Source organism: Pseudomonas sp. G2-4 (assembly GCF_030064125.1).
Classification (GTDB): domain Bacteria; phylum Pseudomonadota; class Gammaproteobacteria; order Pseudomonadales; family Pseudomonadaceae; genus Aquipseudomonas.
Genome location: NZ_CP125957.1, coordinates 2,450,288 through 2,505,691 on the forward strand (window position 1 = coordinate 2,450,288; position 55,404 = coordinate 2,505,691).

A 55,404-nucleotide genomic window follows, 5' to 3' on the forward strand; every position below is an offset into this window, starting at 1 on the left:
CGCCATTGCCGCGGTGATCGCCAATCCCTACGCCGGACGCTACAGCGAAAGCCTGGCCGAGCTGGTAGAACCGTCACCTTTGCTGGGCCAGGAGTTTGGTCGTCGCATCCAGGAACTGGCGGGCCAGCGTGAGATAGTCAGTTACGGCAAGGCGTGCCTGGTAGGCAGTCAGGGTGAGTACGAGCATGGCAATGCACTGCTGACCAATCCGGCGGCGGATCCTATCCGCCTCGCGTTGGGCGGTGGCAAGTCCTGGGTCCCGTCCACGGGCAAGCGCGGCGGACCTGGGGTGACCATAGATGTGCCACTGGCCCACAAGGATGCGCTGTACGTCCGTTCGCATTACGACAGTATTTCGCTGTCGTTTGGTGATGGGCCGTCCGCGGACGAGTTGATCATCATCTGGGCCTTCGCCACGCGCGGGCGTTTGCATGCGCGTCTGGGTGGCCTCCAGGCCGCCGACGTCAAGGGTAACGACGGCTTGCATTGAGGTGCGTTGATCGTGGGAAGCAAACGAATGCCTGCAAACAGCCATTTTTTCACCAATCGCTCGCAGATGCGCCTGCACTATTTGTCCTGGGGCAACACCTCGGGCATTGCAGTGGTGCTCCTGCACGGGCTGCGCTCCTATGCCCAGACCTGGGACTCCCTGGCCAACGCGCTGGGTCAGCAATACTGCTGCTACGCCCTTGACCAACGCGGCCGGGGGGGCAGTGACTGGGCAGAGTCCACCCGCTACCGGACCGAGGCCTATGTCAGCGACCTTGAGGATTTGGTCGCTCATTTGGGGCTGCAATCGTTCGTCCTGGTGGGGCATTCCCTCGGCGGCACCAATGCGCTGGAGTATGCACGGCTCAACCCCGGGCGACTGCAAGCGCTGGTGGTCGAGGACATCGGCCCTGGCTCTTCGGTCAGCGGTGATGGCGCCGAGCGTATTCGACGCGAAATGAGCCAGACGCCGCTGGTGTTTCCTGATTGGGAGAGTGCCGCTCAGTTCTGGCGACAAGCGCGACCTGGCCTGTCGCTGGAGGGGCTGGCGTCCAGGCTGACGCATTCCATGAAACAAACGCCTGCGGGAATTGAATGGCGCCATGACCAGCAAGGTATTGCCCAGGCGCGCTTGAGTATTACCCCCACGGACTTGTGGCCTGCGGTGCGGGCCTTGGATTGTCCGACGCTGTTCATTCGTGGCGCACGTTCCGATTTCCTGCCGTTGGCGACCCTCGAGGCGATAAAGGCGGCCAACGCGCGGGTGCAAACAACGGAAATCGCCGACGCCAGTCATTACGTCCATGATGACCAGGGCGCGATGTTCAACCGTGTCGTCGTGGACTACTTGCACGAGCAACGCCTACAACTACAACAAATAAGCGGTGAATAGCGATGAAGCAGGAGAAAACCCAGGTTGTCATCGTGGGCGGCGGCCCGAACGGGATCACCGCGGCCCATTACATGGGGCTGTACGGCATCGACTGCGTCGTCCTTGAATTGGCGGACGGCATACTGCCGTATCCGCGCGCGGTGGGCATGGATGACGAGGCGCTGCGTGTGTTGCAGGGCATCGGCATCGCTGAACTGGCCGTGCGTGACATGATCTGCGACGTGCCCCTGCGTTATTACAATGCGCGAGGTGTCTGCTTCGCCGAGGTCAAGCCGAGCACTGCCCACTATGGCTGGCCGATGCGCAACATCTTCATGCAGCAGTTGCTTGAAGGGACGTTGCGTGAGCAGTTGGGCAAGCATGCGAGTGTCGAGTTGCGCCAGGGCCATGAAATGCTTGATTTGGAGCAGGATGGGCAAGGCGTGACATTGCAGGTGCGTGATGCCCAGGGTGAGCTGTATCAGTTACAGGCGCAGTACGTGATCGGCGCGGACGGCGGGCGTTCCAGCGTGCGCAAGAAACTCGGCATCGAGCTGCTGGGGCTGACTCATCCGCGCAAATGGGTGGTGATCGATACGGCCAACGACACCCTGGATGCCCCTTATACCGCCTTGCATGCCGACCCGCAGCGACCCTTCGTGTGCATTTACCTGCCGTACCAGCAACGTCGCTGGGAGTTCATGCTTCTGGAGGGTGAAGACGAAACCCTGATGTGCGAAGAAGCCACTATCCGGGGTTTGATTCGCGGACAGATCGGCAATGCGGTGGATCAGTTGGAAATCATCCGGATCCGCGCCTACACCCATAACTCTCGGGTGGCGGCGCGTTTCGTCGAGGGGCGTGTGGCGTTGGTGGGAGACGCGGCGCATATTTCCCCGCCCTGGGCCGGACAGGGGCTCAACTCGGGCTTGCGAGATGTCGCCAACGTCGCCTGGAAAATCGCCGCGATCCTCCAGGGACGGGCGTCGCCATCGATTCTTTCCAGCTACGACCAGGAACGTCGCGGGCATGCGACCGACCTCATCGCCTTGGCCGACAACATGGGCGCGGTACTGGGCTTGACCAATCCGCTGATGGCGGGGGTACGGGACTGGTTGTTCCAGGCCGTCAACAGCGTCGACAACCTTCGCTCCCACTTGCTTGAGTTCAAGTTCAAACCCAAGGCGACCATTACCAAGGGCCTGGTTTATCACGAGCGTGCCGAGCTGCACGAGGATGATCTGGTCGGGCAGTTGTTCATCCAGCCGTCTATCGAAGATGCCCAAGGCCAGCGGCGGCGCCTGGACGAAGTGTTGGGTCACTCCTATGCGGTGCTGGGGTATCGGGTCAATCCGAGCGAGCAGCTCAGTGAGCAGACTGCTGCCTATTGGGCGCGTTGGGACACACGCTTCATCCAGGTCAATCGCTCTCGCAGCGGCAAAGGCCGCAACCAACCGTTATCGGCCAGCGGCGCGATCTGTGTCGAGGACGTGGATAACCGGCTGGGCGAGTGGTTTTCCAAGGTGCGTGATTGCATCGTCGTCGTTCGGCCAGACCGATTCGTTGCAGCCATCACCACGCCGGAGCGGCTTGACGGCGTGTTGCGCAAGCTGGCGGAGCAACTTTCATGAGGCAGGAAGACGAACTCGTGGCCCGGCTCCACCATGCCGAGCGGTCTGTGCAAGCCTTGCCGCCGTTGGCGGCCCAGCAACTCGATCTGCGGACGGGCTATGCCCTCCAACGCGAAGCGTTGCGTCAGCGCCAGGTGCGCGGTGAGCAACTGACCGGTTGGAAGGTCGCCTTCGCCGGCAGTGCGGCGCAGAAGCGCATGGGGCTCCATGAGCCGGTCCTGGGAGGCCTGACCCATGCCATGGTCGTCGAGCCAGGCAGCTCGGTGGCGCTCGCACGGCTGATCCAGCCCAAGCTGGAGATTGAACTGGCGTTTGTCCTGGGACGCACGCTGGAGCCCGGCGACTACAGTGATGAGGAGATCCTGGCAGCCGTGTCCGACGTCGCGCCGGCGTTCGAGATAGCCGACTGCCGGTGGCAAGGTTGGAGCTTTGGCGTTGGGGCTTTTCTTGCTGACAACGCGGCCGCAGGCCTCTATTGCGTTGGCTCGCGGATAAAATTCGATCCCGGTCAACTGACTCGTGTGGCCTATCGTCTGGAATGTGATGGGGTGTTCTGCGGCATCGGTGATACTCAGGCGCGGGAAGATGCGCCGTTGGTCAATTTGTGTTGGTTGATTCGGCGATTACTGGCTGACGGTCAGTGCGTTGAAGCGGGCCAGGTCGTGTTGTCCGGGGCGTTGCTGCCGCCCATGGCCATCCAGGCCGCCGAGTACCGGTTGCACATGCTTGGCATGGAACTGGCTTTGGTTTTCCAGGCAGGCACTGACGCCTTGTGAAGCAATACCGTTGTCAGGGAGGACCGCGCAGCTTATGACAGGCCGACAATAAAAACCGGGCCACCGAGGAACGACGATCATGCTTGCCGAAGTCCGTACCTTCAACGATCCCCAGCAACACGCCGGGTCCATCCTGGGCTGGCAACAAGTCTATGACCAACTTGGTCGTGGATGCCTTTCCAGCGAGCTGCGGCAGGTGTGCGCCGAGCGCTTTCAGATCTTTCAGGAAGTGTTGGATAAGCGCGTGGTGCAGCGAGGTTGTGCACCAAAAGGGCGCTTGTGCATTGCCATGTCGTTGGGCAGCGCGCCGGTGGTCCAAGGGCATCAGGTGGGCGCCCAGAGCGTGGTGCTGCTGCGCGATGGCGAGGACTTTGTCTTGCATGCCCCGGAAGGTACGCACTTCTTCGCGGTTAACGTCGACACGGTACGTTTCGCCAAACTGGCGGCTTGCGAATTGTCGAACGAACAGCTCAAGCGCTTGAAAAGCGAGTCTCAGATCAGCGTGGACGAAGCGGTACTGTTGAGAGTCCAGCAAAGGATCCATCCGCTGTTCCGTCACCTTCTGCAGCAAGCGGATGCCATCAATCCAGCCTCGGAAAAGATGCTCGAAGACGTACTGCTCAACGCCTTCCTCGACCTGTTCAGTAACGCCTCGGATGAGGTGCGTGGCCGTCGTGGCAACGTTACTGTCAGCGCCTACTTGGTCAAGCGTTGCCAGGAACTGGTGGTGGCCAGCGGTGATACACCGCTGAGCATCCTTGATTTGTGCGAGCAATTGCGGGTGAGCCGCAGGACCCTGCAGAACAGTTTCCAGGCGGTCACCGGGATGCGTCCGGTCGAATACCTGCGCAATTTGAGGCTCAATGCCGTGCGGCGACGTTTGATCACTACCCGGGCGACGGTGTTGAACGTCGGTGAGATCGCCGTGGCAATGGGTTTTTTCCACCTGAGCCACTTCGCGACTCATTACCGAGCGCTGTTTGGTGAGTCGCCTTCCGATACCCCGCGGGCGGGATGATCGGAGGGGTTCTGATACGCCTCCGTCGTTTCCCGGGGGTGTTACCTGGCTACCGCTCTGCACGTTAATGGGCGCCGCTTGAGCCCTTTGGTAGCACATTTGTGGGATTAACCCCCCGGTTCCATTGGGGTCTAAAAAGCCTGTCTGCAGTACCTATTCCTTTAAATCAATCACTTGCGCCTTGACGGATGATGTTGGCACGCATTCTGCTATTTTGAATTTATGGATAATTGGATACAAAAATTCAAAAGGTGCTGCCATGCAATTTGTTCCGACTTTCGCTGAACGTCCGCCGATGACTGCCGAGGAGGAGGCCTACAGCTACCTGCTGGACGCCATCTGCAGCGGTCGGTTACGCAAGGGGGACCGGTTGATCGCCGAGGACATCGCCAGCGAGATCGGTATGAGCCGGATGCCGGTCCGCGAGGCCTTTCGCCGACTGGATGCCCAGGGCCTGGTGACACTTCGGCCCAATCGCGGTGCCATCGTCAGCGGCCTGGATATCGATGAGCTGCATGAAGTCTTCGAGATGCGCAGCGCCCTCGAAGGCCTGGCAGTGCGCGTCGCGGTGGCGCGCATTGGCGAGCGCCAATTGGCCGCTCTCGAGCGTTTGCTGGACGAGATGGACGACTACCGCGAGGAAAGCGCGGAGTGGGTCAGCCGGCATCGCGCCTTTCATGAATACCTGTGCAGCCTCAGCGGCCGTCCCCGGTTGCTGAAGCAGATCAGTGCCCTTTACTCGCTGATCGAGGCGCCCATGCGCCTTTGGTTGCAGCACGTGGACAAACCTTTAAGTGCGCGTCAGGAACACGCGGTGATCCTCGACGCCATTCGCGCTGGCGACGCCGATAAGGTTGAGGCGGTGGTCCGCGCGCACATTGAAGGCACCGTTCCTGAGTTGATCAAGTTTCTGCAACTGAAAAAATAACGAGAGCAGGCCATGAACCTGCCCGTGTTTTGACTTTGAGTACTGCCCGTTACTAACTGAACTGGAGTGTCTGGTCATGCATAAGCCCCACCTGTTGGTTGCTGCTCTATCCTTGGGATTCTGTGCTCAATGGGCGGTTGCCGCGCCCGTTGTGCCGGAGCGCTTGCTCAAGGTCGACAAACTCGTCTATTGCTCAGGCATGGATTCGCCGCCCCTGGTGTCCTTCGATGAAGCGCAAAAGCCCAGGGGCTTGACCGTCGACCTGGGACTGGAAATCGCCAAGCGCCTGGGCAACAAAAAGGTCGAATGGCGCGTCATTCCCTTCTCCGGACTGCTCCCGGCCTTGCTGGCCAAGCAGTGCGACATGATCGTCGACCAGCTGTTTGACAAGCCCGAGCGCCGCGAGGTGATCGATATCGTCAACTACATGTACTCCAGCCAGGCGGTGGTCGTGCCCAAGGGCAATCCGAAGGGCCTCAAGACGCTCCCGGCCCTCTCCGGACACAAGGTCGCGGTGCTCAACGGTTCCACCATCAAGACCCTGCTCGATGCCGAGAACGAAACCCTGGTCAAGTCCGGCAAGCCCGGGATGAAGCTGGTGGTCTACAACACCGACACCGATGCGTTCCAGGCCTTGCGCATCAGCCAGGTCGACGCCTACGGCACCACCGTGGAAACCGCCGGTTATTACGCCGCCATGGCACCTGATCTGTTCGAGGAAGGGGTGCCAGCCTTCAGCCGGATTCTCACCGGCCTCGGGATCCGCAAGGACGATCCGCAACTGACGGCGGCGGTGCAGCAGGTGATCAGCGACATGCGCAGCGATGGGAGCTACAGCCAACTCCTTGGTAAATGGCATGTCGCCAGTGACACTCTCGATTGAGGTAAGGCGTCGATGAATTTCAATTGGGATGTGTTTTGGCAGTACCTGCTTCAGCCCAGTGGGGTCTACCTCACCGGGCTCTGGCTGACCTGCGTGATCAGCGTGCTGGCCATGTTGCTGGGCTGTGCGCTCGGGCTGGCCGCAGCGCTGCTGCGGTTGTCGAGCAATCCACTGCTGCATTTGCCGGTGCGCTTTTATGTGTGGCTGATGCGTGGCACGCCGTTGCTGGTGCAGATTGTTTTTCTCTACACCGCACTGGCCGCCGGCGGGATTTTCCGCTTCGAAGATATCGACCTGTTTGGCCTGGTGATTCCCGGCAACATCCAGGCAGCGATCATTGCCCTGGGCCTCAACGAAGGCGCTTACATGGCCGAGATTATCCGGGCCGGCATCGGCGCGGTGGACAAGGGCCAATACGAGGCCGGGCGCTCCCTGGGCATGACGTTCGCCAAGCTGATGCGGCGCATCGTCCTGCCCCAGGCGTTCCGGGTCATCGTTCCGCCATTGGGCAACGAGTTCAACGTGATGCTCAAGAACACCACGCTGGTCAGCGTGATCGGCGTACAGGAACTGCTGCTCAGTACCCAGATGGTCACTTCGGCGACGTTCCGGGTGTTCGAGCTGTACCTGGTGGTGGCGATCTATTTCCTGCTGCTGACCACACTTTGGGGATTCTTCCAGCGCTGGCTGGAAGCCCGCTTCGGCCAGTCGGATCGGCCATCATCACCGCCACCGGCGGCCACGCGGATGTTCGGCCGTAGCACCCTGAAAATGCTGAGGGAACGTTAACCATGGCGCACAAAAGTGAAGAACTGATCATCGAGGCACTGGAGGTTCACAAATCCTTTGGCGAGCTGCAGATCCTCAAGGGCATTTCCCTGCAAGTGCGGCGCGGCGAAGTGGTGGTCCTGATTGGGGCCTCCGGTTCCGGCAAGACCACCTTTATCCGTTGCATCAATCTGCTGGAAGACATCCAGGGCGGGCGCATCCGCGTCAATGGCCGGGCCATGGGCTATCGCGAACGGGCCGATGGCAGCCTGGTGCGCGATTCGGAACGCAACATCGCCCGCCAGCGCCGGGATATCGGCATGGTGTTCCAGCGCTTCAACCTGTTCCCGCACATGACGGCGTTGGAGAACATCATCGAGGCGCCGATCCAGGTGCTGGGGATCCCGCGCGCCGAGGCGCTGGATCAGGCCCGTGGCTTGCTGGAACGGGTTGGCCTGGCAGACAAGGCCAGCCACTACCCATCCATGCTCTCCGGTGGGCAACAACAGCGGGTGGCGATTGCCCGTGCCCTGGCCATGAAACCCCAGGCCATGCTGTTCGACGAACCCACCAGTGCCCTCGACCCGGAAACCGTTGGCGAAGTGCTGCAAGTGATGAAGGCGCTAGCGGAGGAGGGCATGACCATGGTGGTGGTAACCCATGAAATGGGGTTTGCCCGGGAAGTGGCTGACCGTGTGGTAGTCCTGGATCAGGGCGAGCTCATTGAGCAAGGGCCGCCGGAGCAAATCTTCAGCCACCCCGTTCACCCTCGTACGCGGGCTTTTCTCAGTCGGGTGTTATGACCCTTCTCAGTCTGATTACTTGGAACGCCACCTAGTCAACCCCGATCAATGAACCCTTGTGTTGAAGAGCCTTTGCCATGCTGAAATTTTCTGCTCACGAGTACCCCTATCCGTCGCAACGCCAGAGCGTTTTTGCCCGTCGGGGCATGGTCGCCGCGTCCCAACCCCTGGCAGCCCAGGCGGGCATCGAGATGATGCAAAAGGGCGGCAATGCCATCGATGCCGCCATCGCCACGGCGGCGGCGCTGACAGTGGTCGAGCCTACGGGGTGCGGCATTGGCGGTGACGCCTTCGCCTTGGTCTGGTGCAAGGGCCAGTTGCATGGCCTCAACGGCAATGGCCATGCCCCGGCAGCCTTGAGTGTCGAAGCGGTCAAGGCGGCCGGCCATGATCAGATGCCGACCTATGGCTGGACCCCGGTGACGGTCCCGGGTTGCCCATCAGCCTGGGCCGAGTTGTCGCAACGCTTCGGCAAGCTGCCTTTCGCCCAGTTGCTGCAACCGGCAATCAGCCTGGCGCGGGACGGTTTTGCGTTGTCACCGGTGGTTGCCCATCAATGGCAGATCGCCGTGGGTGAGCTCACCCCCCATCGCGATCCGGTCCTGGAGGTCTGGTTCGAGACCTTCCTGATCGAGGGCCGCGCACCCCGGGCCGGCGAGATCTTCCGCAACCCCGCCCAAGCCCGCACCCTCGAAGAACTGGCCGCCACGCGCTGCGAAAGCCTGTATCGCGGCGCGTTGGCCGAGCGCCTGGATGCCCATTCCCGCGCCACGGGCGGCTACCTGCGATCCACCGACCTCAAGGATTATCGAGCCCAGTGGGTCGAGCCGATCCACGTCAACTACCGAGGGGTCGATGTCTGGGAGATCCCGCCGAGCGGGCAGGGCCTGGTGGCCTTGATGGCGCTGAAGATACTCGAAGGCTTCAGCTTCGATCACCGTGACAGCCAGCAGACCTGGCATCGCCAACTGGAAGCCATGAAGCTGGCCTACAGCGATGGCCTGCACTACATCACCGACCCGTTGCACATGCGCGTGGCGGTGGCTGATTTGTTGAGTGACGAGTACAGCGCCCGACGCCGCGGGCAGATCGGCGAACAGGCCCAGCCTCCCAAGCCCGGTGATCCCCACGCCAGCGGCACGGTGTACCTGGCCACCGCCGACGCAGAGGGCAACATGGTTTCCTTCATCCAGAGCAACTACCACGGTTTCGGCTCCGGCGTGGTGCTGCCCGACAGCGGTATTGCCCTGCAGAATCGTGGACAGGAGTTCAGTCTCGACGCGAAGCACGCCAACTGCCTGGCCCCAGGCAAGAAGACCTTTCACACCATCATCCCCGGCTTCCTCACCCAGAACGGCCAGGCTCTCGGACCTTTCGGCGTGATGGGCGGCTACATGCAGCCCCAAGGGCATGTGCAGATGGTCATGAACCTGGTGGATTTCGGCCTCAACCCCCAAGCGGCCCTGGACGCGCCGCGTTGGCAATGGCTGGGCGGGATGAAGGTCGGTATCGAGCAAGGCGCCTCCCGCGACCTGGCCAATGCCTTGGCCCGGCGCGGTCATCAGGTGCAGATCGCCAGCGACCTGACTGACTATGGGCGCGGTCAAATCATACTGCGCGATCCGGTCAGCGGTGTGTTGTGTGGTGGGACTGAACCCCGAGCGGATTCCCATATCGCGGTCCTATAAGCTTGCGCTTATGGCCGCGGCTCTCACGATCACCAGGCCCTTCAAAGGTGCTGCTTGAGGTAGTGCGCAAACTCACGCGCCAGTTGTGACGGCTCCTCCTGTGAGGGGAGCAGCAGCGCGATGTCGTACTTGATGGCAGGTTTGAAGGGCTTGAGGATCAGGTTGCCGGTGAAGGGCCGACTGACCACCGGATCGACGATCCCGACACCCATTCCGGCGCCGACCAGTTCACATGCCGTGGCGAAGAATTCTGTTTCGGCTACCACGTTCCAAGATGACCCGTACGCCGAAAAGGCCATGGCCAACTGCTGGTAGATCGGGTCGCCCTTGAACAGTGAAACGAATGGCACGCCATCCAGGTCCGCCGGGGTAATCACGTCCAGTTTTGTGAGCGGGTGGCCGATCGGCATCATGCACTGGCATTCATAGGCAATCACCTCCATGCACGATGTCGGGTAGTCGAGCGGCAGTTCGGCAATGGCCATGTCGAATTGCTGCGTAGTGATTAACTCGCGAACGGACTGGGAGTTTCGGGTGATGATCTTGAGCACCAGGCCCGGGCGCTCTTTGGCGAATTCGGCCATCAAGCGGGGCAGCAAATGGATCGAGATGCTGGCGTAGGCGGCGATCGCCAGATGGCCGCGTTTTCCCGTGCGGATTTCCTTGGCGATGCGCTGGGTTTTCTCCACGGCCTCCAGCGCCCGTTCAGCCTCGACGAAAAACAAGCGGGCTTCAGGGGTGGGTTGCAAGCGTCCGCCTTTGCGCACGAACAACTTGAGGCCGGTTTCATGTTCCAGGTTGGCGATGGTACTGCTGATGGCCGGCTGAGAAATATTCAAAAGCTCTGCCGCGCGGGTCATGGTGCCGTGGATCATCAAGGTTCTGAAGCACTCGAGCTGCCGGATTCGCATGGGCCACCCTATAGATTTAACTTATACCGAGGCCACTTTATATTATTGGTTTGAGGTTTTCTTCTGTGTTTTCCTTGATTGCAGGTACACGGTCCGCCGTCCATCAGCTCGCAAAGGAGAACAGCGACATGAATACAATGGCCTCGACTTGCCCCGGTGAACGGGTCCTTTTGCCTGCTCGGCGGGGTGTCGCGATTCGGTTGAATCAGGGGCAAATCCTCAAGGTGATCAACACCCCTGGCAAACAGGTGGTAGACACCTGGGCCTTCAACCCGGAAGACCTCCGGGAAGCCATGTCCATGGAGCACAGTCGTCCCTACTGGTTGAAGCTCAACCCCGGTCAAGGTGACAGTTTCCTGACCAACAAACGCCGCCAGATCCTGACGCTTATCGAGGACACCACACCGGGTATCCACGACACGCTGGTCGCCGCTTGTGATCCGACTCGTTATGTTCAACTGGGCGTTGTCGGCCATCATGACAGTTGCAATGAAAACCTCTTTCAAGCCCTGGATGCCATCGGCCTGATTGCGCCCGAAACACCGAGCCCCTTGAACCTCTTCATGAACGTTCCCGTTCATCAGGACGGGCGGATTGCGTTTGCCGAGCCTGTCAGTCAGCCTGGGCAATATGTCTGCCTCAAAGCGGAAATGGACGTTATTGTGGTGCTGTCCGCTTGCCCCCAGGACATCACGGCAGTCAATGGCATGCGCCCCCAGGCTGTGCACTACTGCATCCTCTGACGGATCGCCAAACCTGCTGGCGGATGTTGTCTGTCAGCAGGACACTGAAGTCGTCATAAGCACCTCAGTCGGGTGTCCGGAGAAAACCATGCGCAAAATACCGCCTCTGAATTCCGTGCGAGCGTTTGAGGCTGTAGCACGTCACCAGAGTTTTTCCTCCGCTGCGAACGAGCTCTCTGTAACGGTCGCCGCGGTCAGTCATCAAGTTCGGCAACTGGAAGACGGGCTGGGGCAAAAGCTCCTGGAAAGGGGCCGGACGGTGACCCTCACGCCTGCCGGCAAAGCGATCTATCCGCTGTTGCGAGACGGTTTTGACCAGATTGCCCAAGCGTTCGCCCTGTTAGGCGGGGCAAGGGAGGGTGATGCTGTCCAGGTTTCCACCACGCGGGCATTCGCGGAGCGATGGCTCATGCCGCGCCTGGCGAAGTTCAACGAGATTTATCCGAACATCGTGGTGTCCATCCACGCCTCGGAGAAAGTGGTGGATCTGCGTTCAGACGCTGTCGATCTGGCGATTCGATATGGGCCGGTCGATGCCGATGTGCAGGGCCCCGTGCTGTTCGAGGACCGGTTCATCGCGGTCGCCGATAAGAGCATTTGCCCGGTCGACCGCAACGCAACGATCAGCGACTTTCATAATCGCCCGCTACTGGCGTTCAAATGGAAGAACCAGGCGCTCGAGGCGCCCTCATGGTCAGTCTGGCTGGCCGGGATGAAGCACGGCACGACCGGGGAGCTGCGCATCTCCTGGTACAGCGAGGAAACCCTCGCGCTGCATGCGCTGGAGCGGGGATTGGGGCCCTTGCTGTGCAGCGATGTGTTGATTGACGATGAGCTTCGCTCCGGGCGCATTCGTCGGGTAGAGGGCCCCACCTTGCCAGGTTTTACCTACCACCTGATCGAAGGCCACAGCGGTAGTCCACGGCGCAGCCTGTCATTGTTCAGGGAATGGCTTCTGGGCGAGGCCAGGTCCTTCAGGGGCAATGCCTTGAATGACCTGGCAGGACATCAACTGGCGCTCACGTCCTGAGGAGACAGTCAAGCCGGAGACAGCTGGCTTTGGCGTTCTTCAATCATTTGCCTGACCAGAACCGGAACGGCATCGAAAGCATTGGCGATGGAGGCTTCATGGCGAGCGTCGCCAAACTCCTGATAGTCGATGGAGATGACATGGGTTTCGTCCACGCCCAGATAGTGCGCACAGGTTTGTATGTGAGTGTCCAGGTGGTTCATGGTTTCACGAACGCCACCGGGACCGAATCCAAACTCACCCCGGGAAGACAGGATAACCAGCTTCTTGCCGCTCATGATGGGCTCCAGGGGGTAGTCGCCGCGCGCCAAGTCAAAGGTGAAGGTTTTTCCGATGCGAATCACTTTGTCAAACCAGGACTTGAGGGCGGCCGGCATGCCGTAGTTGTACATCGGGGTGCCGATCACGATGATGTCGGCGCGATCTATCTCATCGATCAGTTCATCCGAGAGGCGAATCTCCTCGCGCTTTTCCGGCGTCAGGTGCTCTTCTGGCGTAAAGACTGCGGCAATCCAGGCTTCTGTCACGAAGGGAGGCGGATTGTGTCCAACGTCACGGGCGATGATCTGGGCCTTGCTGTCGCGTTCAAGCCAGGCTTCGACAAATGCCTGGGACAATTTACGGCTCAGTGAGCGGTCGGATCGTGCGCTGGCATCGATGTGAAGAAGGGTGGTCATTTCATGTTTCCTGTTCATTCTGAAGTGGAATTACTTCAGCGACTGGAACAAGTTGGCCATGCCCCTCAGGTGTTCGGCTATTGACATTTATTTGAGTGCCGTTAAGTAAAACTCAATAAGCGATTTTTCTTTGTTGGGCGATCTGGACATCTCTTTGGTTTTCGGTGCGGGCGTGGATGTTTCATGTTCGGTTTGTTTGTGCAATTGAGAAGAACTTAATGCGGGCATTTTTCTAAAGGTCGGTTTAGTTATTATCAATTACCTAAACATGCAGACCTCGCTTTAATGGCTCGGGGCGATTCACGTGGTCGCCGGTCAGCGAGGAAAACAATAATGTCAACGCGTCGCGAATCAGAAAATAGCTTAATGAATGAGGCCAATTATGATGCGCTGGGCCTCGAGCCCGTGCCCGATTGCCAGCGTACTTCTACACCGTTAGACCAGTTCTGGATCTGGGCGGGGGCGAATGTGGCTCCGATCAACTGGGTGTTGGGTGCCATCGGTATCCAGCTGGGGTTGAGCCTGATTGAGACCCTGCTGGTGATCGTCGTCGGCAATCTGTTGGGCGCGGCCTTGTTCGGCGGCATCTGCATCATGGGTCACCGCACGGGGGTGCCGCAAATGGTGCTTTCCCGGCTGGCGTTCGGTCGACGCGGTGCCTACCTGCCCACCCTCATGCAGGTACTGATGCCGATGGGATGGGTCGCCACCAACACCTGGGTAGTGCTTGATTTGGCGGTGGCCGCCCTGGAAAGAGTCGGCATCAATGGTGGCATGGAGCTCAAGTACGCGATTGCCTTGGTCGTCATGGTTCTTCAGGTCGGTATCGCGGCCTGGGGCTTCAATGCCATCAAGTGTTTTGAACGCTACACCATGCCGGTGATTCTCCTGATCATGGTGGTGATGACCGGATTGGCCTTCACCCATGTGGATATCCAGTGGCAGACTTCCACGGTCGTGGGCATTGGCAAGCTGTCTGCCATGAGTAGCCTCATGACGGCGATCGGGATCGGCTGGGGGATTTCTTGGCTGGTATACGCCTCGGACTACACCCGTTTCACCCAGACCAAATTGTCCGATGGCCAGGTGTTCCGGTCGACGTTTCTCGGCATGTTCCTGCCTACCGTATGGCTGGCCTTTCTTGGCGCGGCGATTGCGTCTGCGGGTGCCGGCTCGGATCCAGCGCAACTGATCATTGCCGTCTTCGGCACGATGGCGTTGCCGGTACTCCTTGTACTGTTACATGGCCCGGTGGCCACCAACATCGTGGTCATTTACTCGGCCGCATTGGCAACGTTGTCCCTGGATCTACGAGTGCCACGCTGGGCGGTATCGACGATCTCAGGCGTGGTGGCGCTGTTCATCCTTTATCTGTTCCTGCAATCGGGCGAGTTTGTGCATGCCTTCGAAAACCTGATGGTGTTTTTCGTGGTGTGGATCAGTCCTTGGGCGGGCATCACGCTGGTCGATTTTTTCCTGATTCGCCGGGGACAGGTCGATCTGAAGTCGCTTTATTGTCATCACCTGGAAAGTGCCTGCACTGACGTGAACTGGAAAGGCGTATTTGCACTTTCAGCCGGCGTGCTCGCGGCGTGGTTATTTCAAGTGGGCACCATTAAGTCGCTTCAAGGCCCTCTTGCCATGGCATTGGGAGGTATTGATTTTTCTTGGCTGGCAGGGTTTGGCGTGGGCGGCGGTATGTATTACGTATTGCACCGTTCGCGACGAATAGAAGTTGCTCACTCGTCGGTGATGGCTAAGTAAACGTTAGTGCTGTGAAACGATTCAATCATTAAAGAGGTTATTGCAAATGTCTCATCTTGAACAAACCAATGTGCTGGCTGCGTTGAATGCCGGCGCCGAGATCGATGCGTTCCTGGGTAATGTCGTGGAGATTGCGATTGTGACCCGCGACCACAAGCGCACCATGGATGGCTTGCTCAAGCTGGGGATCGGCCCGTGGCGGGTGTACACCTTCAGCCCGGAAAACACCCAGGACCAGACTTACCACGGTGAACCGGCCGAGTTTGTGCTGAAAGTCTGTTTCGCCCAATCCGGAAACATGATCTGGGAGTTGATGGAGCCGGTGTCCGGCCCGACGATTTTCGCCGACTTTCTGGACAAGCATGGCGAAGGCATCCAGCACGTTGCGTATGACTGCAACAACATCCCGTTTGAAGACCGTATCGCTGAACTGCAGCGCCGGGGCTTCAAGTGCGTGCAGTCCGGTTCCTGGATGGGCGTGAATCATTTCGCGTTCTTCGGCACCGAGGCCGATACCACCACGGTATTTGAGACCTATGCCTTTCCTGGCGATTGGGACTATCCCGAGCCTGAGTCCTGGTATCCGCCCCGGGCATAAACTCCCGCGGCATCACAGGCATCGTCCGGGCGCTGACCGCAGGTCACACGCCCGGGCTTCGCTGCTCGGAAAGACACCAGGAGTACAGCCATGAACAATGTCCGGATGGATAACATCAGTTGGGTCGACTATGAGCACCGAGTGCATTCAGGGGCAGTGGTCTTGCTGCCCATCGGAGCAACTGAGCAGCACGGGCCTCACTTGCCTCTGGGCACCGACGCCTTGCTGGCCAGCGCAATCAGTGAAGAGGTGGCCAGGGAAATCGACGGCGTCGTAGCTCCGGCCTTGTCCTACGGCTACAAATCCCAGCCCAAGTGTGGAGGAGGGCAGCACTTCTGCGGAACAACCAGCGTGGATGGGGCGACCTTGATTGCCATGGTCCGGGATGCCGTACGTGAGTTTCATCGCCATGGCGTGAAGCGCCTGGTCCTGGTGATCGGCCACTACGAGAACCAGTGGTTCGTGACCGAAGGCATCGAGCTGGCGATGCGCGATATCGGCCCGGATGCCGGACTGGAAGTCATGCGCCTCGAGCACTGGGAGTTCGTGACGTCACAAACCCTCGACAAGACTTTCCCGAACGGCTTTCCGGGCATCGCACTGGAACACGCGGCAGTTATCGAAACGTCGATGATGCTGCATTACCACCCGGGGATGGTGCACTTGGACAAGATTCCTGATCATGGGCCGGCTGAGTTTCCGGTTTACGATATGTTCCCGACACGTACCGAATGGGTGCCAGCCAGTGGTGTGTTGTCATCTGCGATGGGGTCCAGCGCTGACAAGGGGAGGTTGTTGGTGGCCGATGTCACCCGTGGCATCGTCCAGGCGGTCCGATCAGAGTTCAGGTTGGCCGCCATGCCTTGAGATGTGCGCATTTGCAAACCGAAGCCGGCGGCAAGGTTACTTGGAACAATGTCGCTATGTTCTCGTTACGCTGCATTGAATAGCGGGGCTGATGTCATCCGGCGGCCTGGAGGCGCCATCAACCCTAGCCGCTGCTCAGTGTCGAGACTTTCACAAAAGTTGCGATTACCATTCAGTCGAACTTGACCAAATCCTTGAAGATCAACTGACCCCAGCTCTTTCCGCGCGCCTGCACAAGCAGTCCACCGTCCGAAAGCCCGCCAAGTGTGATCGGCGCGAAACCGAGTTTTTCAGCAAGTACACCAATCTCCGCTGCCGCGCCGTCATCGTCGCTCGCCAGGAACACAACTCTCCTGCCACCCTGTACGGCCGGGCCCTGGTCAAGAACGGTAGCGACCAAATGGTTGAAGCCCTTAACCAGTCTAGCGCCAGTGAAAGCCTGTGCGACGACCCTGGAGGACGGCTGGCCTCCCAGTTCCTCGGGGGATACGCCGTAGGCATTGGTGACATCGACGATGGTCTTCCCCTGCCAGGTGGGCAGCGCCTTCGCGACATCCGCGTGCGACTCGAAACGGACGGCCAAAAAGACGATGTCCGCCTTGACGGCTTCCGCCAGCTTTTTGGGAATAATCGTAGGTCCGATCGCGGCCGCAGCGGATGCAAAGCTTTCCGGGTCACGAGTGGTTGCAACGGATACTTCAATACCGCTTCGGGCAAACGCCTTGGCAAGCGCCTGGCCGATGTTGCCGAAGCCAATAATTGCGTAGCTCATATAGGTTCCTTTGGTTGACCACGCCTTGGGGGCTCCGAGTATCGAACGGAGCGACCGGGCGGGCGTAGTGCGTCAGATTTGCGCCAGGCCGCCGTCGGCGGCGACCTCGCTGGCGGTCATGAAGCTGCTGTCCTGCGACGCGAGAAACGCCGCCACCGCGCCGATCTCCGCCGGGTCAGCCATGCGCTGGAGCGGGTTCATCGAGGCGAAGACCTTCATGCCTTCCTCGCCTAGCGCAGCCTTTGCGAGTTCGGTTGCCGTCGGCCCGGGCGACAGCACGTTGACCCGGATGCCGCTACCTTTCAGGTCCTGCGCCCAGGTCCGCGCGAGGTTGCGCACGGCCGCCTTGCTCGCGCTGTAGACGCTGAATGCCGGGGCCCCCGTGGTGCCGGCGCTCGATCCGGTCAGAATGATCGAACCACCCTGGCCCATCAGCGGCAGTGCCTTCTGAACCGTGAAAATCGTACCCTTCACATTGGTGTCGAAGGTTGCGTCAATGTGCTCGGCGGAGATCTCGCCGAGCGCGAGCGGGCTTCCCGCCCCGGCGTTGGCGAAGACGATGTCGAGGGTTCCGCGCTCGGCCTTCACCGCCGCGTAGAGTCGGTCGAGGTCGGCGAGATCGGATACTGAGCCCCTCACCGCGCGGGCATTGGGCCCGAGGTCGGCCACAGCGGCGTCGAGCGTTTCCTGCCGGCGTCCGAAGATGAAGACGAAGGCGCCTTCCTCAATGAAGCGCTTTGCTGCGGCGAGGCCGATTCCAGTAGCGCCGCCGGTAATCACTGCGGTCTTTCCATTCAGTCTGGTCATGATGTGCATTTCCTCTAGTGCTGAGTGCAAACAGGGAATCGCTTGCTTGAGGACCACTATGCAGACCTGATAACCTGAGGACAAGTATGCACCTTTAGGTAAGTATCAAATGACCACACCTATTCAAACCTGCGGTACCGGCGGTTTTTCCTGCGGACTCGACGCCACGCTCCGTATCATTTCGGGCAAGTGGAAACCGCTGGTCCTGTTTTTTCTGCGTGACGGTCCGAAGCGCTACGGTGAACTCAAGCGCTTGGTCCAGGGCGTCAGTGACAAGGTGCTGATCCAGGCATTGAAGGACCTGGAGGCCGATCACGTGCTGGCGCGGACCGACTACAAGGAGGTGCCGCCACGCGTCGACTACACCCTGACGCCGCTCGGTCTTAGCTTGGCTGAAGCGATTGTCCCGCTGTGCACTTGGGGAACCGAGCATATGGCGGAAATGGCTGGCATCTTCGCCAAGCGCGAAATTTTGCCCTAGCAGGTGGCGAATGTTCTCCGGCGAATCGATGCCCGAGAACCGTGAGCGATCTTCTATCCCCTTAGCACCAGGGACATGTCCGGGTATTGAGCGCAAATGAAATCGACGAATGCGCGAACCTTCGGAGCAGCCAGGCGCCTGGAGGTGTGCAGGACCCAGAGCTGGGGTTCTACACCCGATACCGTGCCCCATTGGACCAACTCGCCACGGGCGAGCTGGTTCCAAGCAATGGATTGCGGAATAAGGGCAATACCACCACCGGCGACAGCCGCATCGCGGACCATTAGTAGCGAAGAGAACCGCAGCTTGGGGATCGGCTCCAGGACCAACTGCCCTCCATCGAGACTCCACTGGGTGGGCTGGAACGTCGACGTCACGACACCGGGAACGGCTCTGATCGCGCCGGGCATGGGCTTGGATACTTCGGGTGCAGCCACGACGACCAGCCTGTCCTTGGCGAAACATCGGCCAACCAGATTGCTGTCCGGGCTCGGGTTGATCCGGATAGCGACGTCAAATTGTTCCTCTACGAGGTCCACCATGCGGTCTTCCGCCACGACTTCAATTTCGACCTCCGGATAGGCGGCACAGAATTCGGCCCCGATTCGGCCCATCGCTAGCTGGGAGAACAGGACCGGGGCAGCGACTCGCAAGCGTCCGCGCGGTGTCGAAACACCCTCGCGGGCCGCCGTCATGGCTTCGGTGACTTCACTCAGCGGACCTTCAGTTCGAGCCATCAGCCTCTCGCCGGCTTCAGTGAGTTTCAGGCCGCGCGCGCTGCGTTCGATCAGCCTCACGCCCAGTTGTTCTTCAAGATCGGAAATTCGCCGCGACAAGGTGGCTTTGGAAATGCCACTCGCACGGCTTGCCTTCCCCAGCCCCTCATTCGTTGCGACGAGGATGAAGTCGATCAGGGCGTTCAGGTTCATGATGTTCCATTTTTGAAACGAGGTGTCTGGATTTTGTGGTCTTTGTTTTGTATGTGCAACGGAATACTTTCTCTTCATCGAAAGCCGATTGCCGACTTTCTTGCTGACCCATACATCCAATGCAGGAGATTCAAAAATGAGCATTCTCGTGATCGGTGCCACGGGCACCATTGGTTCACTCATCACCCAAGGCCTTGCCGACGCAGGCGTCGAGGTCAAGGCCCTCGTGCGTCAACCGGGTAAGCGGGCCTTCCCGGCGGGCGTCACAGAGGTTGTCGCAGACCTCACCGATGTACCTTCAATGCGCGCCGCACTGGCGTCGGTGCGTACGCTGTTCCTGCTCAACGCCGTGGTGCCCGATGAGGTCACGCAAGCCCTCATCACGCTGAACCTCGCTCGTGAGGCTGGCATCGAGCGCATCGTCTATTTGTCGGTGATCCATGCCGACAAGTTCACCCATGTTCCGCACTTCACTGGCAAGCATACGGTCGAGCGCATGATCGAGAGTCTTGATATGCCGGCAACCATCCTGCGCCCGGCCTACTTCATGCAAAACGAACGCATGGTCCAGCAGACGATCCAGGACTACTCGGTTTACCCAATGCCGATCGGCTCGGCGGGGACCTCGATGATAGATGCGCGCGACATCGCCGAGGTGGCCGTTGCAGAGTTGCTGCGACGCGACAAGGCAGCTTCTGCGCTGGATCGTGTAACGCTGGAGTTGGTCGGGCCGCAAGCTCTTACCGGGGCTTCCGTTGCAAAGATCTGGGGCGCCGCACTGGGGCGTGAGATCGCCTACGGGGGTGACGATGTAGCGGCCTTCGAAGGACAACTGGCCGCATACGCCCCCGCCTGGTTGGCCTACGACATGCGCCTGATGATGGCGGGTATCCAGGCGTTCGGCATGCAAGCCGCTGAAGGAACAGTGGATCGGCTGGAAGCCATCATTGGGCACCCGCTGCGCACCTACGAAGACTTTGTCCAGCAAGCCATTGCCGGGGCTTGAACAGTGAGGGAAAGGACGCCGGCAACTGGGAGGGTTGCCGGCTTGCAAAAACTATTTTTGCTGACTGAACGACTGCGCCAGAAACTCGGTAATCCGCGATGTGATTTGCTGCTGGATCACCCCGCGTGAACGACCGCTGTCGCCATCCTGGCAAATGATGCCATCGCCAGGTACTTCTTCTTCGAGCAATGCCTGCGCGCCCGGTTTGCATACCGACAAGAAACTGAAGTGGCTTGCGTCGTTGATTTCGACGTATTGGCTTGACGCTTGAGGCAGGCGCTGAGCCAGGTTGGCGGACTCCAACTGAGCGGGCAGTTCCTGCGACGGTACGCCGGCAGCGATCACTAGCGCCGGCACTGGTAGCGCCGAAAGGCTTTCATCGGTCAGCCCGCGTGAAAGCCCCAGGTCCAACGTAACCACAGCGGTGATGCGTTTATCGCGCCAATCGGCCGTCAACTTGGCCTTCGATTCGGGGGGGCTTTCCGGGTTCATTTGCTGGTAGACGGTGCAGCTGGACAAGAGTGGATGGCTTTTGCAGTCAAGGGCAAAGCGGTCGGGGTCGAAACGAGCGCCGACGGCTTCCAGGGCCGTCCAGCCGCCGAGCGAATGGCCTACTACAGCAATTCGGCGATCCGCGACCATGCCGAATCGCTCGGGTTGCGTCACGATCGCGTCGATGGCTCGACTCAAATCGACAGGGCGCAGCCATAACTGCGCCGCTGCTTGAGGGCTACGGTCATGGGTCGTGGTGCCAGGGTGGTTGACCGCCGCAACAATGTAGCCCATACGGGCCAGCTCACTGGCAAGCCAAGTCTGGTTGCCCCAGTTGCCCCTGAAGCCGTGGGAGAGCACCACTAAAGGATGTTGGCCGGCAGAGGGTGGCGCATCACGAACGGCAGAAGCCCCCACAAACACAACATCATCGGCAATCAATTGCGCCTTGGCGGTCGTTGCACTGGGGTACCAGACGACCATCTCAAGGGCGCGGTCATGGTGGATGTCTGGCAGGGTGGAGGACCGGAAGCCGACCGGGTTAACGTCAGCCAATGCACTGGCAGATAGAGAGAACAGGAACAGGACGCAAAAAGCTGCTTTCAAAGTTGTGATCTTCCTTGATTGAACAACTGCACCGAAACCCGCCGTTAGGCGAACCCCCACTCGTGTGGGGCGAAATCCTGGGCGGTGTGTCGGCAAATAAGTAGCGCCGAAGATTACGCCAATCAGCTCTCGGCAGAAACCATCGAGTCGTCACTGGACTCAGTCGCCAGTTTCAGTCGGTCAGCCTTACTGATGTACTTGGATTTGTTTTTGGGCGCCAATTTGGCACTGGCCTTTTTGGCGTTGGCTTTTAAGAGCTGGTTGATTTTTTTGCGGCGATTCATGCTGTTCTATCCGGCTGCAGTTTTCAGGATGATATCAGCTTAACTGGCGGGCCGGATTCAACGCACGCGCTTGCGGCTCTGCTCCGCCAGATCCAGCGCTTTTTGCATGTCTAGCCGCGCCGAACGGCCCACGTCCTTGTCGTTGAGCTGGTAGCTGCGCTCCGATGGCAGGATCGGCGCGGTGAGGTCTTCCCCGTCCATCTGTTCGAAGTCGTGATTGTCCCCGATGGTCATGGCGCTGCGGCGCAGCAGCATGCGTAGCTGCTCGGGCTGAAGTTGCGGATTGATGGACAGCATCGCCGCCAGCAGGCCCGCGACCATGGGCGTGGCGTAGGATGTACCGCAATGCACGGCACCTTCCTGGCCAGCACCGATCGTCGAAGCGTGGGCGCAAGCGGCAGCGGTGATGTCGACGCGCATGTCGATGTTCGAGGAACTGCGTTTGACCGCAAAGGCCGGATCGTCGACGGCGACCCCGGCACGCTCGCTGCGCTGGTGCCCGCCGACCACCAGCAATTGCTCGGTGATGAAGGAGGAGGGCAGGCGGTACTCATCGGTGCCTGAGAATGAAGACCCATTGCCGGCGGAGTTCACCACCACCACGTCGGGATGCTCCTTGCGCAACCAGAGGAAGAACTCCTCCAGCAGTTCCTCGTACCCGCCCATGGCGATGCCCGAGCGCAGCAGGGAGTCGACTTCATCGCCCTTTATGTCTTTCGCGCCTACGCGGTGGATGCCCCAGCTCCAGTTGAGCACGCGTACGCCGTCCTCCACGAGGTTGACCGAAGCGGCGATGTTGGCGGTGATCCCGGCATCGGAGTTACGGTCGACGATGACCTCGAAGCCGCCGCTTGCCTTGTCCAGGCCACGGAGAAAACCGGTATTGCCGCCGTCGTTCCAGCGCGCGGCGAGGATGCCGGCGACGGTGGTGCCATGGTTGTCGGGCTTATCCGAATCGCGGGCATAGACGCAGGTGCGCGGCATCGAGCAGGCACCGAGGTAGTCGGCAAAATCTGCGGTGTCGAAATCCACGTCGCGCTCGATCAAGCCGATGCGCACGGGTTGCGGTCGGCTGGGTGCCTGCTGCCCAGGGATGCGCCGCTGGTAATAGTTCACCGCGTCAAGAAAACGGTTCGCGGCCCATTCGTCGGACTCCAGGGCCGGTTTCTTCGGCTCTTCAGGGCGAGCGGGGGCTTGCTCGCTTTCTTCTGCCGCAGACTCCTCGATCACCACGGCATCCACGCCAGTCTCGCTGCCCAGACGCAGCACCAGCGCATCGCGCTGCACCAAGTCCCTGGCCGGCAGGCGAAGTTGGTACAGGTTCAGGGGAGCGATGCTGCCGACCACCTTCGCACCGTACTTATCGGCAAGACGTTCAGCTTCCTGGGGGCCATCGCGATCTTCCTCGATCAGCACGCTGACCAGATCGACGTAAGTGGTCAGGCCGTCCATGTTCTTCGCCACTTCCTCCGGCCCCGCGGCCAGTACGTGGCTGTTGCGCAGGGTCAGCCAGGTTGCATTGCTGGCGCGCGGGCCGTCTTCGAGCCAGAGAGGGCCGCTCTGGTAAGAGGCGCTGTCCAGGCGCAGCCGCAACTTTGCCCCTTCGCGCTGGATCGCGTCGGCCGGGATCGCCTTTCCCCCCAGTTTCAATTGTGGCGTTCCATCACCCAGCCCGCGCACCGTCAGGCACCAATCCTGGCGCCGGCCATCCAGCAGATCGCCGCAGCGTGTCAGGCTTTCCAGCCGCAGCGGCTCGGGGGCAGCGGCCGCGGTGTTGGCAGCCAACGTGAACAACATAGCAAGGGCAGCGGATCGTAAGGGCATGGGCCAGGTTTCTTTGTCGGAGTCGAAGGGTCTGTTGTTCCGACTGCCACATGGCTTGCTTCGTTCAGAGGGGGATCCCGCAGGTCTGCGTCGACGCTTTTGTTTGATCGTGCCCTACAGCCACGTATTCACCACTCGCCTATCCAATTCCTCCCAATCCGCCATCCCCAACACCCGGGTAGTGTTCAGCCCGCGCAGATAACCGCGCAATTGATTGGCGGTGTCCCGCATAAGCTCCGCGTCGGGGGCGTTTTCGGACAACAGGATGGTTTCGTATTGGATCAAGTAATCGGCCACTCGCTCACGGAAATCGGGCAAGACCGCGTCGCGGATCAGGTCAAAAGTTCTCAATGAAGCAGCCTCAGCTATCTTTTCCAGTTGTGATTGAGTGTGCATTCATCTGCACGGCGCGCAACTATTGCTAGAAGTAATAGTGACCATCAATAAACGCAAGTTCTTCTTTGTTGGCCATGACCGCAGAATCTCACCCATCGAACAGGCGGCTCAAGGTATTGCACTGACAAGGGCAACCGGTGACGCCGCTCTCTTTCAGGCTCCCGCAGACGCTTCTTACCGTGCTCCTTTGGTTGGCCGCAACCAACCAATTCCTTGCCCCGTACCCCATTCGGTTACGGGGCTTTTTTATGTCTGCGAATGGACATGGGCACGGCACAGCTTCCCTCTGTCATGTGAACCTTGGGCCAATACTGCGTTCACTTGTTAAGTCGTCGCGTTGAGTGATCGCGCTGTCTCATTGCCGATAAGGAATTCGCATGCTTGAAACCTCGCCATCGATTCCCCTGAGCCTTCCTGTCGAGCGCGAGCTCAGTCTGCGTGCGGTCACGACGGGGATCGTGCTGGGTATCCTGCTGACACCGTCCAATGTCTACGCTGGGTTGAAGATCGGCTGGTCGTTCAACATGTCGATCATTGCCTTGCTGATCGGCTATGGCCTCTGGCAAGGCTTGGCCAGACGCTCAGCCGATCAATTGCCCTGGACCCTGCACGAAAGCAACATCAACCAGACCGTGGCTTCCGCCGCCGCGTCGATCATTTCCGGTGGGCTGGTCGCGCCTATCCCGGCTTACACCTTGCTAACCGGTCAACAGCTCGACGCCATCCCGATGATCGCCTGGGTCTTTTCGGTGAGCTTCCTCGGGATCTGGATCGCCTGGTACCTGCGGCCCTCGCTGCTCAATGACAAGGCGCTGAAGTTTCCCGAGGGGATGGCGACCTTGGAAACCCTGCTGCACATCTACAACCACGGTCACGAAGCCGCGACGCGCTTGAAGGTGCTGCTCAGCGCCGCGTTGTTGTCCGCGCTGGTCAAGTGGGTCGATACCTTCATGTGGGCTTTCCCACGCTGGTCGCCGACCCCTCAGTTGGAGCGCCTGACGTTTACCGCTGACCCTTCGCTGCTGTTAGTGGGCTTCGGCGGGATCATCGGCATTCGCGTTGGCCTGACCCTGCTGCTCGGCGCCTTGTTGGCCTGGGGCGGGCTGGCGCCGTGGTTGCTGGAGCAAGGCCTGGTGCAGCTGCCGCCCGACAGCAGCGGCCCGCAGTTCGCTGCGTTGGTGGAATGGCTGCTGTGGCCGGGCGTAAGCCTGATGGTCTGTTCGACCCTGGCCTCCCTGGCGATTCGCTTGTGGGCCTTGCGCCAGTCCACCAAGGCGGACGGTGGGCGGATATGGGCGGTGCCCAAGGCTGGGCCGGCGGCCGGTTTCGCCTTGGCGATCGTGTTGGTGGTGAGCCTGCAAGCGCTGTTGTTCGGCATCAACCTGTGGATGGCCTTATTGACCATTCCCTTGGCGATCTGCCTGGCTGCCGTGGCCGCCCGAGTGGTCGGCGCCACGGGGCATTCCGCCCATCGGCGCCATCGGACAGTTGTCCCAGTTGAGCTTCGGCATCGTCGCGCCGGGGCAGGTGCCGATCAACCTGATGAGCGCCAACACCGCCGGCGGTTCGGCCGGGCAGTGCACGGACTTGATGAACGACTTCAAAGTGGGCCGGGCGATAGGCGCCACGCCGCGCAAACAGTTGATCGCCCAGACGCTGGGGATTTTCGTCGGCAGCATCGTCGGCGTGTTCGCCTACCTGGCCCTGATCCCGGATCCGCAAGCCATGCTGCTCACCGAAGAGTGGCCGGCCCCGGCGGTCGCCACTTGGAAAGCCGTGGCGCAAACCCTGACCCAGGGGCTGGATTCGTTGTCAGCGAGCATTCGCTGGGCGATCTTCATCGGCGGCGTGGCCGGCTTGCTGCTGGGGATGCTCGACAGCCTGTTACCCGAGCGTCGCGCCCGCTACCTGCCAAGTACCGCGGCCCTGGGGCTGGCCTTCGTCTTGCCAGCCTCGGTGTCGCTGATGATGGCGCTGGGCGCCGTGATCACTTGGGTCGTGAGCCGGGGTTGGCCAAGCCTCACAGAACGCTTCGCCATCACCGCAGCGGCGGGTTTGATTGCCGGCGAGAGCATTACCGGGGTGGGGGCGTCGTTGTGGCAGATGGTTGGGAATGGGTGATGGCAGCTCGCTGCTCGCTCGAATCCAAGGCAACGCCCTACAACGATCGAACACGAGTGGGTTTAGATGGCGCCCAAGCGAATAAAACAATTGAAAAAACCCTCTAGAAGCTTTAAACCGAAGGCTCACTGGCATATTGCAGACAATCAGTCAGTCAATATCGCCATTTCTGGCTCAGGGAGCGCTGATGAGTTTTCGTCCATTGAGCGATCCCCCGCGACCATCGAACGATTACATGGCCGCACCTCTCCATAAAGAAAACTCGGATGCTTTCGGCATGGCGTACGTTGGCGACGAAGACACGATTGAGCAATTGCTGGAGTCGGCGCGCAACTGGGCCCACACCACCCAGTGGGCGGTTTATCGCGCCGGCGAACAAATGCATTTGGTCGGGCAAGGCGACCCTCGCGTGCAGTGGCCGCCAAGCGTGGCCAATGGCGAGTTTGAAACCTTCTGCCGGACCTGGCAGTTGCACCGCTGGCCCACCGGTAAAGGCGAAAGTGTGCTGGGTTGGCTACTGGCACCCGTCAACGATGCCGCGGAACCAGCGCTCGCCGAGTTTGCCCAGCGCTTGGGCATCCAGGTACAAACCAATACCCTTGCCCGGGCCCAGATTACTCAGCGTGTGCTGTATGAGATTACCTACCTGGCCAGCTCGACCCGTGATCGGTCGGTGTTCCTGGTGGGGGTCCACCAGCTGCTCGCCAGTCTGATCGACGCCGAGAATTTCTACCTGGCGTTGTATGACCCGCGCAGCGGCAAGATTGACTATCCGTATTACGTCGACATCATCGACGTGGATGCGGTGGAGTCCCAACACTACGAATACCTTGACCCTTCGCACCTGTCGTTGACCGGCCAGGTGTTGACCAGTGGCCAGCCATTGCTGATCGACGCCGCCGGTATTTGCGCGGCCCAGGCCGAGGGTCGATTCTATTGCGTGGGTGATCGTCCGGAATTCTGGATGGGCGCACCGTTGAAAAATGCCTCGGATGAGGTGTTTGGCATGCTTGCCATGCAGGTCTACGACGTTGCGCGAACCTACAGCGCTGAAGACCGCGCGCTGTTTCTGGTGGTGGTCCGCCACGTGGCCATGGCGCTGGACCGGATTCTGAACCGAGAGGGCATGGAAGAGACGGTGAGGCGCCGCACCCTTGAGCTTTCGGCGGTCAACGACGCATTGCGGCAGGAAGTGGCCGACCGGGAGCGCGCCGAGCATCTGCAGAGCGCGCTGTTCCAGATTGCTGAGCTGTCGAGCCAGCCCGGGGACATGGCTGAGTTGTTTCAAACCTTGCATGGCATCGTCGGTGACCTGCTGTCGGCACAGAACTTCTACATCGCGCTGTTCGACGACACGATCAATGAAGTGACTTTTCCGTATTACATCGATGAGCGGCAAACGACCCGTCCGATGGCGCGCCGTGGGCGCCGGGGCTTGACGGAGTACGTTATCCGTCAGCGTCGACCTTGCCTGATCGATCCCCTTGATGCAGATCGCTTGGCAGCGCAGGGTGAACTCGAAATGTCCTACGAGTCCGTCCGATTCCATTCCTGGCTGGGCATTCCGTTGTTCGATGGCGATGTGGTACGGGGTGTGTTGGCGGTGCAAAGCTATACCTCGCAGGTGCGCTATACCCTGCGCGATCAGGAACTGCTGACGTTCGTGTCGCGGCACATCGATACCGCGTTGTCGCGCCGCACCGCGGCTGAAGCGATCCATGCCGCCAACCTCAAGCTCGAAGCCCGGGTGCAGGACCGCACCCGTGAACTCGATCATGCCAACGCCAAGTTGCAACACGAAAACGCCCACGATGCGCTGACCGGGCTGCCGAATCGTACCTACCTGCAACAGCGCCTCAACCTGGCCTGGTCGCGGTTCGAGAGGGAAGGCGGGCAACTGACGGTGATGTTCATCGACCTCGACCGCTTCAAAATGGTCAATGACAGCTTCGGCCACCATTTTGGCGACCTGCTGTTGATGCAGGCGGCCCACCGTCTGCGCAGTTGCTTGCGCGACTCCGACATGCTGGCCCGCCTGGGGGGCGATGAGTTTTCGGTGCTGGCTCCCGAGGCGCCGCTGGAGGTGGTGGTCGAGATCGCCGAGCGGATCCTGGCGGTGTTCGACCTGCCGTTTTTCATCAACGGCCATGAGGTATTTTCGTCCTGCAGTATCGGCATTGTCAGCGCCGACAGTCAGTTCCATCACGAGCCGGCCGACTTGCTGCGCGATGCGGATGCGGCGATGTACCGGGTCAAAAGTGCCGGGCGCGACAGCTATGCGGTGTTCAACCAGGAAGTGCGCCGCGAAGTCTCGGACCAGGTCGAGCGTGAAGGGGCCTTGCGCAATGCGCTCAAGCGTACCGATGAACTGCTGCCTTACTTCCAGCCGATCGTCAGCGTCGAAACCGGCGAACTGTTAGCCCTTGAAGCGCTGATCCGCTGGCACCAGCCGGGCGGGCGGATCATCGCGCCGGGCCAGTTCTTGCCGGATGTCGAGGGCTTGCGCCTGATTGGTCGGCTGGACTTGTACATGCTCACCAGCATCGCGGTCATCCTCGCACAACCCCAGCACGGCAATTGGCCGCCCGTGCACGTCAATTGTTCCAGCTACAGCATGACGCGCCCGGACTTCGCCGACGACGTGCTTGCCTTGTTGGCCCGGTACCGGGTTGCGCCGTCGCGGATCTGCCTGGAGCTGACCGAAGGTGCGCTGGTGGCGGAGCCGGCCATTGCCCGGGCGACCATGCAGCAATTGGCCGATAACGGCATGTCGGTGGTGCTTGATGACTTCGGCGCGGGATTTTCATCCCTGAGTTATGTGCATCAATACCGTTTCAGCGGCTTGAAGATCGACAAGTCGTTTATCTTCGAACTGACCACCAGTTCCCGCAGCCGCGCGATCGTCCGGGCGATTGTGCGTATGGCCGAATCACTCGACCTCAGCGTGGTGGCCGAAGGTGTCGAGGACGAGGAAACGCTGCTCCTGCTGCGGGAGATGGGGGCCGGGCAGGCCCAGGGTTATCATTTTGCCAAGCCGATGGGGCTGGAGGCATTGCTGGCGACTTCGCTGCTCGATCGCTAGACGAACGTCTGTCACGCCGAAGAAGCCTGGGCGATCATTTCTGGCTCAGAGCGGCGATGGAAAGTCCTGACACGATGAAGGTCAACCCCGCGCCGAGGTTGAGTCCGCTGGCGAGACGAGGGCGTTGATAAATGTATTGCGACAGGCGGGTGGCGAAGATGCCCATCAACGAAAATCCCACGGCCGTCAGCAGAGCGAACCAGAACCCGTAGACCAGCATCTGCACAGTGACCGAGCCGAGTGCAGGATTGATGAATTGAGGGATGAACGCCAGCACGAACAACCCTGGCTTGGGATTGAGCGCCGCGGAAAGGAAACCTGTGAGCAATATGTTTCGCAGGGGCTGCCGCGCGGCGGGTGCGAAGCTCACCAGGCTCCTGGAACGCAGCACCTTGATCCCGAGCCAGAGCAGGTAGGCGGCCCCCACCAACTTGACCACCCAGAAGGCGACGGTCGAGGTCTGGATCAACAGCGTGAGCCCCAGCGACGCGGTGGTGACGTGAAACAGGATACCCAGGCCAGACGACAGGCCCGACACGAGGGCAGCCAGGCGACCCTGGCTGAGCCCGCGTCCTATCGCCAGCAAATTGTCAGGGCCTGGAGAGAGGACCAGCAGCACGCAAGCTGTGGTGTAGGTGAACCAGATATCCATTGGAAACACGGTGACGCTCCCTGTGAGGTAGGTGTGGGGTCAACTGATGATGCCCAGAACGGCTGCCCTGACCACCGCTGCGGTTTTGTTAGTGGCGCCGAGCTTGCCCACGGCGTTCTTCACATGGAATTTGACGGTGTCGAAGGAGATGGCCAGGATCTGCGCGATCTCTTCCTGCGTCTTGCCATCGGCCGTCCAACGTAGCACCTCGATTTCCCGTGCGGTCAGCCGGTAATGCTGGGCCTGGTGTGACGGGGTGATCAGCAGCCTTTCCATCACTGGCGCGATAGTCTCGGCGAGCCAGCGCATCTTGAGTTCCTTGGCATTGAGTTCGGCCACATCCAGCGTAGAGCTGCTGCGGGCGAGCGTCAGCATGCTCTGGTGGCGCGAGGCATTGGTACGCGAGCAGGCCCAGCCGTATCTCAGGCCTGCGGCGCGAGCTTCTTCCCAGAACTGCGGCATCTTGCGCAGGAGTTCTCCCTGCCACAAAAAGGGTGTGGTGCAGGCGCGCGCGCGCTGTACTGAAGGGTCGACAAGCAGGAAATCGGCGTCGCTGTAGCGGCGTTGCCAGGTGCTCGAGAAATTGCAGCGCATCTGCATGATGGGGTTGGAAAAAGGCAGGGCTGTGCAGATACCGAACGAAAACCATTCGAAATCCAACTCCCAGGCAACACGTTGAACGCCGTTCACCAAGTCCTGCTCATCTTTGACCGAGCTTGTCCATGCCAGCAGGTTTTCGAGCCAAGTACGCATCGAATCTCCATTTCCGGATGCCGTTTCCCGACGTTTGTTATACCCCAGTGAAATCCCCTTGGAAAGCCTGCAGGGCCAGTGCCATCGCATGTCGGTGCGGTCCATCGCCGATGGCATCCTGGCGCCTGCCTACCCCATTGGGTAGGTGGTTTTAAACCTTCACGGCCATTAGGTTTGCTCCTCGCCGGCTGGCAGAGGAACCGCTCACTGCTTCTCTGCAGCCTTGTTACCGGCGTTATCCCAAACTCATTGATGGTGGTCGTTCCATGCTCGAAGAGATTGTCAGATACAAAGTCCAGGAAACGGCTCAACGCAAGCAGGCGCATGGTATCGATGCCCTGCTCAAGCGGATTCGTGACGCACGAGCGCCCCGTCACTTTGCCGGTGCCTTGGCAGGCGAGGGAATCTCGCTCATTGCCGAAGCCAAGTACCGTTCGCCGTCCAAGGGCGTGCTGCGTGCTGACTATGATCCACTCCAGTTGGCGATGGCGTACCAGGCCGGGGGCGCCAGTGCCCTGTCGGTTATCGCCGACAGTCGGTTCTTTGGTAATGCGCCCCATGTCGTTGGCATGCTGGCCAACCATCCTCAAATCACCTTGCCGGTGATGTACAAGGACTTCATCGTCGATGAGTACCAAGTCTACGAGGCGCGGGCACTGGGCGCCGACGCGGTGTTGATGATCGTCCGCTGCCTGCCGCCCGGCAGCCTTGCGAGGTTGCATGCCTTGGCGAACCAGCTGGGGCTGGATGTATTGGTGGAGACTTTTAACGAGGCGGACATCGACCAGGCGCTATCGGTCGACGCGTCGATAGTAGGTATCAACAATCGCGACCTCGATACCTTCAAGGTCGACTTCGACCGCTCCGCCCAATTGTTCGAGTGTCTGCCTGCTTCGGTTATCGCCGTGGCGGAAAGCGGTGTTGCCGGTCATCAGGACATGCAGTTGGTAGAACGCATCGGCTTTGCCGCCGCGCTGGTGGGGGAACGTCTGCTAACAGCTGCTGACCCTTGCCTGGAGAGCCGTCGGCTGCTGGGCGCGGATGAGGCTGTATGACGATGCTGCGCTCAATCATCCTCGGCTTCGGTCACTGCGGGAGAAACCTGCATCTGGCCAGCCTGCGCTCATTGCATCGGCAGGGCTGCCTGCCCGATGTCGAGACCACCATCACGGTCGTGGACCCTGAGCTGGGCGGTGGGTTGGTCGATGGCCTGGTGATGCAGCGCTGTCTACCCGAGGCGTCGGCACTGCAGGGCAGGGTAGGTGTCGTGCACATCTGTACGCCACCTGCCCTGCACTTGCGTCATGTGCACGAGGCGCTTATGGCCGGTTTCAGATACATCATCATTGAGAAACCCATGGTGATGAACCTGGCCGAGGCCCAGGCACTGCGTTCCATGGAGCAACAATATGATGCGCAGATTCTGGTGGTTTCGGTGTGGGGCCACAGTCAGTTGATTCCACGGCTCACCCGGTGGCTGGAAGCCAGTGAACAGCCGCTTCGCAGTGTGCACATCATCCATGACAAGCCTCGCTTTTCGCGCTCTTTCACCCGCCATGGCGAACACCTGTTCGACATTGAAATGCCGCATCAAGTCAGCCTGGCGTTGCTGTTCGCCGGTGCTCCGGCGTCCGGGTTTCACGCGCACACCGAAGATCTGCGCGTCGAAGGCAAGCTGCGCCAGGCCATGAAGGCGGGCAGCATCGGCTGGCACGATGAGCAGGGCATCGAGGTGCTGCTCGAATCGGATCTTGCCAGTCCGATCCGCCAACGCAGTGTGCGCCTGCAACTGGAAAGTGGCGAATGCTGCGAAGGCTTTTTCCCCGTAGGTGCCGACGACAGCTACGCACAGCTCAGATGCGACACCGAGCACAGTGGCAGTAGCGCTCACCAGATCTTCGCTGACGAGCCCCTGACCACCTGTGTGGGCGAGTACTACCGCTATTTCCGGAACCACCTGCAGGGTTACGGCGGCGATATGCCTCGCAGCGGCACGGTGGCGTTCAACCAGCAGGTTGTCGAACTGCTGGAGCAGGCCCGCGGCGTTGCATCTGCCAGCGCATTGGCGTCGATCAATATGCATATGGCCAAGGAGGCCGTTCGATGAGTGTTCCGTTTTTCCAGATCACCGAAGGATTCACCCGCGCCTTGCCGCTGCTGGAGGAGGGGCTGGCGGAGTTTCATCGACAGTCCGGCTGGGTCAATGACCAACAGGTGCGGGCTTTTGAGCAGGCTATCGCCACTTATACCGGCGCGCCCCATGCTATCGCTACCGGCAACGCTACCGATTCGCTGATCATCTGTCTGATGGCGTTGGGCATCGGCCCGGGTGATGAAGTCATCGTGCCTTGCTACAGCTTCTTCGCTTCGGTCTCCTGCATCCTGCAAGTGGGGGCGACGCCGGTGTTCGTCGATATCGAACCTGGCAGCTACGCAATTGACTGCTCCCTGATCGAAGCCTGCATCACCCGGCGTACCCGAGCCATCATGCCAGTCCATCTGTTCAGGCAAATGGCCGAAATGGACGCGTTGATGGACATCGCCTGCCGACATGGGCTGAAGGTTGTCGAGGACAGCGCCGAAGGAATCGGAATGCGCTGGAACGACAGGCATGCCGGGCTGATCGGGGACCTTGGCGTACTGTCGTTCTTCCCCACCAAGACCTTGGGTGCGCTCGGCGATGCCGGAATGGTCCTGACCCGCGATGCGGACCTGGCCAGGCGGGTGCGACAGATCCTCGACAATGGCCGTGATGCCAGCGGCCTGGCGCAGTGCCTGGGCTACAACAGCCGAATGGACGACCTGCAGGCCCTATGGCTGAGGGCGCGCTTGCCCGAGCTGGACCAGGAGATCGAACGACGTGCCGCGCTTCGCGATGCCTACGATTTGCACCTGGGGCCCTTGGGTGAATACCTGCAGGTGCCGGTCACGTTGCCTCGGACAGCGCGCCAGCGATGCGTCGACTATGTCTACCTGATCGAGGCGCAGAACCGTGACGGCCTGGCCGAGCATCTCGCTGCGCGCGGGATTGGCGTCGAGGCCTACTACCCGCTGCCGCTGCACCTGCAGCCGGTGTGCGCCGGGCCAACCCATGCCGAGGGTCGCTTTCCGGTCGCCGAGCGGGCCGCGACCCGGGCGTTGGGCCTTCCTCTCTATGCCGATCTGACTGCGTCAGATATTGCCAGCGTGTGCCAGGCGATCACCGAGTTCTATGCCGCTGCCGGAGCCCAGTCATGATCAAGTACCAGGATTTCCAACGCCGTTATCCCAATGCGCAGACACAGATACTCGAGATTCTCGCTGCCCGGGTCCAACAAGGCGATTTCATTCTCAAGCAGCAGGTTCAGGATTTCGAGCAAGCCCTGGCGGCCAAGGTCGGTGCGCGCCACGCTGTCTGTGTAAGTTCTGCGACCTCCGGCCTGACCCTGTCGCTGATTGCATCCGGTATTGGGCCGGGAGATGAGGTCATAACACCTGCTTTTTGCTACGTATCGGCCGCCTCATCCATTGTGCAGGCGGGTGCTACACCGATATTCGTGGACGTTGCCCCCCACAGCGGCGTGCTCGAGGCCGAGGCCGTCGTCCGCGCCTTGACCCCCCGGACGCGGGCGGTATTGGTCGCCCACCTGTTCAGCGGCCTGGCTGACATTGATGCGTTGCGTGAGGCATTGCCCGAGGATGTCCTGATTCTCGAGGACAGTGCCACCGCATTCGGGGCGCGCCTGCGCGGCCGTCATGCCGGCACACTCGGTGACATTGGCGTGTACTCATTCTTTGCGGCCAAACCCTTGGGCGGTATCGGCGATGGTGGCGCGGTGATTACTGACGACGACCAGGTGGCGGGAGCCGTCCGGATGCTGCGCAATCATGGGCAGGACGGCCGTCGGCGTTTCTACCACCAGCGCTTGGGATACAACAGCCGCATGGATGAGACCAATGCCGCCTGGCTGCAGGCCCGGTTGCGGGAAAACGACTTGCACCTGGCCCGCAAGCAGGCCATTGCAAAGGCCTACGACGAAGCCATCGAAGCCAGCGACGGCGTGTTGCTCGGCCAGCATCGCGGTACCCCGGATTTCTCCCCTCACGCCTATGTCGTGCGCAGTGCAGAGCGTGAGCGGCTGGCCAGGCATCTCACCGCGCGCGGTATCCAGACCCGCGTGCATTTTCCTGTGCCCTTGCCTGAGCAGCCGGCGTTTGTCCAATGGTCCGCAGGGCCGGCGCACTACCCCAATGCGCGTCTGCTGGGCAAGCAATGCCTGGCATTGCCCCTGTGCTCCGGCATGAGCGACGGGCAGGTCTCGCGCGTCATCGAGGCGTTGAAGGAGTTCAGCCATGCCGAGGTCATTTAAGCTCACGGGAATCGCCGATGAAGGCTGCGCGTCCTTGGCCGAGCAGGTGGCGTGCCACGCTGAACTGGGCTGGCGACATCTCGAGCTGCGCAGTGTCGACAGCGTGCCGCTGGCCAACCTGTCGGAACGATCACGCGTATCGATGTGCGATTCGCTGCTCGCACAGCCCATGGACGTGGTGGTCCTGGCCTCACAGATCGGCAATTGGGGCAGCAGGATCGATACCGACTGGCAGACTGACCGGGCCGAATTGCAATGCCTGTTACAGATGGCCGGGCGCCTGGGGACGCGGATGATCCGAGTCATGTCCTACCCCAATTGTGGCTGGGAAGAGGCCCGCTGGCGGCATGCGGTCATTGAGCGATTCAAGCGTCTGGTGGAAGTGGCCGAAGACGCCGACGTCGTGCTGATACACGAGAACTGTGCCGGATGGGCCGGCCAGGGCGCCGAGCAGACCCTGCAGTTGCTCGATGCCGTTGGCTCGGATCACTTGAAGCTGTTGTTCGATATCGGCAATGGCCTGAGTTATGGCTATGACGCCTTGTCGTTCCTGCGCCAAGTTCTCCCGCACGTGGCGCATGTGCATCTTAAGGATGGCTGCCGGGAAGTGGACGAAGTGCACTACACCTTCCCCGGGGAAGGCCAGGTGCGGGCCAAAGACTGCATCAATCTGCTGCTGGACAAGGGTTACAACGGCTGGTTTTCGATCGAGCCGCACCTGTGCCTGATCCCGCACCTCAGACAGTCGGCCACGGATCCGCATCGACAACGGCAGACCTATCAGGCCTATGCCGGGCATGCACGGGACCTGCTGCGATCCTGCCAGGAGGCGAAACATGCTGTTCACGGATAAATACGTAGACCGGCTTGAGCAACTGCTGTGCATCGACACGGTGACCCCGATGGAGACCGGCCAGCCCTCGTGCATCGCGCAGGCCAATACGCTCTTCGCCCAGTGGGCGCAGACAGTGGGCATGCGCGAGGTGTTCAACGGTCCTGGTGCCTTGCCCGATGAGGCGCGAGTGCCGGTGTCGGTGCAGCGCCGGATGAACGAGGCGCCGCAGTTCCTGGCTTGGCAGCCCCATAGCGTCCTGGAGATCGGTAACGGACCACGGGAACGTACGGTCATGTTCAATTTCCACATGGACACTGTGTCACCTCATCTGCCTGTGCAGGTAGTCGACGGCTGCGTACAGGGCCGCGGTGCGGTGGACAATAAGGGGCCAGGCCTGGCGGTGCTGGCAGCGCTGGAGGCCTTGCAGATGCAAGAGCCGCAGGTGCTGGACGATATCCGCGTGCTGATCCAAGTGGTCGCCGGTGAAGAAGGGGGCGCCATGGGCGTCTATGGGACCCGCTACCTGTGCGAGCAAGGCTACCTGGGCTGCCTGAACATCTTCGTGGAGCCGACAGGCCCCGGTTACTTCGATGCCTCTACCACCTCGATGACGTACGAAGTACGGATGGACGGCAGGGATTCGACCGACGACTTTCCGCAACAGGGCGACAATGCTTCGCTGGTTCTGGGTTTCATCGCTCAGGCCATGGCTACCCAGTTGGCAGAGCCGTTGCACGCGCTGCAGGTGAAGATGACCCTGGCCGGTCTGCATACCGGCATGCACCACAACCGGGTTTACGGTAACGGGCACTGTCTCTTCAATTTTGCCTATCGCAGCGCCGCTCAGGCGCGCGATGCCGAAGTGTTGGTCGAGCAAGCGTTCGACCAGGCGTTGCAGCAGTGCGGCTCACGTTTCGCCCAAAGCCCGCCATTCCTCATGACTGTCGAACGCCTGCGCACCACCTGCAGCGCTCGTTGGCTCAAGCACGGCTTGCCGGTCCTGAACAACCACCATGTGGCCTTGCAGCGCCTGTTGGGCGAGGCCGGCATCGTGCCGAACCCGGATGCCGAACAGGCCTTCACCTGCGATGCGATGTGGGCTCAGGGCGACGGCGCCTACAGCGTCGTCTGGGGGCCGGGCTCACTGGCCGACAACGGTGCGCACACCTGCCGTGAATACGTTTCGATCAATGACCTGGACACCTTTGCAGTTGATGTAAAGCGGCTGCTACGCCGCTTTGCCGAGCCGATCGCAAACACTCTCAAGCAAGGATAAAACGCTATGGATTTCTTCTGCATTGCAGCCAACGAGCTGCATGGGTTCACTGTGGCTGCCCTTAAGGCAGCCGGGTTCACCGCATCCCAGGCCCAGAAGGCGGCGCCCGTGTTATTGCATGCCGATCTGAACGGCCACGATACCCATGGCATCGCCAACCTGGTCAATGTCTATATCGCCGGTGCCCGGAGCGGTGAAATCAACCTGGCCGCCAGCGGCCAGTGGATCAGCGACCAAGGGGCCTGCGCCACCCTTGATGCCGACGGCGGGCTGGGACTGTTGGCGGGACAGCAGGCCATGGAACGGGCCATCGACAAGGCCCGGGACTTTGGGATTGGCTGTGCGGTGGTGCGCAACAGTTCGCACTTCGGCGCGGCAGGTTTCTACGCCAGCATGGCCCTGGAACACGGCATGATCGGCATGGCCATGACCAACCTGGGTCGTGAGCCCGTCGCTCATCCGCTGGGCAGTATGGCGCCCTTGATGGGGACGAACCCGATCAGCCTGGCGGCTCCGGTGGCTGCTATGCCAGCGCCATTCCTGTTGGACATGAGCACGACGGTCTGCGCCAGCGGCAAGATCAAACAGGCCATTCGACGCCAGCAAACCATTCCCACCGGCTGGCTTCACGATGCCGAAGGCCGCGAGGTTAGCGATCCTGGAGCGTACCTGGACGGCAGCGCGATGTTGCCGATGCTCGGCGGGGCTTACGCGGAGCAGGGCGGACACAAGGGCTTGGGCCTTGGGATGATGGTCGAGATCCTGTGTGGGGTGCTCAGTGGTGCCCAGACCGGTGCGGACCTTGGCAACCCGGGGCGCAATAGCATCGGCCACTTCTTCCTGGCCCTGTCCCCCGAAGCCTTTGGTGCTGGCGAAGGTTTCCGCTCGTCGATGGACCGATTGCTCCAATACATCACGCAGGCGCCTGTGCATCCGGCGTTCGACCCGCTGAGCTATCCCGGCGCGCCTGACCTGAGGGTGCGTACAGAACGCCTGGCACAGGGCATTCCCGTCGATGCCGCACTGTTGGAGCAGCTCGACAGCATCGCGGGACAACTCGGTATTTCCCGAATCACGAGGACAGTGGCATGACCATAAGGCTTGGCATCATCGGCATGGGAGTGATCTCCCACTACTACCTCAAGGCGCTGCAAGACAGCACCCTGTGCCAGCTGATGGCGGTGTGCGACAAGGCGCCCGAACGGCTGGCGCCATTCGCGGCGACGGATGTGCGTTGCCATACCGATTACACCACCTTGCTCGCCGACCCGGACCTCGACGCGGTGATTATCAACCTGCCCAACCATCTTCATTTCACCGCTTGCGTGGCTGCCTTGGAGGCGGGCAAGCATGTGTGCTGCGAGAAGCCATTGACCCTCGAACTGGACCAGGCCGAGCAGTTGCGCGACATGGCCCGCCGCTTGAACCTGACGCTGCTCACGGCCTTTCACCGACGCTACAACACCCACCTGCTCAATGCCGTGAAGCAAGGACTGTTCAATGATGCGGTGCATGTTCGGGCGCGTTACCACGAGCGCATCGAGGATCATGCCGGCCATGACACCTGGTATTTGGACAGTGCCTCCTGTGGTGGCGGCTGCATTGCCGACAATGGTCCGAATGTCTACGACACGCTGAGCTTTGTGCTTGGCCGATTCGAGGTCACTGGGGCGCAGGTTCGTCGAAATGCGTTGGGGATCGACATGGAGGCGTTGGTCACGCTGACCAACGCGGTCGGGCTTGAGGCGAGCGTTGAACTGAGTTGGGACTATGCCCACGGCGAACAGAAAGACCTGGTGATCGACTACGCCGACGGACGCCAAGTCATCGTCGACCTGCTCAAGGACAGCGTGGGTTTCAAGACGTCCCTCTATCACGAATACGAGGGCGTCATCGCCCATCTCGCCAGGAGCATCCAAGGCATGGTCGAAGACGGTTCGATTGGTGTCGATGCGGTGCGGCTGGTGCGCGCTACCTATGCCATGGAGGCCCGCGATGCTCGCTGAACAGCCCCGTCAGCCGTCCAAGGCCAGGCTCGAGGCTAGGCTGGTGAAGCTGCTCTATCACACTCAGCAAGCACGTGGCATGACGTTGATCGAGCACCGCTCCCGTTGTGTGCGGCGCGGCGAGTTGCACGAAGTGGTGACGACCGACCAGGCAGGGGCCGAGCCGGGCGACCGGATTGAGCGGGTCGGCTTCATCGGCTTCGTCGAAATCCAGCAGGCCGGGGTCATCGAGCGCGGTGATCGGGTGTTGCTGGGCGACACCTGCATTGGTCAGGTCATTGGCTTTGACGAATGCCACTTTCCCAATCACTACAACATCCTGATAGCGGCGGACGACCTGCTGACCGGTGGCACCCTCCGGGATTGCGGCTTAGGCAGTTACCTGCACTTCGAGGAAGAGCAATGAACGAGATATTCGAGATCGATGTATCGGCAGCGGCGCGCGTGCAGTTTCCAGGCGCCAGGGTCCTGGCAATGCGCCTGCCTGGCGTGGGAAGCGTCGATGGGGCAGGGCTTGACTGGTCGGCCAACCGCGCAGCATGGGCTGGCGTGGACAAGGATGCCTTGCTGACCCACCCATCGATTGCGCCGTATGCGAACTACTACCAACGTGCGGGCATTAATCCGCGCAAGCACCTGCCTTCGGTCGCCAACTTCATCCACCGTGCATTTGGCCGGGCCCAGGCGCGGTTGCCGCGCATAAATGGGGTGGTCGATACGGTCAATTGGGTGGCGGTCTCCACCATGACTTCGTTGGGGGCATTTGATGCCGCAGGGATCGAGGGACCGGTGCTGCTGGACCTCTCTGGTGAGGACGAGTCGTACGAGCCCGTTGGCGGCCAAGGACGCGAGCCGCTGCCGGCTGGCCTGTTGGTGCTGCGTGACTCAAAGAAAGTCTTGTCGCTGTTTTCCATTCGAGACACGGTCCATACCGCTACCTGCGACAGCACCTCTGACCTGCTGTTGCTAGGGTGCGTATTGCCGCCACTCGACAGCACCCCAGTCAGGGCAGCCCTGCAACTTGTCGCGCAACGCCTGGGAGGTGGGCGTTCGCCAGCGCTGGAAGCCCTGGCAGGGCAAGGTCCTTGGTTCGATGACCATGGTGGGTGTTTCATCGCTGAAACACTCTCGCCTCCGGTCAGCGAACTGACCGAGCGTTATCAGCAAATCATCGCCAGTGCAGCGTTCCAGCAACGTTATCGCAGCTTGCTCAAACACTATGTGGGGCGGGCTACTCCCTTGACGTTGGTGGAGAACTTCTCCCGGGAAATTGGGGTGAAAACCTACCTCAAACGCGAAGACCTGGCCCATACCGGCGCCCACAAGATCAACAATGCCCTGGGTCAGGCGCTGCTGGCGCAGATGATGGGTAAACGCCGCGTGATCGCAGAAACAGGCGCAGGCCAACATGGCGTGGCGACTGCTGCGGCCTGTGCCTTGCTGGGGATCGAATGCGTGATCTACATGGGCTTGCGTGACATGCAACGCCAGGCGCTGAACGTACAACGCATACGGTTGATGGGCGCGCGGGTAGTGGCGGCCACTGGCGGCACCCAGACCCTCAAGGACGCGATCAACGACGCCCTGCGCGACTGGGTGGCCAATGCCGACACGACCTATTACCTGCTGGGATCGGCGTTGGGCCCGCACCCTTACCCGGCCATCGTCCGCTATTTCCAGAGCGTCATCGGCGACGAGGCCAGGCAGCAGTTCGCCGCGCTTGAGGACGGAGCACTCCCGGATGCGCTGGTGGCATGTGTCGGAGGGGGATCGAACGCCATCGGGTTGTTTTCGGCCTTCATTGAGGAACCTGACGTGCAGTTGTTCGGTGTCGAGGCCGCCGGCCAGGGCGAAAGCAGTGGCAATCATTCGATCCGTTTCGGCCAGGGCGGACAGAGCCGCTCCGGGGTCTTGCAAGGGTGTCGCTCCTACGTCCTGCAGGACGCCAATGGGCAGATAGGTGAAACCCACAGCATCGCGCCCGGACTGGATTACCCGATGGTCGGGCCTGAGCATGCCCAGTTGCGTGACAGCGGCCGCGCCAATTATCTCTGGGCCAGCGATGACGAGGCGCTGCAAGCACTCCAGCTGTTATCGCGCTGTGAAGGCATCATCCCGGCCCTGGAAAGCGCTCATGCATTGGCCGGCGCCATCAAAGTCGCGCGGCAACTGCCCCAGGGCGCGCGAATCATCATCAACCTCAGCGGGCGTGGCGACAAGGACATGCAAACCATTGCCCAGCTCACGAGTGCGGAGGAAGTCCCCCAATGAACCGTATCGACAGCTGTTTCGCCGATCTCGCGCAAAGAGGCGAAAAGGCCCTGATGCCTTACCTGACGGTCGGCTATCCGGCACTGGACAGTCTGCCGGAGCTGGTACAGGCCGCACGTAATGCTGGTGCGGATGTCATCGAGCTGGGTGTGCCTTTCTCCGATCCGGTCGCCGATGGTCCGGTGATCCAACAGACCAGCCACGCAGCGATTGCCAATGGCATGACCATGACGTTGGCATTGAAGCAGATCGCCGGACTTCCCCAGGACGACCAGGCGCCCGCGCTGGTGGTGATGACCTATACGAATCTTCTGCTTAACCATGGTTACGAGCGGTTCGCCGCGCAGGCGGCCGAGGCGGGCATCAGTGCAGTGATTGTCCCGGACATGCCGGTCGAGGCCAGTGGTGAGTTGCGTGCCGCCCTGGAGGCGCAAGGTTTGTATCAGATCTTTCTGATGACACCGAACCTTAGCGATGAGCGCCTGCGCACGATTGCCAGACACGCCAAGGGGTTCATCTATCTGGTGTCGGTGCTGGGCACGACTGGTGAGCGCGACCAATTGGCCGACATCGGTCCGTTCGTGGAGCGGGTACGGCGATTTACTGACTTGCCTTTGGCGGTTGGTTTCGGCATCGGCACCCCCGAGCAGGCCCGAGTCATGTGGCAGCTGGCGGAGGGCGTGATCATTGGCAGCGCTTTGGCACGCCGGCTGGCCGACCCAGTCGAAGCCGCTACGCAGGCCCACCACTATCTCGCTGGTTTCAAGGCCGGGGGCCGGCGATGAATGGCTGGCAGCAGGGAACGATCAAGGTGTGCGGGGTACGGACACCGGAAGATATCCAGGCTTGCCTGCAAGCCCGTGTCGATTTGATCGGCCTGGTACTGGTGCCTGGTTCAAAGCGCGAACTGTCGCTCAAACAGGCAACGGTCTTGCGTGACCTGATCGGTGACCAGGCCAGGGTAGTGGGCGTGTTCATGAATCAGCCGTATAGCCAGGTCTACAAAACCACCCAGGCCCTGGACCTGGATCTGGTGCAGTTGCATGGCCAGGAGCAGGGGCGTTGTTGGGAGCAACTGGGACGGCCTTTGATCCGTCGTGTGATGCCGTCGGATTACCGCCGCGATCGAAGGGCCTCGGCGCTGCCACTGGTCGATGCAGGGGCCGGCCACGGGATTGCGCATCCTTGGCCGGCCACGCGCTACCCGGAGGCGATGATCGCGGGCGGTTTGACGGTCAACAGTGTCGCAGCGTTGATCGAAGCACTCGAGCCCGCAGCCGTGGATGTGTCCTCGGGGGTGGAGTCGTCGCCAGGTTGCAAGTCGCCCCAGGCTATTGACGCGTTCTGTCGAAATGCCCGGATCGCCTTCGGGCAAGTGCGACGCGCGCAACGCAGCAGCAATCAGTAATGACGGCAGCCGCCGTGGCCTGCCAACAGGCGGGATCAGCCCAGCTAACAGGTGAGGGAAAACAATGCCGCAGAATGTGCGTGGAGTGGTTGCACGGTACAGCCAGGGGGAGCCGGTCGAGGCGCATCAGTTGCAAAGCGCCTTTCGCGCATTGATGCAGGGACAGCTGCCGGACTCGTTGATCGCTGCGCTGCTGGTGGCTTTGCAAGTGAAGGGCTTGGAGGCCCAGGCGATCGAGTGTGTCGCCCGCGTGGTACGTGAATTTCTGATTCCGGTCCGGCATTCGGTGGCGGGGCCGCTGGTGGACCTGTGCGGAACAGGAGGGGACGCGCGGGCCACGTTCAACGTGTCGACCACCGCCAGCTTTGTGGTGGCTGCGGCGGGTGTGCGGGTGGCCAAGCATGGCAACCGCAGTGTCAGCTCGACCTGTGGCAGCGCCGATGTACTGGAAGCGCTGGGCCTGGATTTGCAATTGACGCCCGCACAGATCGCTACGTGCCTGGAACGAGTGGGAATTGGATTCATGTTCTCGCCAGCCCATCGACCGGCTCTGCCGGGCTTGACGCGGGTCCGCAGTGAACTGGCCATCCGCACGATTTTCAATGTCATCGGCCCGCTGACCAACCCCGCCGCGGCGAGCAGGCAGTTGCTGGGTGTGTTCAGCGCCGAGCTGGTGCCGATCATGGCGCAGGTACTCAGGGCACTGGGCAGCGAGCGGGCGCTGGTGGTCCACGGCGAGGATGGCTTGGACGAGATTTCCCTATCCGGTAGCACGCTGGTCGCTGAGCTCTGGGATGGCGACATACGCCAGTACCACCTCCACCCCAGCGATTTCGGAATGAAGGTGTGTGATCTGGCAACCCTGCAGGTCAGCAGCATCGACCAGGCCCGGGCGTTATGCCTGGAAGTGCTCGCGGGCCGGAAGGGTGCTCCACGCGACATTGTCCTGCTCAACAGTGCCGCGGCGCTCTACCTGGGCGACAGGGTCGAGAGTATCGCCCAGGGGCTGGAGCTGGCGACCGGCATTCTGGACAGCGGAAAGGCCATGCAAACCTATGAATCGTTGTTGTCATTTACCCGTGGATTGCGAAATTGAAGGCACAGCCGGGTTTCAAGGAGCGAAGGATGGAACAGATTTTTGGGACTGTCGCGGTGGTGGGGCTGGGCTATGTCGGGCTTCCTCTGGCGGTTGAGTTCGGCAAGCGCTTGCCGACCATAGGCTTCGATATCTGCCAGCACAGTATCGATCAATTACGCGATGCCATAGATCCATCCGGGGAGCTTGGCGAGGAGCAGATGCAGCAGGCGCACTTGCTCACCTATACGAGCGATCCGGCGGCGCTGCGCTGCGCTGACATTATCATCGTCGCGGTCCCCACACCTGTGGATGCGGCGAATCAACCTGATTTGTCACCCTTGATACGAGCCAGTGAAGCGGTGGGGCGGAACATGAAACCCGGGGCATTGGTCATCTACGAGTCGACCGTTTACCCGGGCGCGACCGAGGAACGGTGCATTCCCGCCTTGCAGGAGGCTTCGGGGCTGGTGTGGAAAGAGGGCTTCACTGTCGGCTACTCGCCTGAGCGAATCAATCCCGGCGATCGTACCCACACGCTTTGCGATATTGTCAAAGTCGTGTCCGGCGACAGTCCGCAGAGCTTGCAGACCGTGGCCGCGTTGTACGAGCTGATTGTCCGGCCGGGGGTGCATCGTGCGCCTTCGATCAAAGTGGCCGAGGCGGCCAAGGTCATCGAGAATACCCAGCGCGACCTGAACATCGCCCTGATGAATGAGTTATCGCTGATCTTCTCGGAACTGAAGATCGACACTTGCCAGGTGCTGGAAGCGGCGAACACCAAGTGGAATTTCCTTGATTTCAAGCCAGGGCTGGTAGGCGGTCACTGCATTGGCGTCGATCCCTATTACCTCACCTACAAGGCCGAGTCCCATGGCTACCATCCCCAGGTGATCCTTGCCGGGCGACGGATCAACGATGGCATGGGCAAGTGGATCGTCGAGAAAACCATCAAGCTGCTGATCGCCGCCAACCGTGTGGTGAAGGGCTCGACGATCAATGTGCTGGGGATCACATTCAAGGAAAACTGCGCGGATGTACGCAATTCGAAGGTTCACGACATCATCGTCGAGTTGCGAGCCTATGGCGTCAACGTCCATGTGCATGACCCGCTGGCCGACGCAGCGACGGTCATGCGTGAGTACGACTGCGCATTGAGCAGTTGGGAACAGCTGCCCGCAGGCGATGCGATGATCGTGGCTGTGCCGCATGAGGCCTATCGGCGCACCTCATTGCAGCAAATGCGCACCAAGTTATTGCCCGGGGCCTGTGTGATTGATGTCAAGGCTGTCCTGGATCGGGAGTCCTACGAGGCCGAGGGTTATCATTTCTGGCGTCTGTAGACCGCTGGTTCAACCGTCGGCGTGACGAGCCCGCAGGCCACCGCAGCACTGACGGCCTGCTGGCGACTCACCGAACCGAGTTTGCGTCGGGCATTGAGCAGGTGGAAGTCGATGGTGCGTTCGGAACAGGTCAGGATGTGGCTGATCTCCCAGGTGGTCTTGCCGGCGCTGGCCCAATACAGGCAGTCCAACTCTTTGGGCGTGAGGTTCTGGCGGGGCTGGGCTACTGGACTCTGCAACTGATGGCGCATCCCGGCGAGCAGGTAGGGGATGAGCATGAATAATTGATAGACGGCGGGGTTGGAAAACCCTTCTCGCTCGGTGATCTGGGTGTCATCGAAAGCCACACTTAGTGTTCCCCTGAGCATCTCGTAGCGCAGCGGGATGCTCAGGCCGCTGCGCAGGCCGTGTTGCTCGCGTTGCTGCCAGAAGTGCCGGGAGCGTCCACGGGCACGCCTGCGCTCGCTGTCCCAGAAAAAAGGCAGCAGTTCGCGTCGACAGTGTCTGAGTATCGGGTCGATCTCGATCAGCCCGTCACCGCGATAGTGTTCCAGCCAACGTTTGGGAAAGGTGGTGATGAGGCCAGCGAGAGGGTCGGTGTCCCTTGGTGCTGCCGGTCCCAGGCTGATGAGGTAGCTGCCGAAGCCGAGTTGGCGCAGCACTTTGTTGACCAGGCGCTCCCAATCGCAACGGTTGGCATCTTTGGCCAGACTCATGAAGGCGGTCAGCGGTGCGGTACGCCCGGCCTGGGTCCGGCCGCAGACGGGGGAGTTGAGTTTGTCCATAAACGAGTCGCTCTTGTTATAGCGGGAATGAAACAGCCGGAGCACGGAAAAGAAGGGGCGTGCGCCCCTCCTGGTGGATCACTGGTGCACGTAACACTTGATGAAACTGCGGAACAGGTCCAAGCCGTTTTCGGTCAGGATGCTCTCAGGGTGAAACTGCACCCCCTCCACTGGCAGGTGGCGATGCCGTACACCCATCACATAGCCGTCATCGGTGGATCGCGAGGTGACTTCCAGGCAGTCGGGTAACTGCTGGTCGCTGACCATCAACGAGTGGTAGCGGGTGGCTTGTATGGCACGTGCTTGCGTATGGTCGTAGACGCCCTTGCCATCATTCTCGATTTTGCTCACCTTGCCGTGCATCACGTGCGGGGCGCGGCAAACCTGGGCGCCGAAGGCCAGGCCGATGGCCTGATGACCCAGGCAAACGCCCAGCAGCGGCAAACGCCCCTGAAAGTGCTTGATGACTTCGATATAGCCAACGTCGGCCGGATGCCCAGGCCCAGGGCCCAGCACGCAGAAGTCCGGTGAAAAATCCTCGATGCGTTGCAGGAGGTCTGGCACGTCGTGACGCTCGACGCGGGTTTCCAGCCCCAGTTGTTCCAGGTACTGGCTGATGATAAAGACGAAGCTGTCGTAGGCATCGATCAGGAATACTTTCACAGTGCGATCTCCTTGCCGGTTACTGCCCGGTAGACAGAACCCATTTTGTACAACGTCTCTTTCCACTCCATCTCGGGAACCGAGTCGGCAACCACCCCGGCGGATGCCCGCAAGTGGTAGGTACCCTCGTCGAAGACGGTCGAGCGAATGCACAGGGCGGTATTGACGCTGCCATCAAAACCTACGAGGCCAAGGGCTCCGGCGTAGATGCCGCGGCGGTTGCTCTCCATTCCCTCGATCAACTCCATCGCCCTGACCTTGGGCGCGCCGGACATGGTCCCGGCGGGGAACGAGGCTTTGATCACGTCGTAGGCGTCCAGGCCTGGGCGCAGCAGACCGCGAACGTTCGACACCATGTGATAGAGGTGCGAGTACTCCTCCACCAGCATGAACTCGTCGACTTCCAGTGAGCCGGCCTGGCAGACGCGACCGATATCATTGCGACACAGATCGATGAGCATCAGGTGCTCGGCGCGTTCCTTCTCCGAGCGGGTCAGCTCCAGCACCAGTTGGGTCGGATCGACGCCAGGCTTCTTGCCGACAGTACCGGCGATCGGACGCATCTCAATCAAATCGTCCTTGATCCTGACGAACAGCTCCGGACTGGCACCGATCAGGTCGATACCGCCCACATGGGCCAGGTACATGTAAGGAGAGGGGTTGCGCAGGCGCAGGTTCTGGTACACATCGAACGGCGCAACCTGCGAGCGAATGCGGATCTCATGGCCGAGTTGGATCTGGTAGACGTCGCCGGCGCGGATGTGCTCCATCGCGACTTCGACACGTTCGCAAAATTGCTCCGGGGTGACCGTGCGGATTTCCTCGAATGTCTCTGGATACGGTGGCAGATCCACTGCCTCGCACGCCGGGGTTGCGCTCAGGAAGGGGTAATCCTCCACTGTACGGGGCGCCCACAGAGGGTGGTTGTTGATCAGGGTTTCGACAATGCCGTTGCTGTGGAAATAAACCAGTGTCTGATAGACCGACAGGGCGATGAGCGGGTAGCTGTAGGTCTGTTCGGCGAGATCGGGAAGGCGCTCGATCAGGCGAACGCAGTCGTAGGAGAAATAGCCGAAGAACGCCAGGCTGGAAGGGGCATTGGGTGCAGGCTGGAACGTAGCCTGGATGGCCCGGAGCAGGTTCCACGCTGACTCGCTGTCCGGTAGATGGATCTTGTGCTCGGGATCGACCTGCACCCCCCCTTGTTGCAGGCTGGCGGACAAGTGTTCACACAGCGCAGGACAGCCGCGCAGTTGTGCCTGGCCCTCATCGATACACACTTCGAAAAGGGGCTCGAGCCCGATGATCGTCGCCCGGCGATCGCGGCTTGGACCGGACAGTGATTCAAGAATGAAGACAGACTCGCGACCCAGTTGCTCCAGTGCATTTGCATATATGCCAAGTGCATCTGTAGATCGACGTTCTTCGCGGCGAAGAACATTGACGTCAATTAAATGTTTATTCACGGTTATACCATTTTCAAGGTGCAACGATTCAGGCACTCCATTAAGAGAGCGCCACGGGAATATAAAGTGCGCAGGCACTTTAAATAGGTGTTGACGGATATCCTGAATGTTCGGGGCGGACGCTGTTCATGTCGCGCGCAATACCAGGCTTGCAACGGATTGCAGCCATCGATGCGCAGGGCACAAGGCGCGAGCACCTTCGAATTTCATTGGGGAGAGAGCAGGACGTTGCTGGCAGGCAGCAGACAGACGCTGGTCTTCGCTAAATTATTAGCGACGCCAGATATTGCTTTTGAAGATGGCCAGAGTGGCCCGGGAACAGCTGTCGGGGTAGCTGTGGGAAGAGCTGATAGCAGAAAGGTGATAGTACATTTTAGACATCCCAGTCTTGGCTAGGCACTGCGGGAACGAGCAGCAGTGCGGCGAAATTACCAGTGTGCCCTGGGGCTGTCAACTGCTGGACGGATATTAATATTTCATTCATTTCTTAGTGTCGACAGGCACAACAACTATTCCTGCGCATATGTAAGTGCGCGTGCTTTTAACAAGAAATTCGTGCGCGCACAACTGCGGGATAACGCAGCTGGGTATTTGTAACTTCTGTCACTAACGTAGCGGCCGTTGAGTTCCAGTAACCCATCAAACCTGAGCGGCTGAAATGAAAGAGCATCTAGACACATTCAAGAAGCGGTACGATCCGATTCATCATGCCTATTGGACCGATGTCCTCAGCGACACCGCGTTGGCGGCATGGCACCAGGAACAGTTGCGGGAAGTGATCGGCCACGTGAAGCGTTCTTCGCCGTTCTATGCCAAGCACCTTGCCCAGGTCGACGAGCGTACGCTGACCTTGGATGATCTCGTCACCTTGCCATTCACGACCAAGGACGACTTGCGCGAGGCAGGCTTCGACATTTTGTCCGGCCCGCTGGAAGACAGCATCTTTTATTACGAGACGACGGGCACTACCGGGCCTGCTACGCCATGCCCGCGGGACCGCAAGGAAAGCTACGCGAGCAATCGCCAGTTGGCCATGGCCTACCAGGCCGTGGTCGAAAAGCACTTTCCAGGTGAGAAGACGGTCGTCGGTATCATGGGGCCCACCGAGGTCCATTCCTTTGGCGACACCCTGGGCGATGTCTGCACCCAGCTCGACCTGTGCAATGCCAAGATCTGGCCGCACTCACCGGTGATCGGCTGGCCCAAGGCGCTGCAACTGCTCAAGGACCTGCGCATCGGGGTACTCGCCTCTGCGCCGGGGCTCTTGCTGGCTATGGCCAAGGAAGCCGAGCGCCAAGGCTTCAACCCACGCGAGGACTTCGCCCTGCGCGCCTTCATGATGAGTGGCGAGTTGTGCACGCCGGCGTTGAAGAACAACCTTTATAGCCTGTGGGGGGCGCAAGCCTACAACAGCCTGTATGGCTCCCAGGAAGCGATGATCATCGCGGCTTGCAACGCCAACGACCAACTGGTACCTCATCGCCTCAACTACCTCATCGAAGTGCTTGATCCCAAGACCGGCGAAAACCTGGGCGGCACCGGTGATGGCGAGTTGTGCGTGACCATGCTGATCCCCGGCAGCAAGCCGTTGATCCGCTACCGTACCGGTGACCTGGTCTCTATCCAGTCGCGTCCGGGCTATCCCCAGTCGATGCGCCAGACCGTCAAGGTTGTCGGTCGAGTGAAGGATGCCGTGCAGCTGAATGACCGCGCGTTCTCGGCCGCGCAGATCGAGCAGGCGCTGCTCGAAGGCGTCGAACAGTGCCTGGGCTATCAAATCGTCCTCAGCCGCGCCAATGATCGCGATACGGTCATCGCCAAACTGGAAATGTCGCGCTTCTTCGATGGTGATCGCGCACGCCTGGTGCTGCTGATCAAGGAGCGCCTGCGGGAGCGGCTGGGGGTCGAGGCCACGGTCATGGTGGTGGGCGATCTTGCCGAACATGTGAACCTGGGTAGTTGGTTCAGCTGGAAAGAAGCCCGCATCGTCGATCAACGCAAAGGCCAGTGAGGTCACCGATGAGCTTGTCTGTTCGCGTGATCGACAGCGCCAGCGATCTGTTCGAGTCCGTCAGGCAATTGCGCAGTCGCTACCTGGGGACTAACCCGGCGAAGGAGGATGACTTCGATCGAAGGGAGCAGTTGCGCGACGCCATGTCCTATCACCTGATCTACCTGGACAACGACGAAGTGGTCGGGACGTTGCGCGTCACTCCGCTGGGCCATGGCCTGAGTTTCGTCGAGCGGGCTGTCGATGTGCATGCCTATTTCCAACAGTCGACGGATGCCTTCGATGCCAACCGCCTGGTGCTGGACGAGCGCTATCGCGGCGGGCGGCACCTGCGCATGTTTCTCCTGCAGGCGGCCATCTGGCTGAAAGCCAACACCCACCTGCGATTCATCTCGGCCCTGTGCCGCGGCCAGCTGGCCGCCCTTTATGTCGGTCTGGGCGGGCGCGTGCTGGTGGATGACGTGACCTGGACCGGGGAACAGGTCGAGCGGCGCTACAGCCTCGTGTACCTGGAACTCGAAAGTGTTTACCACAATGTTAAAGGAGCCAATTGAAATGCAAGCATTCTTCAACGAACTCGACGCTATCGTCGACGCGGGCTGGGCCCAGATCAAACAGGGTGCCTACTGGAAATTCAGTCTGGACAACCCCACGCCACCCGCTCTTTACCAACAGCTCATGCTGCAGGTGTACCACTACACCCGCTACAACTCGGTCAATCAGGCCGCCTGCGCCTTCAGTGCCGATCCGGAAGAGACGACACTGCTGCGCTTCGTCTATAAGCACGCCTTGGAAGAGCTGGGTCACGAGCGCATGGTACTGCGCGACCTCGAGTCGGTCGGGCTGCTGCCACAGGAGATGCCAGCGCCCCTGGCACCGACCCAGGCGCTGATCGCTTTCCTCAACGATGTGGCTATCCGCAAGGGACCGATCGCACGGCTGGGCTACAGCTATTGGGCCGAGGATGTCTACGAGCACATCCAGCCGATCCTGGACAGGTTCCGCACTGACCTGGGCCTGAAGGACGAGCAGATGACGTTCTTTGTCGCCCATTCGACCATCGATGAGAAGCACGCCGAAGAAGTACGCCTGGCCATCCAGCGTGCGGTGAAGACCGAAGACGATCGTCGCCAGATCAAGGAAGTGGCACGCGTCACGTTGTGGCTGACCGGACAGTTGATGGAAGAAGCGCTGCGAGCCTATCTGGCTGGCGAAGAAGGGCTGCGAGAGGCGTCCTGAATCATGAACCTGACCATCATTGTCGGCTCCAGCCGACCTTGTGGTGTCAGTGCACGGGTGGTGGCGCTGGTGCGCCGCCACTTGGGCGAGGAGATCGAGATCGATGCCATCTGGCTCAAGGATTACCGGATCGATTATTGCGACGCCGATAACGCCTGTTCGGATCAGGACTGCGCCGTGCAGGACGACGTCGGGCAGTTGGTGGCGCGGCTGGACCGCGCCGATGCGGTGCTCTATCTCCCCGTCATGCACGCCTACGGCATCAACAGTCGCTTCCAGGCATTTCTGGAGCGGGTCGGCTATGGCTTCCTGCGTCCACGCCAACGGCCGCTGCGCGACAAGCTCGCGGCAATTGCGGTCGTCGGTCGGCGCTATGGGCACACGGCTGTTTTCTCCCAGGTCGCGCTCAACGTACTGCTCAACAAGATGATTCTGGTCGGCTCGGGATTCCCGCCGTGCTTTCAGACACAGCTGGCCCACGATCCAGAAGCGGAACAGGCCCTGTGCGAGACGCTGGATCGACTCTGTGAGCACTACCGTCGACTGAATCCCATAGGGGTTGCCACAGGCAAACCGGAGAGAATCCTGCGACCCATTCACTTTCAGAAGGGATAATTGTCATGCCATTGAAAGATTCATTGCTCGCGTTGCTGGTCACGCTTCTCTGGGGCGCCCAGGTCACAGCGGTGAAGATTGGCGGCGCCGAGCTGCCACCTATCCTCATGGTCGCCATGCGCTATGCGATCATGGCGCTGTTCCTCATGCCATTGCTCAAGCGGGTCAAGCGCGAGCAGTTCGGGCCGATGGTCTTGGTCGCCACGATTACCGGCACTTTACATTTTGGCTTGCTGTATTGCGGTATCGCCCGGGTAGACGCTTCTACCTCGGCAATCATCTATCAGCTGGCGGCACCCTTTACCCTCGTTTTGGCGTTCGCGTTATTGGGTGAAGTCCTGAAAGTGCGGGTGCTGGTGGGCATTTTGCTGGCGTTTGCCGGTGTGCTGGTGCTGCTGGTCAAGCCGTCAGCGAGCGGGACTTTTGTCGGCATGCTGCTGGTGGCTCTGGCGGCCTTGGCATTCGCTGTCGGATCGGTGTTGACCAAGCGCCTCGGGCCGCTGGATCCACTGGCCTTGAGTGCCTGGACCGCGGTCATCGCCGCGCCGCAACTGTTGTTGTGGTCCTTCGTCCAGGAAGGCGGGCAATGGGCAAGCGTCCACACGGCCAGCGCCCAGGCGTGGTGGGCGGTCCTCTACACAGCTCTCAGTGGCGGTCTCTTGGGATTCGGCCTGTGGTTCTGGTTGCTCGGGCGCAATTCGATGCAGCAACTGAGCCCGTATCTGCTTCTGGTGCCATTGTTCGCGATCGCTGTCAGCCAGATCATGCTCGCCGAAGGCATCAGCCAGCGCCTGGTGATCGGCGCAGCGCTGACGCTGGCGGGTGTGGCGCTGTGCCAACTGCGCCTACCCGCAAGATTCTTTCTCAAGGCCGGCGGCAGCAAAGGGCAAGGGGTGGCGGATGAACAGCGTTGATCGACTGTTGCTCGGTACCTTGCGCCAGGTCCAACGCTGGAAGTTCGGTTTGAAACTGCGCTGGCACACCAGTGCTCGAGGGCGCCTGGCCTATCTGCAAGGCACTGCGCGTCAGAAGGGGCCGACATTGGTCATCCTTCATGGCTTGGGGGCCAGCAAGGACCAGTGGGGGCCCGCGATCCTGGGCTTGGCACGCCATCACCCTTGCGTCTTTGTCGATTTGCCGGGACATGGCCAATCCTTGTACGAGCCGCCTGCGGGCTTCGGACCGCAGGCCTTGCTGGCAGCGCTGGAGGACTTGTTGGAAACGGTACGCGAGGGTCCCTTCGTGCTGGTTGGCAGCTCTTTGGGCGGTTGCGTGGCCGGGTTGTATGCCGCGAAATACCCCCGGCGCGTCAGTCACCTGGTCTTGCTGGCGCCTGCCGGTCTCGGCCCGACGGCGCTGGGACCGGCATTGCAAGCTGGCCTGCAAGGGCAGGGCAGTGTCTTCGGCTATCGTACGGTCGAGGAGATGAGGCGCTTCTGGAGCCTGGTGTTCAAGCGGCCACCCCAAGTGCGAGGACGCCTGGCGCAGGCCATGGCGGCCAGCGGCAGGTCGCGGTTTGCTGCGGTGCAGCGGGCCATCGAGGATTTTCGCCGCGAAGGCCTGGACGTACTTCTCGCGCGGCTTCCACTGATCTCTTCGAGAACGCTGGTGATCTGGGGGCAGCATGACCAGGTGTTCCTGCCTGCCGCCCTGGAGAACCTGCTCCAACAACTGCCCGACGCCCGTGGCCAGGTCATCGAGGACTCTGGGCATGTGCCCTATATTGAACAGGGTGCGGAGGTCGTCGCGGCCATCACAGGGTTCATATCAACCTCCGGTGTCGGGGAGGTTCGACCATGCTCGAAGTGATTGCCAGCACCCGCAGTGAGATGTCCCCGGCCCTCTTCAAGGCACTGGCGCGCTATCGGTATGATGTGTTCGTCAAGGGCCTCGGCTGGGCATTGCCCTGCGCCGAGGGCTTCGAGGTGGATGCTTTCGATCGGCCGGATACGGTGTATGTCCTGGCCCGCGACAGCAGGCAGGAAATCGTCGGGTGCGCACGCTTGATTCCTACCGATCGCCCCTTTCTGTTGGGGGAGGTGTTTCCCCAGTTGATGGGTGACACGCCGTTGCCGTCCTCAAGCACCGTCTGGGAGCTGTCCCGGTTTGCCAGCCGGCGTCCACTGTCGCGACGGGCCCAGGTCATGCGGGCCTGGCACGACACCACATGGTTAATGAGCAAGGTCATCGGCGTTGCGCAGACCCTTGGCGCACGTCGGTTGATTGCGTTCAGTGCGCCGGGAAACGAGCGCCTGCTCAGGCGCATGGGTGTCAGCACTCACAGGATTGCGGGGCCGCAGATGGTCAATGAGTTTCCAGTGGTGCCTTTCTGGATCAATGTGGCGGGTTATCGTCACCGTGCAGTGGCTGGTAAGACTCAACGCGAGTGCCAACCCAACTGAGCTGAAATCTGTTGCGTGGCCTCCATCAGTTGCTTGACGTAATCCTGCTTCAATTCCTCCCTGAACCGAAAACACGGGAATGAAACGCTCATGCCGCCGATCACGTGACCGAAGCGGTCGCGAATCGGCGCCGCCAGGCAGCGCATGTTGTCTTCGAACTCTTCATGGTCTTCGGCATAGCCTTGCCGGCGAACCGTTTCCAGTTCTTCCAGATAGGCTTCGACGCTGGTCAGGGTATTGGCCGTGCGGCGCTCGAAGCTTTCTTCCTTGAGGTGCGCCAGCAACTCATCTTCTTCAAGCCAGGCCATCAGCACCTTGCCGATGCCGGTGCAGTACAGCGGCGCTCGCCGGCCAATGCGCGAGTACATGCGCAGGTTGTACTTGGAGTCGATCTTGTGCACGTAGACGATGCTGCCTTCGTCAAGAATCCCCAGGTGAACCGTCTCGCCCGTCAGCTCGTTGATCCGGCGCATGCCTGGTTCCGCTTCCCGGACGATGTCCAGGTGGGGCAGGGCCTGGGCCCCCAGTTCGAATAGCCGGACGCTGAGGCGATAGCGATCCTCGGCATCCTGCACCACATACCCCAGCGCCTTGAGCGACTGCAAAAAGCGATAAACCGTGGCCTTGGACATGTCCAGTTTGTTGGCGATTTCCGAGACGCCGCTTTCTTCCGGATGCTCGGCCAAGGCCTCGAGTACGGCCATGGTCCGGCCAACGGCCGACACCTGATCATTGCTTGGGATGACGCTGTTGTCCATGAAGGCTCCAACGTGAAAAGTAAAACCCAAGGATATACGCAAGCAGAACAAAACGCTGTTTCATTTTTACTTGACGAGGCGGGAAATCTGGCTAGACTCGGGCCTTGAAAGAAAAATGAAACGCCGTTTTAAAAACACAAAAAAGGCGCGTAATGATGGATGAAACACGAATCCATGGCTCACACACCCGCCCCTTGAAGGTGGCATTGGTGGGAGAGTGCATGATCGAGATGCACGGTGAACCGGGCGCTG

Annotated in this window: 55 protein-coding genes and 2 pseudogenes (2 of these 57 only partly in view); 42 read left to right on the plus strand and 15 right to left on the minus strand. The window is 60.6% G+C overall.

Annotated features, from left to right (window positions below):
* The 10 genes from QNH97_RS11110 to QNH97_RS11155 all read left to right on the plus strand — a co-directional run.
* Positions 1–490, plus strand: the 3' portion of a protein-coding gene (locus QNH97_RS11110; protein WP_283556845.1) for an amino acid synthesis family protein. 113 nt of this gene lie to the left of the window's left edge; only the last 490 of its 603 coding nucleotides appear in the window; the start codon falls outside the window, past its left edge; the stop codon is at positions 488–490.
* Between the two features lie 27 nt (positions 491–517).
* On the plus strand, positions 518–1,381 hold the full coding sequence (locus QNH97_RS11115) for an alpha/beta fold hydrolase (protein ID WP_283556846.1): 864 nt from the start codon (positions 518–520) through the stop codon (positions 1,379–1,381).
* 2 nt (positions 1,382–1,383) lie between these two features.
* Positions 1,384–2,991 carry a bifunctional 3-(3-hydroxy-phenyl)propionate/3-hydroxycinnamic acid hydroxylase gene (locus tag QNH97_RS11120; protein WP_283556847.1) on the plus strand — a complete coding sequence of 536 codons (1,608 nt, stop codon included), beginning with the start codon at positions 1,384–1,386 and terminating at the stop codon, positions 2,989–2,991.
* Positions 2,988–3,767 carry a 2-keto-4-pentenoate hydratase gene (locus QNH97_RS11125; RefSeq protein WP_283556848.1) on the plus strand — a complete coding sequence of 260 codons (780 nt, stop codon included), beginning with the start codon at positions 2,988–2,990 and terminating at the stop codon, positions 3,765–3,767. Before QNH97_RS11120 ends, QNH97_RS11125 begins: the two co-directional genes overlap by 4 nt.
* 79 nt (positions 3,768–3,846) lie before the next feature.
* Positions 3,847–4,785, plus strand: a complete 939-nt coding sequence (locus tag QNH97_RS11130) for a helix-turn-helix domain-containing protein (RefSeq protein WP_283556849.1) — start codon at positions 3,847–3,849, stop codon at positions 4,783–4,785.
* A gap of 259 nt (positions 4,786–5,044) precedes the next feature.
* Positions 5,045–5,713: a GntR family transcriptional regulator gene (locus QNH97_RS11135; RefSeq protein WP_283556850.1), complete on the plus strand. Its 669-nt coding sequence runs from the start codon at positions 5,045–5,047 to the stop codon at positions 5,711–5,713.
* A gap of 76 nt (positions 5,714–5,789) precedes the next feature.
* Positions 5,790–6,596, plus strand: a complete 807-nt coding sequence (locus QNH97_RS11140; RefSeq protein WP_283556851.1) for an ABC transporter substrate-binding protein — start codon at positions 5,790–5,792, stop codon at positions 6,594–6,596.
* 12 nt (positions 6,597–6,608) lie between these two features.
* Positions 6,609–7,385, plus strand: coding sequence for an amino acid ABC transporter permease (locus QNH97_RS11145; protein ID WP_283556852.1), 777 nt, complete (start codon positions 6,609–6,611; stop codon positions 7,383–7,385).
* 2 nt (positions 7,386–7,387) lie between these two features.
* Positions 7,388–8,167 carry an amino acid ABC transporter ATP-binding protein gene (locus tag QNH97_RS11150; RefSeq protein WP_283556853.1) on the plus strand — a complete coding sequence of 260 codons (780 nt, stop codon included), beginning with the start codon at positions 7,388–7,390 and terminating at the stop codon, positions 8,165–8,167.
* 77 nt (positions 8,168–8,244) lie between these two features.
* Positions 8,245–9,855, plus strand: coding sequence for a gamma-glutamyltransferase family protein (locus QNH97_RS11155; protein ID WP_283556854.1), 1,611 nt, complete (start codon positions 8,245–8,247; stop codon positions 9,853–9,855).
* A gap of 41 nt (positions 9,856–9,896) precedes the next feature.
* On the opposite strand, the gene QNH97_RS11160 is transcribed toward QNH97_RS11155, so the two are convergent.
* Positions 9,897–10,766 carry a LysR family transcriptional regulator gene (locus QNH97_RS11160; RefSeq protein WP_283556855.1) on the minus strand — a complete coding sequence of 290 codons (870 nt, stop codon included), beginning with the start codon at positions 10,764–10,766 and terminating at the stop codon, positions 9,897–9,899.
* A gap of 128 nt (positions 10,767–10,894) precedes the next feature.
* On the opposite strand from QNH97_RS11160, the gene QNH97_RS11165 reads away from it, so the two are divergent.
* Positions 10,895–11,509, plus strand: a complete 615-nt coding sequence (locus tag QNH97_RS11165; RefSeq protein WP_283556856.1) for a DUF1989 domain-containing protein — start codon at positions 10,895–10,897, stop codon at positions 11,507–11,509.
* Between the two features lie 88 nt (positions 11,510–11,597).
* On the plus strand, positions 11,598–12,539 hold the full coding sequence (locus QNH97_RS11170; RefSeq protein WP_283556857.1) for a LysR substrate-binding domain-containing protein: 942 nt from the start codon (positions 11,598–11,600) through the stop codon (positions 12,537–12,539).
* A gap of 8 nt (positions 12,540–12,547) precedes the next feature.
* On the opposite strand, the gene QNH97_RS11175 is transcribed toward QNH97_RS11170, so the two are convergent.
* Complete coding sequence (locus QNH97_RS11175; RefSeq protein WP_283556858.1) at positions 12,548–13,216, minus strand: FMN-dependent NADH-azoreductase; 669 nt, start codon at positions 13,214–13,216, stop codon at positions 12,548–12,550.
* 333 nt (positions 13,217–13,549) lie between these two features.
* On the opposite strand from QNH97_RS11175, the gene QNH97_RS11180 reads away from it, so the two are divergent.
* The 3 genes from QNH97_RS11180 to QNH97_RS11190 all read left to right on the plus strand — a co-directional run bounded on the left by QNH97_RS11180 (position 13,550) and on the right by QNH97_RS11190 (position 16,445).
* The gene (locus tag QNH97_RS11180) at positions 13,550–14,980 is read left to right on the plus strand and encodes a purine-cytosine permease family protein (RefSeq protein WP_283556859.1); all 1,431 of its coding nucleotides are present in this window, start codon (positions 13,550–13,552) and stop codon (positions 14,978–14,980) included.
* A gap of 46 nt (positions 14,981–15,026) precedes the next feature.
* Positions 15,027–15,578: a VOC family protein gene (locus tag QNH97_RS11185; RefSeq protein WP_283556860.1), complete on the plus strand. Its 552-nt coding sequence runs from the start codon at positions 15,027–15,029 to the stop codon at positions 15,576–15,578.
* 90 nt (positions 15,579–15,668) lie between these two features.
* Positions 15,669–16,445 (plus strand): creatininase, encoded by a 777-nt coding sequence (locus QNH97_RS11190; RefSeq protein WP_283556861.1) that lies wholly within the window; start codon positions 15,669–15,671, stop codon positions 16,443–16,445.
* A 172-nt stretch (positions 16,446–16,617) separates the two neighbouring features.
* Here QNH97_RS11190 and QNH97_RS11195 read toward each other — a convergent pair whose 3' ends face one another.
* A complete protein-coding gene (locus QNH97_RS11195; protein ID WP_283556862.1) occupies positions 16,618–17,217 on the minus strand; it encodes an NADPH-dependent F420 reductase in 600 nt (199 codons plus the stop codon).
* Positions 17,218–17,289: 72 nt separating this feature from the next.
* Complete coding sequence (locus QNH97_RS11200; RefSeq protein WP_283556863.1) at positions 17,290–18,024, minus strand: SDR family NAD(P)-dependent oxidoreductase; 735 nt, start codon at positions 18,022–18,024, stop codon at positions 17,290–17,292.
* Between the two features lie 109 nt (positions 18,025–18,133).
* Here QNH97_RS11200 and QNH97_RS11205 point away from each other — a divergent pair, with 109 nt between their 5' ends.
* Positions 18,134–18,505: a winged helix-turn-helix transcriptional regulator gene (locus QNH97_RS11205; protein ID WP_283556864.1), complete on the plus strand. Its 372-nt coding sequence runs from the start codon at positions 18,134–18,136 to the stop codon at positions 18,503–18,505.
* Positions 18,506–18,558: 53 nt separating this feature from the next.
* Here QNH97_RS11205 and QNH97_RS11210 read toward each other — a convergent pair whose 3' ends face one another.
* Positions 18,559–19,434: a LysR family transcriptional regulator gene (locus QNH97_RS11210; RefSeq protein WP_283557465.1), complete on the minus strand. Its 876-nt coding sequence runs from the start codon at positions 19,432–19,434 to the stop codon at positions 18,559–18,561.
* Positions 19,435–19,570: 136 nt separating this feature from the next.
* Between QNH97_RS11210 and QNH97_RS11215 the strand changes: the two genes are divergently transcribed.
* Complete coding sequence (locus tag QNH97_RS11215; RefSeq protein ID WP_283556865.1) at positions 19,571–20,440, plus strand: NmrA/HSCARG family protein; 870 nt, start codon at positions 19,571–19,573, stop codon at positions 20,438–20,440.
* A 51-nt stretch (positions 20,441–20,491) separates the two neighbouring features.
* Here QNH97_RS11215 and QNH97_RS11220 read toward each other — a convergent pair whose 3' ends face one another.
* The 4 genes from QNH97_RS11220 to QNH97_RS11235 all read right to left on the minus strand — a co-directional run bounded on the left by QNH97_RS11220 (position 20,492) and on the right by QNH97_RS11235 (position 23,997).
* Positions 20,492–21,538 (minus strand): alpha/beta hydrolase family protein, encoded by a 1,047-nt coding sequence (locus tag QNH97_RS11220; protein ID WP_283556866.1) that lies wholly within the window; start codon positions 21,536–21,538, stop codon positions 20,492–20,494.
* A gap of 122 nt (positions 21,539–21,660) precedes the next feature.
* Positions 21,661–21,822: a DUF2986 domain-containing protein gene (locus QNH97_RS11225; protein ID WP_283556867.1), complete on the minus strand. Its 162-nt coding sequence runs from the start codon at positions 21,820–21,822 to the stop codon at positions 21,661–21,663.
* Positions 21,823–21,879: 57 nt separating this feature from the next.
* Positions 21,880–23,646 carry a S8/S53 family peptidase gene (locus tag QNH97_RS11230; RefSeq protein ID WP_283556868.1) on the minus strand — a complete coding sequence of 589 codons (1,767 nt, stop codon included), beginning with the start codon at positions 23,644–23,646 and terminating at the stop codon, positions 21,880–21,882.
* A gap of 114 nt (positions 23,647–23,760) precedes the next feature.
* A complete protein-coding gene (locus QNH97_RS11235) occupies positions 23,761–23,997 on the minus strand; it encodes a hypothetical protein (RefSeq protein ID WP_283556869.1) in 237 nt (78 codons plus the stop codon).
* 422 nt (positions 23,998–24,419) lie between these two features.
* Between QNH97_RS11235 and QNH97_RS11240 the strand changes: the two are divergent.
* Positions 24,420–26,163 (plus strand): annotated as a pseudogene (locus QNH97_RS11240) (OPT family oligopeptide transporter).
* A 187-nt stretch (positions 26,164–26,350) separates the two neighbouring features.
* Positions 26,351–29,245, plus strand: coding sequence for a sensor domain-containing phosphodiesterase (locus QNH97_RS11245; RefSeq protein WP_283556870.1), 2,895 nt, complete (start codon positions 26,351–26,353; stop codon positions 29,243–29,245).
* 34 nt (positions 29,246–29,279) lie between these two features.
* On the opposite strand, the gene QNH97_RS11250 is transcribed toward QNH97_RS11245, so the two are convergent.
* Both QNH97_RS11250 and QNH97_RS11255 read right to left on the minus strand, forming a co-directional pair.
* A complete protein-coding gene (locus QNH97_RS11250; RefSeq protein WP_502944519.1) occupies positions 29,280–29,897 on the minus strand; it encodes a LysE family translocator in 618 nt (205 codons plus the stop codon).
* Positions 29,898–29,936: 39 nt separating this feature from the next.
* A complete protein-coding gene (locus QNH97_RS11255; protein ID WP_283556872.1) occupies positions 29,937–30,755 on the minus strand; it encodes an autoinducer binding domain-containing protein in 819 nt (272 codons plus the stop codon).
* 161 nt (positions 30,756–30,916) lie between these two features.
* On the opposite strand from QNH97_RS11255, the gene trpC reads away from it, so the two are divergent.
* From trpC to QNH97_RS11330, 15 genes and pseudogenes are all read left to right on the plus strand, one after another.
* Positions 30,917–31,705: an indole-3-glycerol phosphate synthase TrpC gene (gene trpC / locus QNH97_RS11260; RefSeq protein WP_283556873.1), complete on the plus strand. Its 789-nt coding sequence runs from the start codon at positions 30,917–30,919 to the stop codon at positions 31,703–31,705.
* Positions 31,702–32,757 carry a Gfo/Idh/MocA family oxidoreductase gene (locus QNH97_RS11265; protein WP_283556874.1) on the plus strand — a complete coding sequence of 352 codons (1,056 nt, stop codon included), beginning with the start codon at positions 31,702–31,704 and terminating at the stop codon, positions 32,755–32,757. The genes trpC and QNH97_RS11265 overlap by 4 nt, the downstream gene beginning before the upstream one ends.
* Positions 32,754–33,887, plus strand: coding sequence for a DegT/DnrJ/EryC1/StrS family aminotransferase (locus tag QNH97_RS11270; RefSeq protein ID WP_283556875.1), 1,134 nt, complete (start codon positions 32,754–32,756; stop codon positions 33,885–33,887). Before QNH97_RS11265 ends, QNH97_RS11270 begins: the two co-directional genes overlap by 4 nt.
* Positions 33,884–34,999 (plus strand): DegT/DnrJ/EryC1/StrS family aminotransferase, encoded by a 1,116-nt coding sequence (locus QNH97_RS11275; RefSeq protein ID WP_283556876.1) that lies wholly within the window; start codon positions 33,884–33,886, stop codon positions 34,997–34,999. Before QNH97_RS11270 ends, QNH97_RS11275 begins: the two co-directional genes overlap by 4 nt.
* Positions 34,983–35,852 carry a sugar phosphate isomerase/epimerase family protein gene (locus tag QNH97_RS11280; RefSeq protein ID WP_283556877.1) on the plus strand — a complete coding sequence of 290 codons (870 nt, stop codon included), beginning with the start codon at positions 34,983–34,985 and terminating at the stop codon, positions 35,850–35,852. The genes QNH97_RS11275 and QNH97_RS11280 overlap by 17 nt, the downstream gene beginning before the upstream one ends.
* On the plus strand, positions 35,836–37,110 hold the full coding sequence (locus QNH97_RS11285; protein WP_283556878.1) for a M20/M25/M40 family metallo-hydrolase: 1,275 nt from the start codon (positions 35,836–35,838) through the stop codon (positions 37,108–37,110). The genes QNH97_RS11280 and QNH97_RS11285 overlap by 17 nt, the downstream gene beginning before the upstream one ends.
* A gap of 6 nt (positions 37,111–37,116) precedes the next feature.
* On the plus strand, positions 37,117–38,202 hold the full coding sequence (locus tag QNH97_RS11290) for an Ldh family oxidoreductase (protein ID WP_283556879.1): 1,086 nt from the start codon (positions 37,117–37,119) through the stop codon (positions 38,200–38,202).
* The gene (locus tag QNH97_RS11295) at positions 38,199–39,116 is read left to right on the plus strand and encodes a Gfo/Idh/MocA family protein (RefSeq protein ID WP_283556880.1); all 918 of its coding nucleotides are present in this window, start codon (positions 38,199–38,201) and stop codon (positions 39,114–39,116) included. The genes QNH97_RS11290 and QNH97_RS11295 overlap by 4 nt, the downstream gene beginning before the upstream one ends.
* Positions 39,106–39,522, plus strand: a complete 417-nt coding sequence (locus QNH97_RS11300; RefSeq protein WP_283556881.1) for a DUF6917 domain-containing protein — start codon at positions 39,106–39,108, stop codon at positions 39,520–39,522. Before QNH97_RS11295 ends, QNH97_RS11300 begins: the two co-directional genes overlap by 11 nt.
* 68 nt (positions 39,523–39,590) lie before the next feature.
* A pseudogene (locus QNH97_RS11305) lies at positions 39,591–40,043 on the plus strand (phenylalanine--tRNA ligase beta subunit-related protein); the annotation flags it as partial.
* A gap of 132 nt (positions 40,044–40,175) precedes the next feature.
* Entirely contained in the window at positions 40,176–41,387 is a 1,212-nt protein-coding gene (trpB, locus tag QNH97_RS11310) for a tryptophan synthase subunit beta (RefSeq protein WP_283557466.1), read from the plus strand.
* Positions 41,384–42,172, plus strand: a complete 789-nt coding sequence (gene trpA, locus QNH97_RS11315; RefSeq protein WP_283556882.1) for a tryptophan synthase subunit alpha — start codon at positions 41,384–41,386, stop codon at positions 42,170–42,172. Before trpB ends, trpA begins: the two co-directional genes overlap by 4 nt.
* Positions 42,169–42,795, plus strand: a complete 627-nt coding sequence (locus QNH97_RS11320; RefSeq protein WP_283556883.1) for a phosphoribosylanthranilate isomerase — start codon at positions 42,169–42,171, stop codon at positions 42,793–42,795. Before trpA ends, QNH97_RS11320 begins: the two co-directional genes overlap by 4 nt.
* A gap of 64 nt (positions 42,796–42,859) precedes the next feature.
* A complete protein-coding gene (gene trpD, locus QNH97_RS11325; RefSeq protein ID WP_283556884.1) occupies positions 42,860–43,891 on the plus strand; it encodes an anthranilate phosphoribosyltransferase in 1,032 nt (343 codons plus the stop codon).
* A 29-nt stretch (positions 43,892–43,920) separates the two neighbouring features.
* The gene (locus QNH97_RS11330) at positions 43,921–45,213 is read left to right on the plus strand and encodes a nucleotide sugar dehydrogenase (protein WP_283556885.1); all 1,293 of its coding nucleotides are present in this window, start codon (positions 43,921–43,923) and stop codon (positions 45,211–45,213) included.
* On the opposite strand, the gene QNH97_RS11335 is transcribed toward QNH97_RS11330, so the two are convergent.
* From QNH97_RS11335 to QNH97_RS11345, 3 genes are all read right to left on the minus strand, one after another.
* The gene (locus QNH97_RS11335; RefSeq protein WP_283556886.1) at positions 45,195–45,998 is read right to left on the minus strand and encodes a helix-turn-helix transcriptional regulator; all 804 of its coding nucleotides are present in this window, start codon (positions 45,996–45,998) and stop codon (positions 45,195–45,197) included. The genes QNH97_RS11330 and QNH97_RS11335 overlap by 19 nt on opposite strands.
* A gap of 78 nt (positions 45,999–46,076) precedes the next feature.
* Positions 46,077–46,661: an anthranilate synthase component II gene (locus QNH97_RS11340; RefSeq protein ID WP_135845918.1), complete on the minus strand. Its 585-nt coding sequence runs from the start codon at positions 46,659–46,661 to the stop codon at positions 46,077–46,079.
* Entirely contained in the window at positions 46,658–48,127 is a 1,470-nt protein-coding gene (locus tag QNH97_RS11345) for an anthranilate synthase component I family protein (protein WP_283556887.1), read from the minus strand. Before QNH97_RS11345 ends, QNH97_RS11340 begins: the two co-directional genes overlap by 4 nt.
* A gap of 658 nt (positions 48,128–48,785) precedes the next feature.
* Here QNH97_RS11345 and QNH97_RS11350 point away from each other — a divergent pair.
* Genes QNH97_RS11350 through QNH97_RS11380 form a run of 7 tightly spaced genes read left to right on the plus strand, consistent with a single transcriptional unit; the run spans position 48,786 to position 54,394 of the window.
* Positions 48,786–50,138, plus strand: a complete 1,353-nt coding sequence (locus QNH97_RS11350; RefSeq protein WP_283556888.1) for a phenylacetate--CoA ligase family protein — start codon at positions 48,786–48,788, stop codon at positions 50,136–50,138.
* A gap of 8 nt (positions 50,139–50,146) precedes the next feature.
* Complete coding sequence (locus QNH97_RS11355; protein WP_283556889.1) at positions 50,147–50,692, plus strand: GNAT family N-acetyltransferase; 546 nt, start codon at positions 50,147–50,149, stop codon at positions 50,690–50,692.
* A gap of 1 nt (position 50,693) precedes the next feature.
* Positions 50,694–51,377 carry an iron-containing redox enzyme family protein gene (locus tag QNH97_RS11360; protein ID WP_283556890.1) on the plus strand — a complete coding sequence of 228 codons (684 nt, stop codon included), beginning with the start codon at positions 50,694–50,696 and terminating at the stop codon, positions 51,375–51,377.
* Positions 51,378–51,380: 3 nt separating this feature from the next.
* A complete protein-coding gene (locus QNH97_RS11365) occupies positions 51,381–51,992 on the plus strand; it encodes a flavodoxin family protein (RefSeq protein ID WP_283556891.1) in 612 nt (203 codons plus the stop codon).
* Between the two features lie 5 nt (positions 51,993–51,997).
* Positions 51,998–52,906 (plus strand): DMT family transporter, encoded by a 909-nt coding sequence (locus QNH97_RS11370; protein ID WP_283556892.1) that lies wholly within the window; start codon positions 51,998–52,000, stop codon positions 52,904–52,906.
* Positions 52,893–53,801, plus strand: a complete 909-nt coding sequence (locus QNH97_RS11375) for an alpha/beta fold hydrolase (RefSeq protein WP_283556893.1) — start codon at positions 52,893–52,895, stop codon at positions 53,799–53,801. The genes QNH97_RS11370 and QNH97_RS11375 overlap by 14 nt, the downstream gene beginning before the upstream one ends.
* Positions 53,789–54,394 carry an acyl-homoserine-lactone synthase gene (locus QNH97_RS11380; protein WP_135845910.1) on the plus strand — a complete coding sequence of 202 codons (606 nt, stop codon included), beginning with the start codon at positions 53,789–53,791 and terminating at the stop codon, positions 54,392–54,394. The genes QNH97_RS11375 and QNH97_RS11380 overlap by 13 nt, the downstream gene beginning before the upstream one ends.
* On the opposite strand, the gene kdgR is transcribed toward QNH97_RS11380, so the two are convergent.
* Positions 54,370–55,152, minus strand: a complete 783-nt coding sequence (gene kdgR / locus QNH97_RS11385; RefSeq protein WP_283556894.1) for a DNA-binding transcriptional regulator KdgR — start codon at positions 55,150–55,152, stop codon at positions 54,370–54,372. The two genes, QNH97_RS11380 and kdgR, sit on opposite strands and share 25 nt — an antisense overlap.
* A 155-nt stretch (positions 55,153–55,307) precedes the next feature.
* Between kdgR and QNH97_RS11390 the strand changes: the two genes are divergently transcribed.
* Positions 55,308–55,404: the 5' end (the start) of a sugar kinase gene (locus QNH97_RS11390; protein ID WP_283556895.1), read on the plus strand. Its footprint extends 896 nt past the window's final position; 97 of the gene's 993 nt are visible here — the first part of the coding sequence; its start codon is at positions 55,308–55,310; its stop codon lies off the right edge, out of view.

What these genes read in the sequence shown, in the direction of transcription:
- QNH97_RS11115 (WP_283556846.1), top strand. Translation starts at nt 518, where the DNA reads ATGCCTGCAAACAGCCATTTTTTCACCAATCGCTCGCAGATGCGCCTG.
- QNH97_RS11120 (WP_283556847.1), top strand. Translation starts at nt 1,384, where the DNA reads ATGAAGCAGGAGAAAACCCAGGTTGTCATCGTGGGCGGCGGCCCGAAC.
- QNH97_RS11125 (WP_283556848.1), top strand. Translation starts at nt 2,988, where the DNA reads ATGAGGCAGGAAGACGAACTCGTGGCCCGGCTCCACCATGCCGAGCGG.
- QNH97_RS11130 (WP_283556849.1), top strand. Translation starts at nt 3,847, where the DNA reads ATGCTTGCCGAAGTCCGTACCTTCAACGATCCCCAGCAACACGCCGGG.
- QNH97_RS11135 (WP_283556850.1), top strand. Translation starts at nt 5,045, where the DNA reads ATGCAATTTGTTCCGACTTTCGCTGAACGTCCGCCGATGACTGCCGAG.
- QNH97_RS11140 (WP_283556851.1), top strand. Translation starts at nt 5,790, where the DNA reads ATGCATAAGCCCCACCTGTTGGTTGCTGCTCTATCCTTGGGATTCTGT.
- QNH97_RS11145 (WP_283556852.1), top strand. Translation starts at nt 6,609, where the DNA reads ATGAATTTCAATTGGGATGTGTTTTGGCAGTACCTGCTTCAGCCCAGT.
- QNH97_RS11150 (WP_283556853.1), top strand. Translation starts at nt 7,388, where the DNA reads ATGGCGCACAAAAGTGAAGAACTGATCATCGAGGCACTGGAGGTTCAC.
- QNH97_RS11155 (WP_283556854.1), top strand. Translation starts at nt 8,245, where the DNA reads ATGCTGAAATTTTCTGCTCACGAGTACCCCTATCCGTCGCAACGCCAG.
- QNH97_RS11160 (WP_283556855.1), bottom strand. Translation starts at nt 10,766, where the DNA reads ATGCGAATCCGGCAGCTCGAGTGCTTCAGAACCTTGATGATCCACGGC.
- QNH97_RS11165 (WP_283556856.1), top strand. Translation starts at nt 10,895, where the DNA reads ATGAATACAATGGCCTCGACTTGCCCCGGTGAACGGGTCCTTTTGCCT.
- QNH97_RS11170 (WP_283556857.1), top strand. Translation starts at nt 11,598, where the DNA reads ATGCGCAAAATACCGCCTCTGAATTCCGTGCGAGCGTTTGAGGCTGTA.
- QNH97_RS11175 (WP_283556858.1), bottom strand. Translation starts at nt 13,216, where the DNA reads ATGACCACCCTTCTTCACATCGATGCCAGCGCACGATCCGACCGCTCA.
- QNH97_RS11180 (WP_283556859.1), top strand. Translation starts at nt 13,550, where the DNA reads ATGTCAACGCGTCGCGAATCAGAAAATAGCTTAATGAATGAGGCCAAT.
- QNH97_RS11185 (WP_283556860.1), top strand. Translation starts at nt 15,027, where the DNA reads ATGTCTCATCTTGAACAAACCAATGTGCTGGCTGCGTTGAATGCCGGC.
- QNH97_RS11190 (WP_283556861.1), top strand. Translation starts at nt 15,669, where the DNA reads ATGAACAATGTCCGGATGGATAACATCAGTTGGGTCGACTATGAGCAC.
- QNH97_RS11195 (WP_283556862.1), bottom strand. Translation starts at nt 17,217, where the DNA reads ATGAGCTACGCAATTATTGGCTTCGGCAACATCGGCCAGGCGCTTGCC.
- QNH97_RS11200 (WP_283556863.1), bottom strand. Translation starts at nt 18,024, where the DNA reads ATGACCAGACTGAATGGAAAGACCGCAGTGATTACCGGCGGCGCTACT.
- QNH97_RS11205 (WP_283556864.1), top strand. Translation starts at nt 18,134, where the DNA reads ATGACCACACCTATTCAAACCTGCGGTACCGGCGGTTTTTCCTGCGGA.
- QNH97_RS11210 (WP_283557465.1), bottom strand. Translation starts at nt 19,434, where the DNA reads ATGAACCTGAACGCCCTGATCGACTTCATCCTCGTCGCAACGAATGAG.
- QNH97_RS11215 (WP_283556865.1), top strand. Translation starts at nt 19,571, where the DNA reads ATGAGCATTCTCGTGATCGGTGCCACGGGCACCATTGGTTCACTCATC.
- QNH97_RS11225 (WP_283556867.1), bottom strand. Translation starts at nt 21,822, where the DNA reads ATGAATCGCCGCAAAAAAATCAACCAGCTCTTAAAAGCCAACGCCAAA.
- QNH97_RS11230 (WP_283556868.1), bottom strand. Translation starts at nt 23,646, where the DNA reads ATGCCCTTACGATCCGCTGCCCTTGCTATGTTGTTCACGTTGGCTGCC.
- QNH97_RS11245 (WP_283556870.1), top strand. Translation starts at nt 26,351, where the DNA reads ATGAGTTTTCGTCCATTGAGCGATCCCCCGCGACCATCGAACGATTAC.
- QNH97_RS11250 (WP_502944519.1), bottom strand. Translation starts at nt 29,897, where the DNA reads ATGGATATCTGGTTCACCTACACCACAGCTTGCGTGCTGCTGGTCCTC.
- QNH97_RS11255 (WP_283556872.1), bottom strand. Translation starts at nt 30,755, where the DNA reads ATGGACCGCACCGACATGCGATGGCACTGGCCCTGCAGGCTTTCCAAG.
- trpC (WP_283556873.1), top strand. Translation starts at nt 30,917, where the DNA reads ATGCTCGAAGAGATTGTCAGATACAAAGTCCAGGAAACGGCTCAACGC.
- QNH97_RS11265 (WP_283556874.1), top strand. Translation starts at nt 31,702, where the DNA reads ATGACGATGCTGCGCTCAATCATCCTCGGCTTCGGTCACTGCGGGAGA.
- QNH97_RS11270 (WP_283556875.1), top strand. Translation starts at nt 32,754, where the DNA reads ATGAGTGTTCCGTTTTTCCAGATCACCGAAGGATTCACCCGCGCCTTG.
- QNH97_RS11275 (WP_283556876.1), top strand. Translation starts at nt 33,884, where the DNA reads ATGATCAAGTACCAGGATTTCCAACGCCGTTATCCCAATGCGCAGACA.
- QNH97_RS11280 (WP_283556877.1), top strand. Translation starts at nt 34,983, where the DNA reads ATGCCGAGGTCATTTAAGCTCACGGGAATCGCCGATGAAGGCTGCGCG.
- QNH97_RS11285 (WP_283556878.1), top strand. Translation starts at nt 35,836, where the DNA reads ATGCTGTTCACGGATAAATACGTAGACCGGCTTGAGCAACTGCTGTGC.
- QNH97_RS11290 (WP_283556879.1), top strand. Translation starts at nt 37,117, where the DNA reads ATGGATTTCTTCTGCATTGCAGCCAACGAGCTGCATGGGTTCACTGTG.
- QNH97_RS11295 (WP_283556880.1), top strand. Translation starts at nt 38,199, where the DNA reads ATGACCATAAGGCTTGGCATCATCGGCATGGGAGTGATCTCCCACTAC.
- QNH97_RS11300 (WP_283556881.1), top strand. Translation starts at nt 39,106, where the DNA reads ATGCTCGCTGAACAGCCCCGTCAGCCGTCCAAGGCCAGGCTCGAGGCT.
- trpA (WP_283556882.1), top strand. Translation starts at nt 41,384, where the DNA reads ATGAACCGTATCGACAGCTGTTTCGCCGATCTCGCGCAAAGAGGCGAA.
- QNH97_RS11320 (WP_283556883.1), top strand. Translation starts at nt 42,169, where the DNA reads ATGAATGGCTGGCAGCAGGGAACGATCAAGGTGTGCGGGGTACGGACA.
- trpD (WP_283556884.1), top strand. Translation starts at nt 42,860, where the DNA reads ATGCCGCAGAATGTGCGTGGAGTGGTTGCACGGTACAGCCAGGGGGAG.
- QNH97_RS11330 (WP_283556885.1), top strand. Translation starts at nt 43,921, where the DNA reads ATGGAACAGATTTTTGGGACTGTCGCGGTGGTGGGGCTGGGCTATGTC.
- QNH97_RS11335 (WP_283556886.1), bottom strand. Translation starts at nt 45,998, where the DNA reads ATGGACAAACTCAACTCCCCCGTCTGCGGCCGGACCCAGGCCGGGCGT.
- QNH97_RS11350 (WP_283556888.1), top strand. Translation starts at nt 48,786, where the DNA reads ATGAAAGAGCATCTAGACACATTCAAGAAGCGGTACGATCCGATTCAT.
- QNH97_RS11355 (WP_283556889.1), top strand. Translation starts at nt 50,147, where the DNA reads ATGAGCTTGTCTGTTCGCGTGATCGACAGCGCCAGCGATCTGTTCGAG.
- QNH97_RS11360 (WP_283556890.1), top strand. Translation starts at nt 50,694, where the DNA reads ATGCAAGCATTCTTCAACGAACTCGACGCTATCGTCGACGCGGGCTGG.
- QNH97_RS11365 (WP_283556891.1), top strand. Translation starts at nt 51,381, where the DNA reads ATGAACCTGACCATCATTGTCGGCTCCAGCCGACCTTGTGGTGTCAGT.
- QNH97_RS11370 (WP_283556892.1), top strand. Translation starts at nt 51,998, where the DNA reads ATGCCATTGAAAGATTCATTGCTCGCGTTGCTGGTCACGCTTCTCTGG.
- QNH97_RS11375 (WP_283556893.1), top strand. Translation starts at nt 52,893, where the DNA reads ATGAACAGCGTTGATCGACTGTTGCTCGGTACCTTGCGCCAGGTCCAA.
- QNH97_RS11380 (WP_135845910.1), top strand. Translation starts at nt 53,789, where the DNA reads ATGCTCGAAGTGATTGCCAGCACCCGCAGTGAGATGTCCCCGGCCCTC.
- kdgR (WP_283556894.1), bottom strand. Translation starts at nt 55,152, where the DNA reads ATGGACAACAGCGTCATCCCAAGCAATGATCAGGTGTCGGCCGTTGGC.